This is a genomic window from Shimia sp. SK013, assembly GCF_001292625.1.
Taxonomy (GTDB): domain Bacteria; phylum Pseudomonadota; class Alphaproteobacteria; order Rhodobacterales; family Rhodobacteraceae; genus Shimia.
This window is the reverse complement of record NZ_LAJH01000026.1, coordinates 1-57443: the sequence shown is the minus strand read 5'-3', so window position 1 is coordinate 57443 and position 57443 is coordinate 1. Positions and strand designations below refer to the sequence as shown.

Annotated in this window: 57 protein-coding genes (1 of these 57 running past the window's edge); 21 read left to right on the top strand and 36 right to left on the bottom strand. The window is 57.8% G+C overall.

Annotated features, from left to right (window positions below; translation table 11 throughout):
• From SHIM_RS17855 to ruvC, 6 genes are all read right to left on the bottom strand, one after another.
• Positions 1-461 carry the beginning of a glutamate synthase-related protein gene (locus SHIM_RS17855; RefSeq protein WP_054004046.1) on the bottom strand. It extends 1075 nt beyond the left edge of the window, so the window shows 461 of its 1536 coding nt (coding positions 1-461); it begins with the start codon at positions 459-461; the stop codon falls past the left edge of the window.
• Positions 462-638: 177 nt separating this feature from the next.
• Complete coding sequence (locus SHIM_RS17850; protein WP_054004045.1) at positions 639-1277, bottom strand: hypothetical protein; 639 nt, start codon at positions 1275-1277, stop codon at positions 639-641.
• Positions 1258-1593: a hypothetical protein gene (locus tag SHIM_RS17845; RefSeq protein WP_241488921.1), complete on the bottom strand. Its 336-nt coding sequence runs from the start codon at positions 1591-1593 to the stop codon at positions 1258-1260. Before SHIM_RS17845 ends, SHIM_RS17850 begins: the two co-directional genes overlap by 20 nt.
• Positions 1594-1658: 65 nt before the next feature.
• Positions 1659-2684 (bottom strand): Holliday junction branch migration DNA helicase RuvB, encoded by a 1026-nt coding sequence (ruvB, locus tag SHIM_RS17840; protein WP_054004149.1) that lies wholly within the window; start codon positions 2682-2684, stop codon positions 1659-1661.
• A gap of 3 nt (positions 2685-2687) precedes the next feature.
• On the bottom strand, positions 2688-3395 hold the full coding sequence (gene ruvA, locus SHIM_RS17835; RefSeq protein ID WP_054004044.1) for a Holliday junction branch migration protein RuvA: 708 nt from the start codon (positions 3393-3395) through the stop codon (positions 2688-2690).
• The gene (ruvC, locus tag SHIM_RS17830; RefSeq protein WP_054004043.1) at positions 3392-3898 is read right to left on the bottom strand and encodes a crossover junction endodeoxyribonuclease RuvC; all 507 of its coding nucleotides are present in this window, start codon (positions 3896-3898) and stop codon (positions 3392-3394) included. Before ruvC ends, ruvA begins: the two co-directional genes overlap by 4 nt.
• A 332-nt stretch (positions 3899-4230) precedes the next feature.
• Between ruvC and SHIM_RS17825 the strand changes: the two genes are divergently transcribed.
• Entirely contained in the window at positions 4231-4419 is a 189-nt protein-coding gene (locus tag SHIM_RS17825) for a DUF1127 domain-containing protein (protein ID WP_054004042.1), read from the top strand.
• Positions 4420-4590: 171 nt separating this feature from the next.
• Here SHIM_RS17825 and SHIM_RS17820 read toward each other — a convergent pair whose 3' ends face one another.
• From SHIM_RS17820 to SHIM_RS17800, 5 genes are all read right to left on the bottom strand, one after another.
• A complete protein-coding gene (locus tag SHIM_RS17820) occupies positions 4591-4938 on the bottom strand; it encodes a hypothetical protein (protein WP_054004041.1) in 348 nt (115 codons plus the stop codon).
• A gap of 267 nt (positions 4939-5205) precedes the next feature.
• A complete protein-coding gene (locus SHIM_RS17815; RefSeq protein ID WP_054004040.1) occupies positions 5206-6075 on the bottom strand; it encodes a 50S ribosomal protein L11 methyltransferase in 870 nt (289 codons plus the stop codon).
• A 30-nt stretch (positions 6076-6105) separates the two neighbouring features.
• The gene (locus SHIM_RS17810) at positions 6106-7473 is read right to left on the bottom strand and encodes an MATE family efflux transporter (RefSeq protein WP_054004039.1); all 1368 of its coding nucleotides are present in this window, start codon (positions 7471-7473) and stop codon (positions 6106-6108) included.
• A 3-nt stretch (positions 7474-7476) separates the two neighbouring features.
• Positions 7477-8709, bottom strand: a complete 1233-nt coding sequence (locus tag SHIM_RS17805; protein ID WP_054004038.1) for an MFS transporter — start codon at positions 8707-8709, stop codon at positions 7477-7479.
• Between the two features lie 158 nt (positions 8710-8867).
• Positions 8868-11075: a primosomal protein N' gene (locus SHIM_RS17800; protein ID WP_054004037.1), complete on the bottom strand. Its 2208-nt coding sequence runs from the start codon at positions 11073-11075 to the stop codon at positions 8868-8870.
• A 189-nt stretch (positions 11076-11264) separates the two neighbouring features.
• Here SHIM_RS17800 and SHIM_RS17795 point away from each other — a divergent pair, with 189 nt between their 5' ends.
• Together SHIM_RS17795 and SHIM_RS17790 are read left to right on the top strand one after the other, a co-directional pair.
• Positions 11265-11975 carry a DUF484 family protein gene (locus SHIM_RS17795; RefSeq protein ID WP_054004036.1) on the top strand — a complete coding sequence of 237 codons (711 nt, stop codon included), beginning with the start codon at positions 11265-11267 and terminating at the stop codon, positions 11973-11975.
• Entirely contained in the window at positions 11972-12886 is a 915-nt protein-coding gene (locus SHIM_RS17790) for a tyrosine recombinase XerC (RefSeq protein ID WP_082358462.1), read from the top strand. Before SHIM_RS17795 ends, SHIM_RS17790 begins: the two co-directional genes overlap by 4 nt.
• A 10-nt stretch (positions 12887-12896) precedes the next feature.
• Here the strand turns inward: SHIM_RS17790 and uvrC are convergent, their stop codons facing one another.
• The 7 genes from uvrC to SHIM_RS17750 all read right to left on the bottom strand — a co-directional run bounded on the left by uvrC (position 12897) and on the right by SHIM_RS17750 (position 20363).
• The gene (gene uvrC, locus SHIM_RS17785) at positions 12897-14771 is read right to left on the bottom strand and encodes an excinuclease ABC subunit UvrC (RefSeq protein WP_054004034.1); all 1875 of its coding nucleotides are present in this window, start codon (positions 14769-14771) and stop codon (positions 12897-12899) included.
• 365 nt (positions 14772-15136) lie between these two features.
• Positions 15137-15916, bottom strand: coding sequence for an SDR family oxidoreductase (locus SHIM_RS17780; protein WP_054004148.1), 780 nt, complete (start codon positions 15914-15916; stop codon positions 15137-15139).
• A gap of 22 nt (positions 15917-15938) precedes the next feature.
• Entirely contained in the window at positions 15939-16895 is a 957-nt protein-coding gene (locus tag SHIM_RS17775; protein ID WP_054004033.1) for a calcium/sodium antiporter, read from the bottom strand.
• A gap of 173 nt (positions 16896-17068) precedes the next feature.
• The gene (locus tag SHIM_RS17765) at positions 17069-17866 is read right to left on the bottom strand and encodes a S49 family peptidase (protein ID WP_054004031.1); all 798 of its coding nucleotides are present in this window, start codon (positions 17864-17866) and stop codon (positions 17069-17071) included.
• A gap of 100 nt (positions 17867-17966) precedes the next feature.
• On the bottom strand, positions 17967-18728 hold the full coding sequence (locus SHIM_RS17760) for an ABC transporter permease (RefSeq protein ID WP_054004030.1): 762 nt from the start codon (positions 18726-18728) through the stop codon (positions 17967-17969).
• The gene (locus tag SHIM_RS17755; protein ID WP_054004029.1) at positions 18725-19654 is read right to left on the bottom strand and encodes an ABC transporter ATP-binding protein; all 930 of its coding nucleotides are present in this window, start codon (positions 19652-19654) and stop codon (positions 18725-18727) included. The genes SHIM_RS17760 and SHIM_RS17755 overlap by 4 nt, the downstream gene beginning before the upstream one ends.
• Before the next feature lie 190 nt (positions 19655-19844).
• Positions 19845-20363 (bottom strand): CoxG family protein, encoded by a 519-nt coding sequence (locus SHIM_RS17750; protein WP_054004147.1) that lies wholly within the window; start codon positions 20361-20363, stop codon positions 19845-19847.
• Between the two features lie 560 nt (positions 20364-20923).
• On the opposite strand from SHIM_RS17750, the gene SHIM_RS17745 reads away from it, so the two are divergent.
• The 5 genes from SHIM_RS17745 to SHIM_RS17725 all read left to right on the top strand — a co-directional run bounded on the left by SHIM_RS17745 (position 20924) and on the right by SHIM_RS17725 (position 24602).
• Positions 20924-21406 (top strand): MaoC family dehydratase, encoded by a 483-nt coding sequence (locus tag SHIM_RS17745; RefSeq protein ID WP_054004146.1) that lies wholly within the window; start codon positions 20924-20926, stop codon positions 21404-21406.
• A 91-nt stretch (positions 21407-21497) separates the two neighbouring features.
• Positions 21498-22700, top strand: coding sequence for an acetyl-CoA C-acyltransferase (locus SHIM_RS17740; RefSeq protein ID WP_054004028.1), 1203 nt, complete (start codon positions 21498-21500; stop codon positions 22698-22700).
• Positions 22701-22749: 49 nt separating this feature from the next.
• Entirely contained in the window at positions 22750-23568 is an 819-nt protein-coding gene (locus SHIM_RS17735) for a hypothetical protein (RefSeq protein WP_152926599.1), read from the top strand.
• Between the two features lie 88 nt (positions 23569-23656).
• Positions 23657-24112: a YHS domain-containing (seleno)protein gene (locus tag SHIM_RS17730; protein ID WP_054004026.1), complete on the top strand. Its 456-nt coding sequence runs from the start codon at positions 23657-23659 to the stop codon at positions 24110-24112.
• 76 nt (positions 24113-24188) lie between these two features.
• The gene (locus tag SHIM_RS17725) at positions 24189-24602 is read left to right on the top strand and encodes a hypothetical protein (RefSeq protein ID WP_054004025.1); all 414 of its coding nucleotides are present in this window, start codon (positions 24189-24191) and stop codon (positions 24600-24602) included.
• A gap of 63 nt (positions 24603-24665) precedes the next feature.
• Here the strand turns inward: SHIM_RS17725 and SHIM_RS17720 are convergent, their stop codons facing one another.
• Genes SHIM_RS17720 through SHIM_RS17705 form a run of 4 tightly spaced genes read right to left on the bottom strand, consistent with a single transcriptional unit; the run spans position 24666 to position 29795 of the window.
• The gene (locus SHIM_RS17720; protein WP_054004024.1) at positions 24666-25736 is read right to left on the bottom strand and encodes an acyl-CoA dehydrogenase family protein; all 1071 of its coding nucleotides are present in this window, start codon (positions 25734-25736) and stop codon (positions 24666-24668) included.
• A gap of 2 nt (positions 25737-25738) precedes the next feature.
• The gene (locus SHIM_RS17715; protein ID WP_054004023.1) at positions 25739-26926 is read right to left on the bottom strand and encodes an acyl-CoA dehydrogenase family protein; all 1188 of its coding nucleotides are present in this window, start codon (positions 26924-26926) and stop codon (positions 25739-25741) included.
• A 4-nt stretch (positions 26927-26930) separates the two neighbouring features.
• Positions 26931-29018: a 3-hydroxyacyl-CoA dehydrogenase NAD-binding domain-containing protein gene (locus SHIM_RS17710; protein WP_054004022.1), complete on the bottom strand. Its 2088-nt coding sequence runs from the start codon at positions 29016-29018 to the stop codon at positions 26931-26933.
• Between the two features lie 21 nt (positions 29019-29039).
• Positions 29040-29795: an SDR family NAD(P)-dependent oxidoreductase gene (locus SHIM_RS17705; protein WP_054004145.1), complete on the bottom strand. Its 756-nt coding sequence runs from the start codon at positions 29793-29795 to the stop codon at positions 29040-29042.
• Positions 29796-30014: 219 nt separating this feature from the next.
• Here SHIM_RS17705 and SHIM_RS17700 point away from each other — a divergent pair, with 219 nt between their 5' ends.
• From SHIM_RS17700 to SHIM_RS17685, 4 genes are all read left to right on the top strand, one after another.
• On the top strand, positions 30015-31667 hold the full coding sequence (locus tag SHIM_RS17700) for a long-chain-fatty-acid--CoA ligase (RefSeq protein ID WP_082358460.1): 1653 nt from the start codon (positions 30015-30017) through the stop codon (positions 31665-31667).
• Between the two features lie 38 nt (positions 31668-31705).
• Positions 31706-32533, top strand: coding sequence for an IclR family transcriptional regulator (locus SHIM_RS17695; protein WP_054004021.1), 828 nt, complete (start codon positions 31706-31708; stop codon positions 32531-32533).
• An 84-nt stretch (positions 32534-32617) separates the two neighbouring features.
• Complete coding sequence (locus tag SHIM_RS17690) at positions 32618-33415, top strand: phytanoyl-CoA dioxygenase family protein (RefSeq protein ID WP_054004020.1); 798 nt, start codon at positions 32618-32620, stop codon at positions 33413-33415.
• A gap of 124 nt (positions 33416-33539) precedes the next feature.
• Positions 33540-34853, top strand: a complete 1314-nt coding sequence (locus SHIM_RS17685; protein WP_054004019.1) for a calcium-binding protein — start codon at positions 33540-33542, stop codon at positions 34851-34853.
• 77 nt (positions 34854-34930) lie between these two features.
• Here the strand turns inward: SHIM_RS17685 and SHIM_RS17680 are convergent, their stop codons facing one another.
• Positions 34931-35395 carry a GatB/YqeY domain-containing protein gene (locus tag SHIM_RS17680; RefSeq protein WP_054004018.1) on the bottom strand — a complete coding sequence of 155 codons (465 nt, stop codon included), beginning with the start codon at positions 35393-35395 and terminating at the stop codon, positions 34931-34933.
• A gap of 199 nt (positions 35396-35594) precedes the next feature.
• On the opposite strand from SHIM_RS17680, the gene carA reads away from it, so the two are divergent.
• From carA to SHIM_RS20445, 3 genes are all read left to right on the top strand, one after another.
• Positions 35595-36752: a glutamine-hydrolyzing carbamoyl-phosphate synthase small subunit gene (gene carA, locus SHIM_RS17675; RefSeq protein WP_054004017.1), complete on the top strand. Its 1158-nt coding sequence runs from the start codon at positions 35595-35597 to the stop codon at positions 36750-36752.
• Between the two features lie 75 nt (positions 36753-36827).
• Positions 36828-38564: a glycosyltransferase gene (locus SHIM_RS17670; RefSeq protein ID WP_054004016.1), complete on the top strand. Its 1737-nt coding sequence runs from the start codon at positions 36828-36830 to the stop codon at positions 38562-38564.
• A gap of 9 nt (positions 38565-38573) precedes the next feature.
• Positions 38574-38741, top strand: coding sequence for a hypothetical protein (locus tag SHIM_RS20445; protein ID WP_193749954.1), 168 nt, complete (start codon positions 38574-38576; stop codon positions 38739-38741).
• Here SHIM_RS20445 and SHIM_RS17665 read toward each other — a convergent pair whose 3' ends face one another.
• Positions 38742-39380 (bottom strand): GntR family transcriptional regulator, encoded by a 639-nt coding sequence (locus tag SHIM_RS17665; protein WP_054004015.1) that lies wholly within the window; start codon positions 39378-39380, stop codon positions 38742-38744.
• Between the two features lie 101 nt (positions 39381-39481).
• Here SHIM_RS17665 and SHIM_RS17660 point away from each other — a divergent pair, with 101 nt between their 5' ends.
• The 4 genes from SHIM_RS17660 to SHIM_RS17645 all read left to right on the top strand — a co-directional run bounded on the left by SHIM_RS17660 (position 39482) and on the right by SHIM_RS17645 (position 42436).
• Positions 39482-40126, top strand: coding sequence for a pyrimidine 5'-nucleotidase (locus SHIM_RS17660; protein WP_054004014.1), 645 nt, complete (start codon positions 39482-39484; stop codon positions 40124-40126).
• A 136-nt stretch (positions 40127-40262) separates the two neighbouring features.
• Positions 40263-40442 carry a hypothetical protein gene (locus SHIM_RS17655; protein ID WP_054004013.1) on the top strand — a complete coding sequence of 60 codons (180 nt, stop codon included), beginning with the start codon at positions 40263-40265 and terminating at the stop codon, positions 40440-40442.
• 74 nt (positions 40443-40516) lie between these two features.
• On the top strand, positions 40517-41728 hold the full coding sequence (locus SHIM_RS17650; protein WP_054004143.1) for a UbiH/UbiF family hydroxylase: 1212 nt from the start codon (positions 40517-40519) through the stop codon (positions 41726-41728).
• Between the two features lie 3 nt (positions 41729-41731).
• Positions 41732-42436, top strand: coding sequence for a M50 family metallopeptidase (locus SHIM_RS17645; RefSeq protein ID WP_054004012.1), 705 nt, complete (start codon positions 41732-41734; stop codon positions 42434-42436).
• On the opposite strand, the gene SHIM_RS17640 is transcribed toward SHIM_RS17645, so the two are convergent.
• From SHIM_RS17640 to SHIM_RS17625, 4 genes are all read right to left on the bottom strand, one after another.
• Positions 42433-43557 carry an aminotransferase class V-fold PLP-dependent enzyme gene (locus SHIM_RS17640; protein ID WP_054004011.1) on the bottom strand — a complete coding sequence of 375 codons (1125 nt, stop codon included), beginning with the start codon at positions 43555-43557 and terminating at the stop codon, positions 42433-42435. The genes SHIM_RS17645 and SHIM_RS17640 overlap by 4 nt on opposite strands.
• A gap of 98 nt (positions 43558-43655) precedes the next feature.
• Positions 43656-44390 (bottom strand): GGDEF domain-containing protein, encoded by a 735-nt coding sequence (locus SHIM_RS17635; protein ID WP_054004010.1) that lies wholly within the window; start codon positions 44388-44390, stop codon positions 43656-43658.
• 74 nt (positions 44391-44464) lie between these two features.
• Positions 44465-44923: an Lrp/AsnC family transcriptional regulator gene (locus SHIM_RS17630; RefSeq protein ID WP_054004009.1), complete on the bottom strand. Its 459-nt coding sequence runs from the start codon at positions 44921-44923 to the stop codon at positions 44465-44467.
• Positions 44920-45375 carry an Lrp/AsnC family transcriptional regulator gene (locus tag SHIM_RS17625; RefSeq protein ID WP_054004142.1) on the bottom strand — a complete coding sequence of 152 codons (456 nt, stop codon included), beginning with the start codon at positions 45373-45375 and terminating at the stop codon, positions 44920-44922. The genes SHIM_RS17630 and SHIM_RS17625 overlap by 4 nt, the downstream gene beginning before the upstream one ends.
• Positions 45376-45517: 142 nt before the next feature.
• Between SHIM_RS17625 and ilvC the strand changes: the two genes are divergently transcribed.
• Positions 45518-46540 (top strand): ketol-acid reductoisomerase, encoded by a 1023-nt coding sequence (gene ilvC / locus SHIM_RS17620; protein ID WP_054004008.1) that lies wholly within the window; start codon positions 45518-45520, stop codon positions 46538-46540.
• A 51-nt stretch (positions 46541-46591) separates the two neighbouring features.
• On the opposite strand, the gene SHIM_RS17615 is transcribed toward ilvC, so the two are convergent.
• Together SHIM_RS17615 and SHIM_RS17610 are read right to left on the bottom strand one after the other, a co-directional pair.
• A complete protein-coding gene (locus SHIM_RS17615) occupies positions 46592-47044 on the bottom strand; it encodes an SRPBCC domain-containing protein (RefSeq protein WP_054004007.1) in 453 nt (150 codons plus the stop codon).
• Entirely contained in the window at positions 47041-47355 is a 315-nt protein-coding gene (locus SHIM_RS17610) for an ArsR/SmtB family transcription factor (protein WP_054004006.1), read from the bottom strand. Before SHIM_RS17610 ends, SHIM_RS17615 begins: the two co-directional genes overlap by 4 nt.
• Positions 47356-47453: 98 nt before the next feature.
• On the opposite strand from SHIM_RS17610, the gene SHIM_RS17605 reads away from it, so the two are divergent.
• On the top strand, positions 47454-48374 hold the full coding sequence (locus tag SHIM_RS17605; protein ID WP_054004005.1) for a DMT family transporter: 921 nt from the start codon (positions 47454-47456) through the stop codon (positions 48372-48374).
• Here the strand turns inward: SHIM_RS17605 and glmM are convergent.
• The 6 genes from glmM to glyS form a co-directional block, all read right to left on the bottom strand.
• Positions 48371-49717 carry a phosphoglucosamine mutase gene (gene glmM / locus SHIM_RS17600; protein ID WP_054004004.1) on the bottom strand — a complete coding sequence of 449 codons (1347 nt, stop codon included), beginning with the start codon at positions 49715-49717 and terminating at the stop codon, positions 48371-48373. The two genes, SHIM_RS17605 and glmM, sit on opposite strands and share 4 nt — an antisense overlap.
• Entirely contained in the window at positions 49707-50726 is a 1020-nt protein-coding gene (gene folP / locus SHIM_RS17595) for a dihydropteroate synthase (protein WP_054004003.1), read from the bottom strand. The genes glmM and folP overlap by 11 nt, the downstream gene beginning before the upstream one ends.
• Before the next feature lie 38 nt (positions 50727-50764).
• Positions 50765-51697: a dihydroneopterin aldolase gene (locus tag SHIM_RS17590; RefSeq protein WP_054004002.1), complete on the bottom strand. Its 933-nt coding sequence runs from the start codon at positions 51695-51697 to the stop codon at positions 50765-50767.
• A gap of 148 nt (positions 51698-51845) precedes the next feature.
• Positions 51846-52487, bottom strand: coding sequence for a cell wall hydrolase (locus SHIM_RS17585; protein ID WP_054004001.1), 642 nt, complete (start codon positions 52485-52487; stop codon positions 51846-51848).
• Positions 52488-52637: 150 nt separating this feature from the next.
• On the bottom strand, positions 52638-55178 hold the full coding sequence (locus SHIM_RS17580; protein WP_054004000.1) for a putative PEP-binding protein: 2541 nt from the start codon (positions 55176-55178) through the stop codon (positions 52638-52640).
• A gap of 81 nt (positions 55179-55259) precedes the next feature.
• Positions 55260-57443 (bottom strand): glycine--tRNA ligase subunit beta (gene glyS / locus SHIM_RS17575; protein ID WP_152926598.1); only part of this gene is annotated, 2184 nt, incomplete at its 5' end.

The window sequence follows — 57443 nt, the reverse complement described above, 5'->3', positions numbered from 1 at the left end:
CGCGCCACCTGTGCGGGCAAAATCTGAATGTCATCCCACTGCGGCAGATCTTTGCGTGGCACCCCCATAGACCCCATCTCGCCGTGGTGCCCCAGCTTGCTCAGCCCGTCCCGCGCCAATTCATGAATGCGCGCCACCGTCGGCTCTTCTGGCGTCGGCACAGCTTCGGGAACGTTCGACACGGGTTTGGGCGCTGGATCTCCCGCTTTCAAATCCCCCAATTTGGCATGCGCACCATCGCAAAACGGCGCGTTCGCACTTGCCTTGCACTGACACAGGAACGCCGTCCCACTTTTGTCGGCCACGAATTTTTTCGGCGCCAGACCGGTTCCGGCGTGGCTGCCATCGCAAAAGGGCTGGGTCTTGGACCGCCCGCAGCTGCACCAGAAATAACTTTTACCGTCTTCCAACTCGACATTGGTGGGGTTGGTCGCTGCAATAATGGGCACGTCACCTGCCATGTCTCTCTCCCGTTCGCGTATGTTTCTCCTGCAACACCCTGCACGTAAGTTCACACGCACAAAACCCCGCATTGCGCACATAATGGTGCACAATCGCGCAGAACGGTCTGTGAAAAATGAGGTTTACCGAGCGCAACGCGGCGCCTTGCTTCCCGCGCCAGCCTGATCAGACGGCTGCTAGCTTTCCAGCCGAAGCCGCGCAAACAACCGCAGCGCATGACTTGCGTCGTCTGCCGCCGCTGGCAGCATCCGGTCATAAGCCGCAGCAATCACCGCGGCGATCTCGGGCTTAAGCACGGTTGCGCCACTCTCAGGGATCACTGCAAGCGGTGAAACCTCGGAAAACGCCTTTGACCCCCAAGTCACGATCACTTGCACCGCCTCGCCCAAAGCCAAAGCCTCCGCCGGAATTTCCAGCATTTCCTCGGTCATCCGCAGGAATACAAATCCGGCCTGAATGGCGCCTTCGTTGTCAAACCTGAACGCGCGATACCGCGTTGCATCTGCCGCCGTCAGCTTGTCCACCAGATTGTCTAATTCCGGGATCATCCGTCCCAAATCCGGCACCGCCAACAGCTCCTCCCACTCACGGAAGAAAAACACCATCAGGTTGCTGCCCAACTCGGGATCGGTCTCTGCCATCTGATGGCCAACCAATGTTGCCACCGCTTCGATGGCCCCCTTCACGGTGCCCAAGGTCTCGTCCTGAACACCAAACACAATCGGTGCGATCGGTCGGCCCCAGCGGGCAAACCCATAGCTGCCATCGTCACGCGTAAACAGGGTCTGCACGTCTTCAGGGGTCATCACAGGCATCCTCGGCTGGTTGCAAATAGGCACCCCACTTCTTGTCCAAAGCCGCGCCAAGGTCCACCCCCTGCCAGCGTGCAAACAACAACAGGAACCCGAAAAGATCGGCCAGCTCGTCTTCAAGCTCGCCCCTAAGCACGTCCGGCGCGCCATCAGCGCCCCGCGCACGCCCCGTCAACTTCAGATAGGCGGCACTGACCTCGCCCATCTCTTCCATCATCTTGCCAAGATAAAAGGTGGCGTCACGCTCGACATCAAAACGGTCTGCATAAATATCGCCAACCGCCTGCGCCATCGCACCAAGCTTTTGCAAGTCCTTCAAACCGCTCTCCTGACCCTAATTATGACACTGTCGCGTTACCGACGCGATACCGACGCAATACAGCATCACTCAAACAGGGTGGTTTGATCCGGTCGTTTGGGCGCATCCAATCCCAGATGCTGCCAGGCTTTTGGCGCCAACATCCGCCCTCGCGGTGTGCGCTGCACCAGTCCCTGTTGCAACAAAAACGGTTCAATCACCTCTTCAAGCGCATCCCGGCTCTCAGACAACGCGGCCGAGATCGTATCGATGCCGACCGGCCCGCCACCATAGTTTTCAGCAATAAACATGAGGTAGCGTCTGTCCGCACCATCCAGCCCAATACGGTCCACTCCAAGTCGCGTAAGTGCGCTGTCCGCAAGGGTTTTTGAGATACTCCCGTCACCTTCCACCAGCGCAAAATCCACCACCCGACGCAACAACCGCCCCGCAATTCGGGGCGTTCCACGCGACCGGCGTGCGATCTCACGTGCACCCGCATCGTCTGTGGGAACACCCAACTTGCGTGCATTTCGGGTGACAATCTCGTTGAGCTCATCCTCGGTGTAGAACTGCAATCGCGTCGGAATCCCAAAGCGGTCTCGCAAAGGCGTCGTCAACAACCCCAACCGCGTGGTCGCCCCAACCAGCGTGAACGGCTGCAATTCAATCCGCACCGTCCGCGCCGCCGGTCCTTCCCCGATCACCAAGTCCAGCTCGAAATCCTCCATCGCGGGATAGAGGATTTCTTCAACAACGGGATTAAGCCGGTGAATTTCATCGATAAAAAGGACGTCACGCGCTTCTAGATTGGTCAGGATGGCGGCCAAATCACCGGCCTTGGCCAACACCGGACCAGACGTCATGCGAAAGCTTACCCCCAATTCGCGGGCCATGATTTGCGCCAATGTGGTCTTGCCCAAACCGGGGGGACCATGGAAAAGTGTGTGATCCATGGCCTCACCACGTCGTTTGGCACTTTCGATGAACACACGAAGGTTGGCGCGCGCTTCGCGCTGGCCGATAAAATCTTCTAAAACCTGCGGCCGGAGCGCGCGATCCGCATCCTCAGGCCGCACCTCAGGGCGCAGTGTGGGGTCAGGTTGATCCATCATTTACCCCTTAGGTGCCAACAGCTTAAGCGCCAATCGGATCAGCGTAGCGGCATCCGCATCGCCGTTCTCGCCTGACACCTGCGCCACTGCTTGTGCCGCATCAGACGGGCCGTAGCCTAGATTGGCTAATGCCGACATTGCGTCCGCCTGAACGCTGGCCGCAGCTTGCGCTGCAGCCCCGCTTGCAACACCTCCCGGCCTCACCTTCGCCGGCGCGCCGTCGCTCTCGTCAATCACGTCCTCTGACGCCGGCGCCACAGAGGTCTCTCCCATAGCGTCCGCCAAACTTCCCGCCAAAGCCATAACCTCCGGCGCTCTGTCCTTTAATTCGATTACCACACGTTGGGCCGTTTTGGGGCCAATCCCCTTGGCCGCTTTGATCGCCGTTACATCGCTCAACGCAATCGCGCGTCCGACGCCCTCGGCCCCCAGAGTTCCCAATATGGCCAAAGACGCCTTGGCGCCAATGCCTTGCACACTCATCAGCAAACGGTGCCACTCTTTTTCCAGAAGCGTCGAAAAGCCAAAGAGTTGCAGCAAGTCTTCCCGCACCAACAAATCCGTATAAAGCGCCACCGCCTCGCCCTTGCCAGGCAGCGTTGCCAAAACCCGATCCGAACAATAGACAACATACCCCACGCCACGAACGTCGATTAGGACGTGATCTGTTGTGCGGTACTCCACGATGCCGGAGATCTTACCAATCATGCCGAAGCCCTTTTCAACGCCGCTTCATATCCTGCGCCCGCCTTGGCGTAATGTGCGTGGCAAATCGCGATCGCCAGAGCATCCGCCGCATCCGGCCCGTTGATGCTGACACCTGGCAATTGTAGCTTCACCATATGCTCCACCTGATGCTTTTCTGCATGGCCCACGCCGACAACGGTCTTCTTCACCTTATTGGGGGCGTATTCCCCGATCACCAGCCCGGCCTGCGCAGGAACAAGCAACGCAACACCGCGCGCCTGGCCAAGTTTCAGAGTGCCAGCTCCGTCTTTGTTGACAAAGGTCTGCTCAATGGCTGCGTGATCAGGCTGAAACTGCGCAACAACGTCTGTCAATTGGGTGTGCAGCGACAACAGTCGCGCCGCCAAATCCTGCCCCACCGAATGACAAATTCCGTTTGCAACATGGCTAAGCCGGCTGCCGTCCGCGTCAATCACGCCCCAACCCATGTTGCGCAACCCCGGATCGATTCCCAAAACCCGCATCTTTTTGCCCCACTGCCACAAAGTTTTTCACATTTTTTCCTGCAGTAGCACGAAACGAGAACAAACGCCAAGACATTCGCGCACCTCTCGTTTGCGACGCCGAATTACCGCTTGGCGACAAACGTAGAAAATTCATCTGTGTTCACGCATCAAAAACGACACAAGTCAGGTCGCTTTTGGCTTTATTTTCAAGGTTTATCGGCGATTTTCCACCTATGCAAAGAATGCATCCCACCTATGCCAAAAAAGCCGCTTGTTTTGTTAATCTCTGATCCCTATTTGCCGCTCATCACAACGCGGACCACGCAACACCAACACAAAGGAATTCGGAAATGGCCTCGATCGATAACACAGCAAACACCGCAACACTTGGCCATTTCGGCCAGCTTGTCTCCTCCGGCGTCGCAGCGATTGCCGCTTGGAACGACGCACGCCTGACTCGCAACGCACTGAGCCAGCTCAGCGATCGCGAACTCACCGACATCGGCCTGTCGCGCGACGACATTTTTTCGATCCGCTGATCGGAAAGACCCGCCGCAAGGCGACTTATTTACCGCTTTGAAAGCCGTGGTGCGCCGCACCACGGTTTTTCTTTGTCCGCTGTCCTGGCGTCAAACACAAAACAGCCCCGGGGAGAGAGACCCGGGGCTGTTTTGTACGATCTTGGAGGGATCGGCGAATTCTTGTGTGACTCAGAACACAGATTTGAGCTGCAACGCGACCCAGCGACTAATTGGATCCGGGCTCATGGTCCAGGCCGCCGCCTGCTCAGCAACAGAGGCATCCGCCATCCGTGCAACATTCTGGGAATAAAAATCGGGACCAAACTGAGCAATCATGACGCCTTTGATGGCAAAGAATGCCACCATAACCATCATCAAACCTGTCCAGGGAAAGCTGCGACGGTTCGCCTTCCCTTTAACGATGACATAGCCGCTGCGGTCAATCGCCACGGCTTTGCGTCCGAGGCGGCCGGTCTTGGCTTGCTGACGATAAATCTTGGCAAGACGGTCGTGAAATTCTGCGTAGGATTCACTCATGGCACTGGCTCTACATTTGGCCCCCACCAAACAAGTTCAAATTCGTGCCGAAATGTGGCGAAAGTAAGGCAAGTAGCCGAAAATACGTCAAAATCTGGACAAATCTGGCGAGAATGCCGCATTCTTTCGTATCACTTGGAAACAGTACATTTGTCACCCGCTTACTGTTTAGTATCACCCAACAATGCCGTGCGGGCAACCACAAAAAAGGGCAGCCGAAGCCGCCCGATTCTCTTGAAGTCTTAAGATGTGATTAACGAACGCTTGTCAGCGCCTTGTTAAGGTTAACGTCGTCCACTCTCCTACTTCCTCGCGTGTGTGCACGTCAAAACCCGATGCATCATAGGCTGCGACCACGTCATCGGCTTGCTCATTAAGGATGCCTGACAAGATGGCGTGACCCTGCGCCGAGATATTGCCGCCCATGTCCGGCGCCATATCAATCAAAGGCGCTTTCAGGATGTTGGCGAACACCAGATCGTATGGCGCTTTGGCCACCAGATCCGGATGCCCAAATCCCGCAGCCTCAAGGCAGACCACCTTTCCCTCCAGCGCGTTTGCCTTCACATTGGCCTCGGCCACTTCAACCGCGACCTCATCAATGTCACTTGCCAGAACCACATCCGGCCAGATCCGTGCCGCACCCATCGCCAGAACCGCCGTGCCGCACCCGATGTCTACCACGTTTTTGCCAACGAACCCGCCGTTTGCCAGTCGATCCAACGCCTTGAGGCAGCCTAATGTTGTGCCGTGGTGGCCCGTGCCAAAGGCCATCGCCGCCTCAATCAACAACGGCTCAGCCCCCTGAGGAATCTGATCCGCATCGTGGCTGCCATAGACAAAGAACCGACCCGCTTCTACCGGCGCCAACTCGCGTTTCACATGCGCGACCCAATCCGTTTCCGGCAACTCGCTTACCACAAAGGGTTTCGCGCCAAAGGCCGCCGCTAAAACCGCCAGACCTGCCTCATCGGGGCTTTCCACGAAATAGCCACCGATTTCCCAAAGGCCCGAGCCGTCTTCCATCTCAAACACGCCGACGCCGGTGGGCTCCGGCACCAGACGCTCCATGGCGTCCCCAAGCTTGTCGGCCTGATCTTTGCCGGGCAATGTGGTTAATGCGGTGAATGTGGGCATGACGGCTCTCCAAATGTCGCTGCGCTGCGCTTAGGCGCTCTCAGATGCAGGGTCAAGTTCGCTGGCATCATCACTGCCCCCGAAACCGCGCAGAAACAGCCCACTCCACAACGCCGCCAAGATCCCGACAACACCGCCCACGACAGTCTGACCATAAACGACACCCGGGGCCGCGAACCACGCCGCGCCCAGCATTGCAGCAGGCAAGATCAGTACCCCATCCCGTACCCAGTTGATCATTGTGGAACGTCCTGGCTTGCCCAGATTGTTAAATGTTGCGTTTGACACAAACAGCGTGCCAACCAGCAAAAAGCCCCCGGCCCCGACATAAGCAAACGCGCGATAAACCTCGCCCCCTTTACCGTCCAACCCGAAGCCTTCGATCACCAACCCGGCCGTGCTTGCCAGCAGGATCCAAGCGACAAGCGTGTAGCCCATGGAAAACACCAGCGCGTCGCGAAAAGTACTGCGCAGTCGGTCATATTGCTTGGCGCCATAGTTCTGGCCAAAAATCCCGCCAATCGCGCCGGACAGTGAAAAGATACCACCAAAGGCCACAACCGTCAGCCGGTTCATCACTGCCCAGCCCGCAACGGCGCTGTCGCCAAATCCGGCAATCACGCCGGTCAAAAGGTAGTTGCCAAAAGGCGCGGCCAGTTGCGTCAACATCGCAGGCAAGGCCACGGCAAAAAACGGACCGGCCAATCTCCGCACAGCCCAAAGCGCAGGCCGCGCCAAAAGATTGTGTGTGCCGATCGCAAACCGCAGCGCCATGATCGCCAGCACCACGCGCGACAGCACCAAGGCCCATGCCGCCCCGTCAATACCCCAGCCAAGGTACAGGATCAGGAAGGGATCTACCGCCATCGAGATCGTGCCAGACGTGAGCGTGACAAACATGGCCCGCTTCCCGTCACCTTCGGCCCGCAACACAGCTGTGCCCACAAGGCCAAGGGCCATGACCGACAGCGACGGGATGGTTATCAACAAATACCGCGCGGCATATTGCAACGTCTCGCCCTCGGCCCCGACCAATTCCAGCAGCGGATAGCGAGAAGCGACGATCAAAGCCCCCGCCAGCGCCTGAAACCCGACGGTGATCAACATCGACGCTGTGGCGTCTTCACGCGCGCGGGATCGCTCCCCCATGCCGATACGCCGCGACACCAGCGCCGTGGTGGCAATCATCAACCCGATGCCGCTTGAGACTGAGAAAAACTGTATCGCAAAAGCAAAGCCCATGGCGGCGACCATCTTGGGGTCGCCGAATTTGGACAGCCAGAACAAGTTTGCCAGATCAACCAGAAAAACAAATGTAATGCCCGCAGCACCCGTCAGCGTCATGCGCACCACGTGCCCCATTGTGGAGCCGTCCAGAAATCTGCCCCGCGCTTGCATCCGCTACTCCGCGGGCGTCGGCGAGTAACGCACCAATCGGGTTTCGTTGCCCTTTTCCGGGTGCCGTGGGATCAGTGTGGCGAGGAACAACGATATCCCTGCCATAACCGCAGCCAAAGCAAAAACTGCACCCGGCGACACCAGCCACAAGAGGCCCAAAAGAACCGGCAGGAAAACAGCCGCGATGTGGTTGATCGTAAAGGCGACAGCGGCCGTAGGTGCGATATCTTCGGGGTCCGCAATCTTCTGGAAATAGGTCTTGAGCGCCAAGGCCAGCGCGAACAACATGTGGTCGATCACATAAAGCACACAGGCCAGCACAAGTCCCCATCCAAAGAAATATATGCCGCCATAGGCAAGGAACACGATTACCAGACCGGCGTATTCAAAAATCAGCGTGCGCCGCTCACCAAACCGCGACACCGCATGACCGAACAGCGGTGCCAATGCAATGTTTGCCACCAGATTGATCAGATAAAGCGCGGTGATTTCGTGCACATCAAATCCGAAACGCTCGACCATCATGAAACCCGCGAAGACCACAAATATCTGCCGCCGCGCGCCGGCCATGAACTGCATCGCATAGTAAAGCCAGTAGCGTTTCTTGAGCACCATCGTTCGCGCCTGCGGTGTGCGGCTCTCAAACTGTGGGAAAGCAAACATGCAATAGAGCGCGATCACCGCAGTGACGCCTCCGCCCACCATATAGACCACCTCATAGCTCAGATCGAACCGCTTCCAGCTGAGAACAATCAGCCCATAGGCCACCAGCGTCGCCGCTGAGCCAACCGCCAGCAAATAGCCCAACGTTTTTGGCGCGACCTTTTTGTCGATCCATTGCAACTGCAAAGATTGGTTCACAGTTTCATAGTAGTGAAACCCAATGGAGCTGAGCATGGTGATCATCAAAATGCCGGCCATCGACGGGAAATAGGCTGTCACCGCCGTGGCGACACCCAGCAGCAACAAAGAGACAAGTCCAAGCGTCTGTTCGCGGAACAAAAACAGCAGATAGATCACCAAAACTGCGAGAAACCCCGGAATTTCGCGCACCGTGTGCAAAAGACCAATGTCGGCGCCGTCAAATCCAGCGACCTCAATCACAAAGTTATTGAGCAAGGCAGACCAGACGTTAAACGCAACCGGCATGCCAATTGCCATCAACACCAAAAGCGCCATTGGCCGACGCCAGACCGGCAGGTTTTGCGCATCATCAAGTGAGATTTTTTCAAACATATGACGCGTGTACGCCTGTGATGCAGACTTGGCGAGAGTCATTTTCGCACAGAGCGTGTGAAGCAGGGCAGGCGATAACATTGAGCGCCTTTGGCGCACAGGTGGACTTGGTGCGAGGCGCTGCCTCGCGCTCCGGGATATTTGGGGCAAGAGGAAGGTCAGTAAAAACTCTGTGGATCTATATCCACCGCAAGACGCAGATCGCCTTTGAGTTTGAATTGTCCAACCCATTTCGCAAGGGCCGCCTGCAAGGGAGCGCCCTTGTCGGCCTTGACCAAAAGGCGCACGCGGTGACGGCCACGCACACGCGCAATCGGCGCCGGAGCCGGACCGTAAACCTCCGCCCCTATAGCGCGCAGCATGCCAGTGTTGCGCGCCAGTGCGTTGCCCAGATCAAACACCTGTGTGACGTCCTCGCCTGACAGGATGATCCCAGCCATGCGACCAAACGGCGGCACGCCTGCGATGCGACGCTCGTCCGCTTCTGCGCGCCAAAAGCCAAGTTCATCGCCTGCCAGCGTTGAGCGGATTACCGGATGCTCCGGCTGATAGGTTTGTAACAAGGCTTGGCCGGGCTTTTCCGAGCGGCCAGCGCGGCCGGCGACCTGACGCATGAGCTGGAATGTGCGTTCTGCGGCGCGCAGGTCAGAACCTTGCAGACCGAGATCAGCGTCGATCACGCCCACCAATGTGAGCAGCGGGAAATTGTGGCCTTTAGCGACCAATTGCGTGCCGATGATGATATCTGCACCACCCCTGGCAATGGTTTCGATGCCTTCTTTCAAAGCACGTGCTGAGCCAAAAAGGTCCGATGATAACACCGCTTGGCGCGCGTCTGGCCAAAGCTTTTCGGCTTCTTCAGCCAATCGTTCAACCCCGGGGCCTACAGGGGCCAACTTGCCCTCGACCTCACAGCTTGGGCAGGCATCCGGCATGGGTTTGGTTTCGCCACATTGGTGGCATACCAGCCGCTTGAGGAAACGATGCTCCACCATGCGCGCATCGCAATGATCACAGCCAACTTGATGGCCGCAGGCGCGACAGATCGTTACCGGCGCATATCCACGACGGTTGATAAACAAGAGCGCCTGCTCACCGGACGCGATCCGCTTGTCCACGGCCCGTTTGAGCGTTGGTGAAATCCACCGGTCCCGCGGCAGATCCTCAACGCGCATGTCAATCGCGCGCATTTCCGGCAGCACCGCCGCGCCATAGCGCGAGGTCAACTCCAACTTTTCGTATTTGCCCGCCTCGGCATTGGTCCAGCTTTCAAGACTTGGAGTGGCTGAGGCCAGCACCACACGTGCTGAGGCCATGGAGGCCCGCAAGACAGCCATATCGCGGGCGTTATAAAGAACGCCATCTTCCTGCTTGTAAGATGTGTCGTGTTCTTCATCGACAACGATCAGCCCCAGATCACGATACGGCAAGAAAAGCGCAGACCGCGCCCCGATCACCATCTGCGCGCCGCCCTGCCCAACCATTTTCCAAGCCCGCCGCCGCTCGGTGATCGTGACACCCGAATGCCATTCGGCAGGCTTGGCTCCGAACCGTGCCTCCACACGGGTCAGAAACTCGGAGGTCAGGGCAATTTCAGGCAACAGAACCAACGCTTGCCGTCCTTTGCGCAGACATTCTGCAACCGCCTCAAGATAAACTTCGGTCTTGCCCGACCCCGTGACGCCCCGCAGCAAAGTTGTGCCATACGTGCCGGACTGCACCCCAACGCGCAGCGCCTCGGCGCCTTCTGCCTGCGCTTCGGTCAGCGCCTTGCCGCCATAGTCCGGATCAAGCCGCATGAAAGGCACATCGCGCGGCGCGTCCTCCTCGCGAACAACGCCTTGCTTTACCAACCCCTTCACCACCGAATTTGTGACTCCGGCCATCTCTGCCAGCTCGCCCATCGTGAAACTTAGGCCGCCATAATCGCGCAGGGTTTCCAAAACCCGCCGCCGCGCATCAGTCTGGCGATCCGGTTCACCCTCGCCCAACCGATAAATTCTGCGCATCGAAGGCGGGCCGCTCAGCCCGGGCGCGCGGGTCGCTAAGCGCAACATCGCATGCAGCGGCGTCAGCGTGTATTGCGCCGCGCGTTCAAGAAATAGCCGCATATCCGCGCCCATAGGCGCGACATCCAATACCCGCTGCACCGCCCGAATGCGCGAAATGTCAAAATCGCCCTTCCCCGGCCCCCAGATAACGCCCAGCACGCGGCGCGGGCCCAGCGGAACCTCGACAAATGCGCCGAGAAAACAGCCGCCTTCCGGCGCTTTATAGTCCAGAAAACGATCCAACGGCTGCGTGGTCAGAACCGCCACCAGCGCGCCTTCTTCATAGAATTCTGGTCCCGCGTCGGGCTCTGTCATCGTTTCTTAATCCGGTTTGATTTCCACCGCCAGAAACGTCATTCCCAACGAAATTTCAAGCATGGCGATCTAGGCCGCAAAGGCAAGACAGCGATCCTGCGCCGAGGCCATTAACCGAGGCCAAAAAAGTTGCGGCATTCGCGGCGCGGCTCTGCTAAAGTGCCGCCAACGACCTAAAATGGCACCGACATGAGCAGCACTCCACAGATTGACGACACCCTGCGTGATAAAATCATTTCGCAACCCGATGTGATTCTCGAAGACCGCGATCTCATGCGCGCGCTGATCGCCGCGAATGAAAAGACCATGGGCGGCAACATCGTCGATCTGCGTGGCATCGCTATGGAGCGGCTTGAGGCACGGCTGGACCGTCTGGAAGACACCCACCGCAGCGTGATTGCAGCGGCTTATGACAATCTGGCCGGCACCAATCAGGTGCACCGCGCCATTCTGCGCATGCTTGATCCCGTAGATTTCGAAAGTTTCCTACGCGAACTTGGCAGCGAAGTTGCCGACATTCTGCGCGTCGATTCGGTGCGTTTGGTGCTGGAAACCGAACAGGACACCACCACGGATGCCAATATCCAAAGCTTGGGCGATGTGCTCTCAGTGGCGGAACCCGGCTTTATTGACGGCTACCTGACCGGCGGGCGCTCTATGCCCGCGCGCCAGATTACACTGCGCCAATTGCAAACCGGCGCCGAAGCCGTCTATGGCGAAGACGCCGACTGGATCCGGTCCGAGGCTTGCCTGCGACTTGACCTGGGCGAAGGCCGCCTGCCCGGCATGCTCGTGATGGGTGCCGAGGACCCGCATCAGTTCACGCCACAGCAAGGCGCGGATCTGCTGGCGTTCTTTGCCGGTGTGTTTGAACGGGCCATGCGTCGCTGGTTGTCGTGATCAGCCCCGCTGCCCGCGAAGCCCTTGCCACATTCCTGACCCATCGGGCCGCGCTGTCGGGCGCGTCGGAAAACACTCTGATCGCCTATCAACGCGATCTCATTGACTACCTAACGTTCATGACGTTGCACAAAGGCGCGCAACAAGGCCTTGGCCCGCTGACACAGATCGGTGTTCCGGACATGCGCAGCTGGATGGCATCCGAACGCGCCGATGGACTTTCTGCACGCTCTCTGGCGCGCAAACTGTCCGCCGTCAAAAGTTTCTATCGCTGGCTGGCGGATCGCGAAGGATTCGACCCAACCGCCGTGCTGTCCACCCGCGCACCCAAGTTTCAGGCCAAACTGCCGCGTCCGCTAGCCGAAGACGCCGCCAAAGCAGTGATCGACACAGTCGAGCTGCAATCCCAAAGTGATTGGGTGGGCGCGCGTGACACTGCGGTGATAACCCTGCTCTATGGCTGCGGCTTGCGCATATCCGAAGCGCTGGGATTGACCGGCGCTGACGTGCCCTTACCTGCTTCGCTTCGTATTATTGGTAAGGGCGGCAAAGAGCGCGTGGTGCCGGTGATCGATGCAGCCCGTGATGCGGTTGATGCCTACGTCCGCCTCTGTCCGGTCGAGATCACCCCCGATATGGCGCTGTTTCGCGGCGTGCGCGGCGCAGCCCTTGGCCCGCGTGCGGTCCAAAAGGCTATGCAGCAAACGCGCATGCAGCTCGGCCTGCCCGCTACGGCCACCCCGCATGCCATGCGCCACAGCTTTGCGACACATCTTTTGGCGGCTGGTGGTGATCTACGCACCATTCAGGAGCTTCTTGGCCACGCGTCTCTGTCAACAACGCAAGCTTATACGCAGGTCGACACAGCACACCTGATGGATGTCTACAACAAAGCGCATCCCAAGGCCTAAGCCAGCGATCTCAGCCGCCCTCGTGGAAATAGTCATAGATCGCTTCCGCAAGCGCATCAGACACCCCGTCCACCGCTTTCAAATCCGCCAGATTGGCCCGGCTCACCGCCTTGGCGCTGCCAAAATGCGCCAACAACGCCCGCTTACGGGTCGCGCCCACGCCAGGCACGTCATCCAGCGGCGTTGCCCCAATGGCCTTCGCCCGCTTGGCTCGATGTGTGCCAATCGCAAACCTGTGCGCTTCGTCCCGAAGGCGCTGAACAAAATACAGAACCGGATCATTGCGCCTAAGCGCCATCACGCGTTTGCCGATCCGGTGGAATTCCTCTTTGCCGTGATCGCGGTCCACCCCCTTGGCCACGCCGACCATTGGAATGTCTTCAACGCCGAACTCTGCCATGATCTCATGCACAGCACTCACTTGACCCGCACCGCCGTCGATCAACAGCAAGTCCGGCCACATGCCTTTGTCCCGATCCGGATCTTCCTTAAGAAGCCGCTTGAACCGCCGCTCAAGCACCTCTTTCATCATGCCAAAGTCATCGCCAGGCGTCAGGCTTTCGCCTTTGATGTTAAACTTGCGATAGCTGTTTTTCATGAACCCCTCGGGGCCCGCGACAATCATGCCGCCCACCGCATTGGTCCCCTGAATGTGGCTGTTGTCGTACACTTCGATGCGCTGCGGCGGGCTTTCGAGATCAAACGCCTCTGCCACGCCACGCAGCAACTTCGCCTGCGTCGCAGTCTCGCTCATTTTGCGCGCAAGGCTTTCGCGGGCATTGCGTGCCGCGCCACTGACCAACTCGGCTTTCTCACCCCGCTTCGGCACCAGAATTTCTACCTTCCGCCCCAACTTGCCGCTCAAAGCTTCTGCCATCAGGTCCGCGTTCTCGATCGGATGGCTCAGAATCAATTGCCGCGGCGGTTCCTTGGTGTCGTAAAACTGCCCGACAAAGGCTTCCAGCACTTCGGCGGCATCCACATCGGCACCCACACGTGGATAGTAATCGTGGTTGCCCCAGTTCTGATTGGCGCGAATGAAAAACACCTGCACACAGGCCTGACCATTCTCCAGATGCAGAGCAATCACATCGGCCTCGGCCACCCCGCGCGGGTTGATCCCCTGCGTGGCCTGAACCGCCGTCAGTGCCCGAATGCGATCCCGCAATGCCGCCGCCCGCTCGAACTCCATCGCCTCTGACGCGTCTTGCATCTGCCCCGCCAAGGCTTCTTGGATCTGCGTGGATCGCCCCGACAAAAACCGCTCTGCGTCACGCACGCTGGTTGCATAATCCTCGATGCTGATCTTGCCGACACAAGGCGCAGAGCACCGCTTGATCTGATACAAAAGGCAGGGTCGTGTTCGGCTCTCAAACATCGAGTCCGAACAGTTTCGCAGCAAGAACACCTTCTGCAACTGGTTCAGCGTCCGGGTAACCGCACCGGCATTGGCAAACGGCCCATAATAGTTGCCCTTTTCTTTCTTCGCACCACGATGCTTTTTGATCTGGGCAAAGTCATGCGCGCCACTCACCAGAATATTGGGAAAGCTTTTGTCGTCCCGCAGCAGCACGTTGTACTTCGGCTTAAGCTGCTTGATCAGGTTCTGCTCCAAAAGCAGCGCCTCGGTCTCCGTCTTGGTCGTGAGAAACATCATCGACGCGGTTTCCGAGATCATTCGCGCGATCCGACCAGTGTGAGTTCCCGGTCGGGAATAATTGCTCACCCGCGCCCGCAAATTGCGCGCCTTACCAACGTAAAGCACGCGGCTTTCACCATCCAACATCCGATAGACGCCTGGCGAGCCGTCCAACGTTTTCAAATAACCCTGAATGCGGGCATAACCCGTCGGGGTGTCAGTCTCTTTTGGGGTCTGCTCACTCATGTCTTTAAAATATGATTCTTTGAGGGCGGCTGCAATCTTCGGGATTTAGTTTCAAGAGAAAACAAATCCACCGAACCTGTGGATAAGTTTGGAGATAACTTTCCTGCATCCTGATTTTTTCGTTGTTTTTGGCCCATTTCAGCAATTTGCACAAAAAATAGGCAATTATATAATCCATTGTTTTTAAACGATACTTTTTTGACTCCCTTCCAAATGGTTGAAAACATTGTAGAAAAGGTAACAGTTTCCTAACAGTTTCTTAACGAGTGCAAAACTTGCAGCGCAGGTGCAAGTTTAACTGCAAATACAAAGCGGGGGGCGGTCAACAATTCGTGCCTCCGACTCAGTCGAAAGTTGCCCCTCCGTCACTCCGGTCCCATCACATCTGGCGTCTGCCAACCAAGATGCTGCCCACCGTCGACACAGATCAACTGGCCCGTGACCGTCGATGCGTCCAGCAAGTATCCCAACGCCGCGCAGATGTCGTTTGAGTCAACGCCGCGCCCCAAAACCGTGCTCTTTCGTTGCGCCTCAAACTGCGCCGCGGATTGCCGCGCGCCCTGCAAGGTCGGCCCTGGCCCGATCGCATTTACTCGGATTGCGGGCGCCAACCCCTGCGCCGTCGTTTGCGTTAACGCCCAGAGCCCCATTTTGGCCAGCGTATAGGTTGAGAAATCCGGCGTCAGCTTGCGCACCCTCTGGTCCAGCATGTTGACCACCAACGCTGCGGCCACCGGCTCGCCTTCGGCGTCTACCTCCGGCACCAACCCCTGCGCCGCCATCGCCTGCGTCAGCACATAGGGCGCTCTCAAATTGCTTTCCATATGCCGGTCCCAGCTCGCTCGAGACGCGGTCTGCACTGTGTCATGTTCAAAGATCGACGCATTGTTCACAAGGCAGGTGATCGGCCCACCCAACGCCGCACTGGCCCGCGGGAACAGCGCCTGCATCTCATTTTCTACCAACAGGTCGGCCTGTAGCGTGACCGCCTTCTGGCCTTTGGCACGGATGTCTGCGGCTGTGTCTTCTGCAGCCTGCTCTGATCCGGAGAAATGAACCGCCACATCAAACCCGCGGTCCGCCAGATACAACGCCATCGCGCGGCCAAGCCGTTTGCCTGCTCCGGTCACCAATGCCCGTTTCATCTTGCCTCCTGCCACTGCTGGGTCAGTTCAGCGTAATCAAAATGAACAACACGTAAAGTGCGGTAAAGGTGACACCCCACACACGGGTGATGTCGCGCTTCATGAAAACAAATGGAATCAACATCAGCGAAGCTGCCAACATGACCCACATGTCAAATTCGAGGAAATCCGGGTCCACGGCAATCGGATGCACAATCGAGGTGATCCCGATGATCGCAAGCAGGTTGAACATGTTGGACCCGATCACGTTGCCCAACGCCACGTCCGCCTGACGGCGCAATGCCGCCATAACTGTCGTGGCCAACTCTGGCAGGGATGTGCCCAGCGCAACCAGTGTAAGGCCAATCACGGTATCACTCACACCATATCGCCGTGCGATGATTTCCGCATTGTCCACCATAAGATCCGCGCCCAAAGGCAAACCGATCAACCCAAGCAGAAGAAACACAATAATACGCCACCAAGGCATATCGGGATCGGCGCCTTCAACGTCTTCGTCGTCCTCAAGTGCGCAGGCGGCGGCCGCCTCTTTGCGGTGTTGATGTGCGCTGCGCATCGCGTCCAGCAGCATCACCGCCAAAGCGATCAAAAGGATCACACCGGACCAGAAGGTAAAAACACCACAAGCCGCCAATCCGATGAACAAGACTGTGCCAAATATCATGAAAACAAAGCTGCGACGCGTTTCACTACCAGACGTGTGCAACGTGGTCATCGCCGCCGGCACACCCAGCACCAACAGAACGTTGGCGATATTGGAGCCCACCACATTGCCAAGCGCAATGCCCGGCGCATTTTTCAACGCCGCTTGCAGCGATATCAACAGCTCCGGCGCCGAGGTGCCGAACGCGACAATCGTCAACGAAACAATCAGCGCCGGAATGCCGATCCGCAAAGACAAATTCACCGCGCCACGTACAAGTGCGTCCCCTGCCAAAAGCAGGATCACAAGTCCGAGCGAGATGTACAGCCACTCCATGCGTTACCCTTTGCCTTTTCGGCAGCCGCAAGGGCCTTTGCCGATCTTAAAACGTCCGCAATTCTGACACTTAGCAGCATTCAATTGCTTCTGACCCGGATAGCGCAACTTGCCGAACATCGCCAGCACGGCCATGCCAGCCAAAAACAATAAAACTATTTTTGAGATCACGCCTACAACCCAAAGCGCGCGTATTCCGCACGCTCCTCAATACCTGATAGCGCGTCCTGCGCCAGCGTTGCACCAAACCGTTGGAACACCGATCTCCGAACGCCATAGCGGCGCAGCTTTACTTTGTCTCCAAACCGCTCTTTCAACACTGGCATCATGTGACCAATCCCGTCGATCAGCCCCAAATCCACCGCATCCGAGCCTGCCCAGATTTCGCCGGTAAACAGATCTTCGCTTTTGTCGAGCTTGTCGCCACGACGGCTTTGCACGTGTTCGATGAAATTTCCATGAATCTGGCCGAGCAATCGCTTCAGCCGCGCGACGTCTTCTTCTTTTTCTGGACGGAACGGGTCCAGCATCGACTTGCTGCCGCCTGCCGTATGCACCCGCCGTTCAATCCCTTGTCGCGACAGGAACACATGCGCGCCAAAGCCCGCGGAAATAACCCCGATCGATCCCACAACCGAATTGGCATCCGCAAAAATCTCATCCGCTGCCGCTGCCAGCCAGTACCCACCCGACGCAGCCACATCTTCGACAAACGCCAGAACCGGAACTTCTTTTTCCTCCGCAAGCCGACGAATACGCGCGCCAATCAGCGCGCTTTGCACAGGGCTGCCACCGGGCGAATTGATCTCCAGCACCACCGCAGCCGGCTTGCCACGGCTAAAGGCTTTCTCAAGGATCGGGCCAAGCGCCTGATCGTTGAGCTGACCACGTGCGCCGCTGGCGATAACCCCATTCAGGCGCACCACAGCAACAGTTGGTTCAGATTTGAGAAAAGGTATCCAGCGTTTCATGTATTCGGATGTAGAGCGCGCCTGAGGGTTAAACAAGGCAACGCCTGCAGGAAAGCGCAGGCGTTGCCCATTTGCCGAGTCTTGTGCTGATCTTTGCCGATCAACTGCGAATGCGCCAACCAGTGCGAAAGATCCACCAAATCGCACCCATGCACAGGGCGGTGAACCCCGCAATTGCCAGCAAACTTAGGCCAACCGGCACATCCGCCGTGCCGAAAAAGCTCCAGCGAAAGCCCGAAATCAGATAGACCACCGGATTGAACAGCGTGATTTTCTGCCAGATCGGCGGCAGCATCGAGATCGAATAAAACGACCCGCCCAGAAACACCAACGGCGTGATCACCAACAAAGGGATCAGCTGCAACTGCTCAAAGTTCTGCGCCCAAATACCGATGATAAAGCCAAAAAGCGCGAAACTCAGGCACGTCAGTAGCAAAAACAGCACCATCGCAAACGGGTGTTGGATTTGTATATCCACAAACAGCGACGCGGTGCCCAAAATCACCACCCCGATGAACAGGGCTTTGGTGGCCGCGGCCCCGACAAAGCCCAGAACCACCTCCAGAAAGTTCACCGGTGCTGAAAGCAGCTCGTAAATTGTGCCGATAAACTTCGGGAAATAAATGCCAAAGGACGCATTCGAAATCGCCTGCGTCATCACCGATAGCATGATCAAACCCGGAACGATAAACGCGCCATAGCTCACGCCTTCGACCTGATCAATCCGGCTGCCAATGGCCGCACCAAAGACCACAAAATACAGCGACGTTGAAATCACCGGCGAAATGAAACTCTGCGCGATGGTGCGAAAAAACCGCGTCATCTCAGAGACATACATAGCTGAAACTGCTGCCCAGTTCATGCCGCACCCTCCTTGACCAGACCGACAAAAATATCTTCCAAACTCGATTGCTCCGTGAGCAGATCCCGCATCTGCAAACCCGCAGCCGACAGATCGCCCAGCAGGCGGGTGATGCCTGTGCTTTCACCGCGCGTGTCATAAGTGTAGCGCAACGCCTGCCCTTCACTGACCAGCTCAAGATCATACCCCGCCAGCGTTTCCGGAATGGCCTGCGTCGGCTCCTGCAATTCGATCTGCAACGTCTTTTGCCCCAACCGCCGCATCAATGCGTCTTTTTCCTCGACCAGCAACAACTGTCCGCCGTTGATCACGCCAACCCGATCCGCAATCGCCTCAGCTTCTTCGATGTAGTGCGTCGTCAGAATGATGGTCACGCCCTGCGCCTTAAGTTCGGCCACCACGTCCCACATATCCTTGCGCAACTCCACGTCCACGCCCGCCGTTGGTTCATCGAGAAACAACACCTTCGGCTCATGGCTCAGAGCCTTGGCAATCAGAACACGCCGCTTCATGCCGCCCGACAGTTCGACAACGCGCGCATTGCGTTTGTCCCACAACGACAGCTGTTTCAGGATTTTGTCAATCGCCGCATCATCGCGCGGCTTACCAAACAAACCCCGCGAATAAGACACCGCATCCTTGACCTTGGTGAACGGCTCAAGGCTCATTTCCTGCGGCACCAACCCGATCAACGACCGCGCGCCGCGATATTGTTCGACCACGTCAAAACCACCCACGGTAACCTCGCCGGAACTGGGGTTGGTTATACCGCAAATTGTTGAGATCAGGGTGGTTTTCCCTGCGCCATTCGGCCCAAGCAAGGCCAGAATTTCACCTTCCCGGATGCTCAAAGTTATACCCTTGAGCGCCTCAAACCCGCCGTCATACACTTTGCGCAGGTCTCGAATGTCCACAATCGCTGTCATGGCTCCCCCTCTTTCTCACCAGCGCAGCCTATCAGGCAGAAATCTGAGTCCAAGAGCAAAACCTAACGCTGACTTTGTGCCCTAACGCAGGGGTGTCTGTGCATCCAACGCCCAAACACAAACCGGCCCCGCTCGTTATTGGCGGGGCCGGCGATTTACGACTTATGTGTGCTGCTGCGCCGAAAGCACATTAGCCGCCGGTAAGGCGTTTCAGCAGACCCTTTTTTTCGCCTTCTTGCGGCGCTTCTTCGGTCTCTGGGGTTTCTGCCGGACCTTCCAGGCTTTCCTGAAAGTTGGTGAAAAACTGATCGGCCATCTTCTTGGCAAAGCCGTCAATCAACCGGCTGCCCAATTGCGCCAGCTTGCCACCAACCTTGGCGTCAACTTCGTATGACAACAACGTGCCAACCTCGGTGGCCGCCAATGTCACGTCCGCGCCGCCTTTGGCAAAACCTGCCGCGCCGCCTTTGCCCTCACCGGTCAGCGTCAGGCTCTGACCGTCAACGAGATTAGACAGCACGACGTTGCCTTTGAACGTCGCCTTAACCGGGCCGACCTTCTGAACCACAGTGGCCTCAAACCCGTCCTCGGCATTGCCGGTGACCTCCTTGGCACCCGGCACACAAGCCATCAATGTGTCCGCGCTCAACAGCGCCGCCCAAACCTCTGCCACCGGGGCGGCAATCTCGCGTTCGTCACTCATATGCATGGGCTGATCCTCCGGATGTGAGCCATCGTGGTCTTTCGCGCACCCTATGCAGGCAAGCGCAGGGCTGCAAGCGTACCAACGTCGTAGAACCCGCCGATTGCGACGCGCCCGTGCCCCGACGCGGGTCCAGCCAGCTGCCTTCGGCGAATGCCACGCGAGCCCATCAAACGCCGCTGCCAGCCGCTGCGCCTGCAGAAGCCCCGCCAATTCCATCGCTTGAGTGACCACGCTTCTTCTGCAGTGCCAACGGGTTGATCGGCAGCGCGTCGCCATCCTTTCGTCCTCACAACAGTCCGCCTTGCGCCTCATGACAAACAGAGCGTGGCGTCTCAGCGTTCGCGGTGACGTAAATGCAACTTACGCAACGTCTTGATAGACGCTGACCGGCGCGCGCAAGCCAATCACCTTGTTTTCTTAATCCTCCGTTAGATGTTCCGCATAGCGGAATAACGTTCCGCAAGTTGACACAGCTCTGCGAATCCGGTTTCCTGCCCGCAAGTCGCGGAACGTGTTTCCGCATAGCGAAATTATTGGCGAGAGCCATGTTGGGAGGACACAAGATGATTTCGAGAATTCTTAAGCTCAAAGACGGTGTTGGCTGCGAATACGGTCTGTCCAAGTGGGTCACAATTGATCAGGCCATGATCGACGCCTTCGCCAAAGCCACCGGCGACAACCAGTATATTCACACAGACCCAGAAGCCGCCAAAGCCAGCCAGTTCGGCGGCACCATCGCACACGGCTTCCTGACGCTGTCGCTGCTCTCGCAAATGATCGCTGATGCAGTTCCGCGTACCGAAGCCGAATCCACCGGTGTGAACTACGGCTTTGACAAAGTCCGCTTTGTGGCCCCAGTTCGCGCCGGCGCCGAAATCCGTGGCCGCTTTACTCTGGCGAAATATGCCGAACCACAACCCGGCGTGATCGAGATGCAATGGAACGTCACCGTGGAAATCCGCGGCGAAGACAAACCCGCGCTGATCGCCCAGTGGAAGAACCTGCGTTTCGAAAACGCCGAAGAACCCCTCAAGAAAGCAGGCTAGGACGTTGCGTCCCGAACGGGACGCATCGCCACCGACGCAATACCGACGTGATACCACCGTCATACAGAACGTGAAAAACAGGACTATTTAGATGCGCGACGCCCTTATCGTCTCCACCGCCCGCACGCCTATTGGCAAAGCTTACCGCGGTGCTTTTAACAACACACAGCCTCAGGAACTGATCGGCCACGCCGTTAAAAACGCCGTTTCCCGCGCCGGTCTTGAAGGCCACGAAGTGCAGGATTGCGTCATCGGTGCAGCCCTTCAACAAGGCGCGTCCGGCGGCAACATCGCCCGTCAGGCCGCCATTCGCGCGGGCCTGCCCGTGACCGTGGCTGGCATGTCGCTAGACCGCCAGTGTGCCTCGGGCATGATGGCGATTGCGACGGCTGCCAAACAGGTTGTGCACGACGGCATGGACGTTGCCATTGGTGGCGGAGTTGAGTCTATCTCTCTGGTCCAAAACGAAAAAATGCGCATGGACCGCGCTGGTGACCCTTGGATCAAGGAACACAAACCAGAGCTTTATATGTCGATGCTGGAAACGGCTGAAATCGTCGCTGCGCGTTACGGCGTGACCCGCGAAGATCAGGACGCCTACGCGCTGCAATCTCAGCAACGCACCGCCGCCGCCCAAGACGCCGGCAAGTTTGACGACGAAATTGTTCCCCTGACCTCGACCATGGGCGTGATGGACCGCGAAACCAAAGAGATCTCCTTCAAGGAGGTCACTCTGGCCAAGGACGAAGGCAACCGCGCCTCCACGACACTGGAAAACCTGCAAGGCCTGAACCCTGTGTTCAAAGGCGGCCTGCAGGTCAAAGAAGGCCAGTTCATAACCGCCGGTAACGCCAGCCAACTGTCCGACGGAGCCTCCGCTTCCGTGATCATGGAAGCAAAAATGGCCGAAAAACAGGGGCTTGAACCTCTCGGTCGCTATGTTGGCGTGATGGCTGCAGGTCTGGAACCAGATGAAATGGGCGTTGGTCCTATCTACGCGGTGCCAAAATTGCTTGAAGCGCACGGTCTCAAGATGGACGACATTGGCCTATGGGAGCTGAACGAAGCCTTCGCCTGTCAGGTGCTGCAATCGGCCCGTGTGTTGGGCATTCCTAACGAGATCCTGAACGTCAATGGCGGCGCGATTTCGGTGGGCCACCCATATGGCATGTCCGGAGCCCGCATGGTTGGTCATGCGCTGATCGAGGGCAAACGCCGCGGCGCCAAATACGTCGTCTGCACCATGTGCGTCGGCGGCGGCATGGGTGCAGCCGGACTCTTCGAAGTCCTGTAAACCCCTGATAAATATTCCAAAAGGCGGTGCATTTGCGCCGCCTTTTTTGTTGAAGTCTCCGAACGACACTGACAGCCTATGCGGGATAGAAGCTGTGGGACTGCCACCAATGATCCTCAAGTTCAGAATATTCGCCGCCCTCGGTGCGCTTTTTATGGCCGCACTTCTGGTCCTAGTGCTCAACCAGCCCGACTTGATCAAAAAGTCTGCCCTCAGCTTTACCAAGGCACAAATTCAAAAAGACATCGCCGAGCGTTTCCCCGATTTGACCGACGGGCCGCTCACCGAAGGTCTGTCTAAGCTTTCACAACGCTTCAAAACCCGCAGCGATGCGATATCAACCGGGCTTTCCGAAGGCGTACATTTGTTTGTCGCCCAGCAAGTCGCAAATCTCTGCGCATGTGACGACGCAGATGATTCCGAAGTCAAAATCGCCACTGGCTTGCAAACCTACATGCAAGAAAAGAGCGCCAAGTTCGATGCCGTCCGCGAGCGACTGGAAAGTGCTATCAAGGGAAAATACGACAGTCTAACCAACGCTCTGTTGCGGGACGTGGCAATCTTTCTTGGCACCAACTTGGCTGCATTTTCCGCCATCTTTGCAGCAACGTTTGTCCGCAATGGCAAAGGGCCAATGTTGGTATATCCCCTTGTATTGCTCAGCATCGCCCTTGTAGTCAGCGCGTCCATTTACATGTTCGGCACCGACTGGTTTTACACCATCCTTTTCCAAGACTATTGGGGCTATGGCTATGCTGTCCTCATCGGGTCCCTGTTTTTGGCACTCCTTGATATCACTTTGAACGAGGCCAAGATTACATCGGGCATCGTCACGCATCTGCCCTCGGCCTTGGTGCCCATCTGTTGACGGATCACGCCCCGATCACACTCTGGTCAAGTGGGTGCAACAGCTGGCAAGCGTTGCTTATAGTCTTTCTGAAATAGGAGGACCGAACATGATCACACGCCGCGCCGCCCTTGGCCTTTTTGCAGCCACCCCTGTCGCTTATGCCCTGACTTCCCCAGCCGCCATGGCCGCTGAACCCGAGGTATTTCAGAACCCGACTGCCATCAACGGCTATGACCCCGTGGCCTATTTCAACGACGGAAAACCCGTCGAGGGCTCTGGTGCAAATGTGGTTGAATGGAACTCTGCCAATTGGCACTTCGCCACGCCGCAAAACGCGGCCAAATTCCTTGAAAACCCCGAAGCTTTCGCCCCCGTGTTTGGTGGCTATTGCGCCTATGCGGCGTCAAAAGGCTACCTCGCGCCCACCGTGCCGGAGGCCTGGACTATCCATGAAGACAAGCTTTATCTGAACTACAATCTTCAGGCCCAGAAACTCTGGCGCGAGGACGTCCCCGGCAACATCGTCAAAGGCCTCGCCAACTGGCCTGGCATTTTGGGCTGACTTTCTTGCCGCCACGTTTTTCTTGATTGCTTAGTCAATCCTGCGAGCCTTCCATTGTCGCAAATGGGAGGCTCACATGTTCAAACTCTGGCTACGCTACCGGCTCTGGATATTTTATAGTGTATTCTGTGGCTTCGCAGTCATTTACGGCGGCCGTGAGGCGATGTTTTCACTGCCCGAACGCTACGCGTTGGGTAAGATCGCACTAATCGTCATCTTCGTGCTTTTTGTCGGGTTCTCGCTTTACGCCACCAAGGTCGAGAACTTCTTTCGGTCTGTGCGCACGATCAACGGATTTCTTTGGGGGCGCCAGATCGGCGTCGACCTGTACATCAGTGTTTTTCTGTCGCTTGCGGTGATCTACATGCTCGAAGGATCACTGCTCACCCTCGCGCTTTGGTCCGTTCCGGTCGTGATCTTCGCCAACCTCGCGATCCTGCCCTACATCTTGTTGAATTACACGGCATTGGTGCAGCTGTTCCTTGGCTAGCAGAACAAGAACGAGCGCCTCCCTTCAGAAGACGCCCGCCTCATCTCGCGTAACGGCAAAACCTTAGGCCGCATTCACCTTCATAACTTGAGACAGGTGATAGTCGGTATCACCCAACTGCGCGTCCAGCATGATCAACCGTTTTGCATAGTGACTAACCGAGTACTCCCAGGTCATCGCGATACCGCCGTGCATTTGGATGCTTTCTTCGGCAATCAAACGCGCCGCGCGACCAATCAGGTTTTTGGCCATCGAGGCGTATTTGGATGCTTCATCACCGCCTAATTCGGCCGCCGCCTTGATCACAATCGAGCGCGCCTGCTCGATCTCGGTCAGCATATCCACCGCGCGGTGCTGCAACACCTGGAACTTGCCAATCGGCACGCCAAACTGCTTACGCTGTTTGAAGTATTCAACGGTCGTGGCATGGGTGACTTCCATTGCGCCGACGGCTTCGGCACAAAGCGCGACGATACCCGCATTCAGCCCGTCGTTTAGCGCCGCCTCAGCATCGGCCAGCACCAGTGTCGCAGACACATCATCCAGCAGGATCTCTGCCGCACCGCCACCGTCCATCATCCCGTAGCCGGTCACATTGGCATCCGCCGCATTGACCGCAAAAACGCCCAACCCGCCGTCATGTTTTGCCGCGATAAGGATCACATCCGCGATCTGGCCTCCATAAACGGTCGACTTGCGACCCGACAGGGTGAACCCGTCGCCCTTGGCCGTGGCCTGCGTGGCAATCTGGTCCAACTCATACGGCGCGTCGATTTCGGTGATGCCCACGGCGTATTTGGTTGCCCCAGTCAGCAACGCGTCCTGATCCGCGCCTGCCGCCGCCAAAAGTCGCGAGGCCATCAGCGCACCAAGCACAGGTTCCGGCGTCAATGTCTTCCCAAGCGCTTCGAACACCACGGAAATATCAAATCCCGTACCGCCCATGCCTCCGGCGTCTTCGGGTGCCAATGCATAAAGCGCACCCAACTCTACCAGTTGATCCCACTTCGCAGGATCATGGTAGGGTGCGTCATATGCCACCTTGATGCGGTGCTCGACAGGGTACTGCTCGCCAAGGAACCGGTTCAACGTGTCCGCCAGCATTTGACGGTCTTCAGTCAGATTGAAATCCATCGTTACAGCTCCAGCATGGTCTTGGTCACGATATTGCGCTGGATCTCGTTAGACCCACCGAAAATCGAGGTTTTACGGTTGTTGAAATACCGCGCCGCATTGTGTTCGGTATCGGCTGGGCCAAACATCAGGTTGCCCTCGGTGACATGGCCGGGGAACGGCGCCGCCGCCGGACCCAACGCGCGACGTGCGAGGTCTTTGAGTTCTTGATTGATCACCGTGCCTTTGATCTTCAAAAGCGATGTTTCCGGTCCTGGTGCACCCTGTTCTTGTGCTTTGAACAACATCCGCAGGTTGGTGATTTTCATCGCCTCAAGGTCGATCTCGGCCTGTGCGACACGCGCCGCAAACAACGGATCTTCGATCAGCGACTTGCCGCCGCGCATGGTCTTGCGCGCAATCGCTTTCACTTCCTCAAGCGCCTGCATCGAGAAGCCCACACCGGCAATACCGGTCCGCTCATGGGTCAGCAGAAATTTGGCAATCGTCCAGCCTTTGTTTTCCTTGCCAACAAGATTGCCAATCGGCACCCGCACGTCGGTAAAGAAGATCTCGTTCACCTCATATCCACCTTCGATCAGCTTGATCGGACGCACTTCGATACCCGGCGTCGCCATATCCACAAGGATAAAGCTGATGCCTTCCTGGTTCTTGGCGTCCGGATCGGTGCGGCACAGGCAGAAAATCCAGTCGGCGAACTGGCCCAATGTGGTCCACGTCTTCTGACCGTTGATCACCCACTCATCACCATCGCGTACCGCGCGGGTCTTGAGCGACGCCAAGTCCGATCCGGCCCCCGGCTCGGAATAGCCCTGACACCACCAGTCGGTGCCGTCCAGAATGCGCGGCAGGTAATGATCTTGCTGCTCCTTTGAGCCGAACACCTGCAACACAGGCCCCAGCATACTCAGGCCAAACGGCACAATACGCGGCGCATAGGCGCGACAGCATTCTTCTTCGAAGATATGCTTTTGTACCGGGCTCCAACCCGGCCCGCCAAACTCTTTGGGCCAAATCGTCGCGAGCCAGCCACGCTTGTTCAAAATGGCATGCCATTCTTCAATAATTTCCTTGGTCAACTCTGCACCAGAGCGCACCACATCGCTGATACGCTCAGGCAGGTTTTCCGCCAGATAGGCGCGGACCTCATCGCGAAACGCGAGGTCCTCTGCTGAATAACTCAGGTCCATTGGATCACTTCCCCTTATTCATTTTGTCAAAGCTGCCGCCCTCGTCTGCCATCTTTTGCAACAACGCAGGCACTTTCCAGTAATGCGCGTCTTCCTTGGCGTAGGCTTCAATGCGCGCGACAAGTTTCTTGGCGCCAATGGTATCCGCATAACAGAGCGGCCCGCCACGGTGACGCGGGAAGCCGTACCCCATCAAAAACACAACATCGACATCCACGGGGCGCAGCGCAATACCGTCTTCCAGAACCCGCGCCGCCTCGGAAATCATCGCCGTCATATAACGATCCACGATGTCCTCATCCGTGAACGTTTTGGGCGTGATACCAGCTTCGGCTCGCACGTCATCAATGATCCCGTTCAGATCGGGGTTGGTCAACGTCTCACGACCCTCGTAGACGTAATAGCCTTTAGCCGTCTTGCGCCCATTCCAGCCATTTTCGCTCAGACGGTCGGCAATCGCACCACCATACCGTTCCTCGGCAGGGCGTGTCGCCTCAAGCCGTTTGCGTGTCATATAGCCAATGTCCAGCCCGGCCAGATCGCCCACGCGGTGCGGCCCCATTGCAAAGCCAAAGCCTTCCAGCGCGCTGTCCACCTGATCGGGATGCGCTCCATCAAGCACCAGATAGCTTGCCACCTTCAGGTAGTGTCCAAGAATACGGTTGCCAATGAAACCATCGCAAACGCCTGCGCGCACGCCGACCTTTTTCATGCGTTTTGCCAAGGCAAAACCCGTCGCAACCACGGCAGGATCAGTCTTTTCACCCACCACAACTTCGAGCAGGCGCATGATATGCGCAGGCGAGAAGAAGTGCAGACCCAACACGTCCTGCGGACGGTTGGTCATCGCGGCAATCTCGTTAATGTCGAGATAGCTGGTGTTGGAGGCCAGAATGGCACGCTCTTTGCAGATGCTGTCGAGCTTGCCAAAGATCTCTTTCTTGATCTCCATCTTCTCAAACACTGCCTCGATCACAAGGTCCACTTCGCTTAGCGCGTTCATGTCAGTCGATGCCGTCAGGTTCGCCAATGCCGCGTCACGCTTAGCTTCCGACATTTTGCCGCGCTTCACTGCGCCGGCCAGATTGCCGGTGATCGTCGCCACACCGCGATCCAAACCCTCTTGCGAGACTTCAATCAGCGTCACAGGCAGACCCGCCATCAACGCAGAGGTCGAAATGCCCGACCCCATGGTGCCGCCGCCAATCACGCCCAACGACTGAACATCACGGGGGGTTTCTTTCTTTTCCGGGATGTTCGCGACCGCACGTTCGCCAAAGAACGCGTGGATCATGCCGCGGGATTCATCGGTGCCCAAGCAGGCCATGAACGCCGCACGCTCAGCAGCGAGACCTTTGTCAAACGGCAAGGTCGATGCCGCAACCGCCTTGATTGCCTGCACCGGCGCATTCAGGCCAGGTGCTTTCTTGGCCACCATCGCTTTGGCCGCTTCAATCGCTGCATCATCTGCCTTCGTCTCGATGTCGCGGGTCACGCGGGTTGGCAATGTGCCAGCGGCGACCTCTTGTGCGGCCGCAAGCGCAATCTCGCGAGGCGCGCCATCTTCAATGCGGTCAACAATACCGGCCTCAAGCGCTTCCTTGGCGGGCATCTGACGACCCGACAGCGACAGATCAAGCGCCACGGGAATACCTGCAAGGCGCGACACACGCTGCGTGCCACCGGCCCCGGGCAACAGACCCAAGTGGATTTCCGGCAGACCAACGCGGGCGGCCGGAACCGCAACGCGGGCATGACACGACACAGCCAATTCCAGACCACCACCCAGAGCGGTGCCGTGAATGACGGCGACCAGCGGCACAACAGAGGCTTCGACCTCGTTATAAAGGTCAGGCATCATCGGCATCTGCGGCGGTTTTCCAAACTCGGAAATGTCTGCTCCGGCCACAAAGGTCCGGCCCGCGCAATACAGACCAATTGCCTTGGCTTTGCCTTCTGCGTTCACATCGGCGACCGCCTTTTGCAGCCCTTGGCGCATGGCGGCGCTGCCCGCGTTTACTGGCGGATTGTCGATGCAAATAAGGGCAACATCGCCCACATATTCAACGCTGACAACTTGATTATCGCTCATATCGTATCTCCCTCAAATTTCTTAGCAAATTGTCTCGCCGCCATCTGCAACGATGGTCTGCCCAGTGATGTAGGCACTGGCGTCAGTCGCTAGGAACAAAGCTGTCCCTGCGATGTCATCAGGCTGACCAATGCGGCGCAGCGGATTTTGCTGCTCGACCTTGGCCAGGTACTCAGGGTTTTCCCAAAGTGCGCGGGCGAAATCGGTTTTGATCAGGCCCGGTGCAATCGCGTTCACGCGGATGCCTTTGGGGCCCCACTCCACAGCCAAGTTGCGTGCCAACGACGCGTCGGCGGCTTTGGAAATCCCGTAGGCGCCAATCACGGCGTTGCCTGTGATGCCAGAAATCGACGACAGGATCACGACATTGCCGCCACCGCGTTTCGCCATCCCCGGCAGAACCAGATTGCACAGCTGCAACGGCGACAGCACGTTGGCCGTCATGATCTTGGCAAAGGCTTCGTCATCCAGATTGCTCAACGGGCCAAAGACCGGATTGATTGCCGCGTTGCAGACCAGAACGTCAATTTGACCCCATTCTGCCAACGTCTTTTCCACCAGGCCTTCGACTTCGGCACGGTGGCTCACGTTGCAGGGAACAACCAACGCCTCGCCGCCATCGGCGCGGATCGCTTCGGCCACTGGCTCACACGCTTCAGCTGTTCGGCTCGACACCACAACTTTTGCGCCGGCTTTAGCGTACATCTCCGCAATCGCGCGACCAATACCACGGCTAGAGCCTGTGATAACGGCAACTTTGCCTGTCAGATCAAACATCAGATTTCCTCCCGAATGTGCGCTTAGACTCACCAAACGCACCAAGTCCATTTGGTTGTATCCTACGGCTGCTTCCGCATCGCGGAAACGCGTTTCGCTGCAATGTCACCAAAAACGACGCGACGACACTTGGGTGAAATTCCGCATGACGAAACGCCGCTTGACGTTAGGCTACCTCATCGCGGACCCTCCGCAGCACTCTTAAGACCGGAACGCCTTATGCCTCATCCAAACGCCCGCATTCCCGATTTCTGGCCCAGTGATAAGCCCTGGACCTTTGAGCGCCCGGACACACCTATCGACGTCAATCTGGACAAAACCGTCGCCAAATGGGGCGACCGAATTGGCATCACCTACAACGGCGCGGACTTTACCTATACGGACATCGCGGCGCGGGTCTCGGCACTTGCAGGGTATCTGCAACACGCTGGCCTGACCAAGGGCGACCTCGTGCTGCTCTATACCCAAAACTGTCCACAATACATCATCGCCTTCTACGCCATCCTACGCGCAGGCGGCGCCGTGGTGCCGGTGAACCCGATGAACAAGCAGGCCGAGATCGACTATCTGGTGCAGGACACCGGAGCCAAAATCGCGGTGTGTGCGCTGGAACTGTCTGCCAACATTCTGCCCGCACTTACACGTGGCGATCTGCAAACCCTGATCGGCACGCGTATGACCGACATGGGGCTCGCCGGATTTGACCTTGTGCCGAAAAACATGACCCCAGCCATGAGCGAGGCCGAGGCCGAAGCACTGGGCATGGTTGGCTTTCAATCCGCCATCGACGCAGACCACTCCCCCGCTCCACGAGACACCACCTCAGACGACCTGGCCGTGATCCCCTACAGTTCTGGCACCACCGGAAACCCCAAGGGCTGTGTTCACACGCATCGCACAGTGATGGCTTCGCTGGTGGCCGGCGTGATTTGGAACCCGACCACGGAAACCACCGTGCACCTTGGCGCCCTGCCTTTCTTTCATGTCACAGGCATGATGAACGGCATGCACGCCCCGCTTATGACTGGCGGGCGCAATGTGATCCTGCCACGCTGGTCGTCCAAATTGGCGGCTGACCTGATCGCGCGGTTCAAAATCGCGCGGTGGCGCTCGATTGCGACAATGGCCATCGATCTGGTGAATGATCCGAACTTCGAGACCTACGATCTGTCCTCTCTTGAAATGATCGGCGGCGGCGGGGCTGCCATGCCCGAGGCCATCGCCGGCAAACTCAAAGAGATGACTGGTCTGGATTACGTCGAAGGCTATGGCCTGTCTGAAACTATGGCCGCCACGCACGTCAATCCAATCCACGCACCCAAGCGCCAATGCCTTGGGCAACCGGTTTATGAGGTCGACAGCCGTGTGCTGGAAATCGGCGGCGATACCGAAATGCCGCACGGCGAAGTTGGCGAAATCGTTATGCACGCGCCGCAGAACTTCCTGGGCTACTGGCGGCGCCCCGACGAAACCGCCGAGGCCTTTGTCGAAATCGATGGCGTACCGTTCTTCCGTTCCGGTGACATTGGCTACCGCGACGCGGAAGGCTATTTCTTCATGGTGGACCGCGTCAAACGCATGGTGAATGCGGCCGGCTTCAAAGTCTGGCCCGCCGAGATCGAGATGCTGATGCTGCATCACCCAGATATCGCCGAATGCTGCGTGATTGCTGCCAAAGACGACCGTCGCGGCGAATGCGTAAAAGCCGTCATTATCCCCCAGGCAGAAGCGCGCGACACGATCACTGAGCAGGGCGTTATTGATTGGTGCCGGACTCAGATGAGTGCCTACAAATGCCCGAGCATTGTCGAATTTGTCGACGACTTGCCCCGGTCCGGCGCGGGCAAGGTCTTGTGGAAGAACCTGACATGACCCATAGAAATTCCACGATGCGGAAATAAGAAGACGCCATGAGAAAACGCACCCAAAACACCAGCGAACCGACGACGGCGCCCGAAAACGATCGCCAGTTTGTCACCGCCCTCTCACGCGGCCTCGAAGTCTTGCGCGCATTCAAACCCTCGGATCGTGCCGGCTTGTCCAACCGCGAGCTCGCCGAACGCACCGGCCTGCCGAATTCGACAATTTCGCGGTTGACGTACACGCTGATGACCACAGGTTATCTGCTCTATAATGAGACAACAGGGCGCTACAACATCGGCGTTCCGGTGCTCGGCCTCGGTTTTTCGCTTTTGGGCGCCATGCCCATGCGCGACGCAGCCAAGGATCTAATGCAGGACCTCGCCGACTACGCCGGTGACGGCGTACAAGTGGCGCTTGGCGCGCGCGATGGCCCCACCGTGACATACCTTGCTTGCGCGCGTGCGACCAACGGGGTGGTTTCGCTGCAACTGGGCGTCGGGTCCCGCATTTCACTTGCACGCTCCGCGATGGGTCGGGCGTATATCGCCGGCTGCATTGGGGAAGAAAAAGACGAAATACTCGACCTGCTTGCCGCTTATTATGGCCCGCAGGACTGGCCTGAAACGCTCGATGGTATCAACGCAGCCGCCGAGCAAATCACCCATAAAGGTTTTTACGCCAACTACGGAGATTGGCACGACGGCGTGCATTCTTTGGCGGTTCCTTTCCCCGTGCGCGATGAAGGTTCGCCCAATCTGGCCTTCAACCTTGGCGGACCCGCGCATTTCCTCCCCAAAGAGCGGATGGAAAACGACCTTGGCCCGCGCCTGATGTCGATGGCGCAAAGTCTGCAACGCCACAATTCCGCGTTCTAAATCCCAAGATCGGCCAAACCGCCAATTGACCTTGCGCCTGACTGGGCGCAAGCTGCGCGCCGCATGGGATGACAGGAGGCACATATGGTCACGGTTTCACAACAGGATATCGATACGTTTCAACGCGACGGCGTGGTGGTGATCCGCGGCCTGTTTGCCGACCATCTTGAGATCCTGCGTGCAGGTGTTTCGCGAAACATGGCCGCCCCCGGCCCCTATGCATCCGAGAACAGGAAAGACGGCGAAACCGGTCGCTTCTTTGATGACTACTGCAATTGGCAACGCATTCCCGAATTTCAGGATGTGATTAAAAACAGCGAAGCCGCGCAAGTGGCGGCCCAACTGATGCAGTCCTCCAGCGTGCAGCTGTTTCACGATCACGTGCTGGTCAAAGAGCCCGGCACTTCGATGGCCACGCCATGGCACACCGACGGGCCTTATTACTTTGTGCAAGGCAGCCAGACGCTCAGTTTCTGGTCGCCCCTTGATCCCGTGGACGAGGCCACGCTGCGGCTCGTGGCGGGGTCACATTTGTGGGAAAAGCCGGTGTTGCCCACCCGCTGGACCAGCGAAGAAAGCTTCTTTCCCAATGCCGATGACTACATTGCCGTGCCGGATCCGGACGCCGAGGACATGCGGGTCGTGGAATGGGCGATGCAGCCCGGCGATGCCATCGCCTTCAACTATCATGTCCTACATGGCGCACGCGGCAATCACGCCACCACCCGCCGTCGCGCGTTTTCCCTGCGCCTTTTGGGCGAAGACGCACGCTACACAACGCGTCCCGGCCCCACCTCTCCGCCTTTTCCCGGACACGACATGATCGAAGGCCAGAAACTGCGCGAAGACTGGTTTCCGGTGTTGATTCAAGAAAAAGGTTAATTGTCGCCATTCAGGAAACAGTTAATTTTTGGTTAAGGCATGCGTTGACTCTGAAGAGAATCTCGCCTCTTTCTTGACAGAATTACACCACTTCAATGTCACATTGCCATTTGGGGGCCATCAAATGCCTATTAGCCCACCCAGCGTTCCGACGCTCGAAAGCCTGTTTATCGCGCCGCCGGAGGTGACGGAACAAGAGATTGTCATCGCCGCAGGGCCTTATGATTTCAATGCGTTCTTTTCCGGATTGCTCGATCTGGTTTTTGACGAGGTCGTTCTTGCGATCGGAACCGGAGGAGATGAAACCGTAACCGTTACGGACGGACGCGTTGTCTTTATTGCCGGGGATGGCAACGACATGCTGAACGGCGGCAGCCAAACAGACATCGCCTTTGGCGATGACGGGGACGACACGTTGTATGGAAACGGCGGGTCCGATCTTTTGATTGGCGAGCACGGCAACGACGCCATTGACGGTGGATCGGGCATTGACGCCCTGTTCGGTGGCTTTGGCGCAGACACCATTTACGGCGGCAGCGGCTCTGACTTCATTGACGGCGGCAACGGCAATGATCAGCTTTATGGGAACAACGGCCATGACATCATCCTAGGCGGTGCTGGCAACGATTGGGTCAGCGGCGGCAGCGGCCATGACGTCATCGGAGGCCAAAGCGGCCGCGATAACATCCGGGGTGGTTTCGGCAACGACTCGATCTTCGGCGGCACTGGTTCGGATACTATTCGCGGCGACAATGGGTCCGACGTTCTGGTTGGCGGCGAAGGCAACGATCGGATGTACGGCGGCAACGGCGCTGACATTGTATCGGGCGGCGACGGCAATGATCTTGTTCGTGGCGGGCGCGGCGACGACACCCTGATGGGTGGCGAAGGCAATGATCGCCTGTATGGCAACGACGAGAATGATCAGTTGTTTGGCGAGGATGGCGACGACTTCCTCTCCGGTGGCAACGGCAATGACCTTTTGAACGGCGGCAACGGCGATGACACCGGCTTTGGCGGCGCGGGTAACGATACTTTGCGCGGCGGCAACGGCAACGACGCGCTGAATGGCGGCGACGGCGACGACAACATCTACGCCCAGAACGGCGATGATTACATTACAGGCGGCAGCGGCGCTGACGTGCTGTTTGGAGGTCGCGGCGAAGACACCATCCGCGGCGGTGTTGGCGACGATACATTGCTTGGCGGCGCGGATGCGGACCAATTTGTGTTCTTTGACAGCGTCGATAACGGGCTCGACACCATCCTTGATTTTGAGGACGGGGTGGACCTGATCCGCATCGACAGCGACACCACGGGCTATTCTGTGACCGACACCGCCGACGGCGCATTGGTTGAAATGGACAACGGCATCACTTTCCTTTTGTCCGGCATTGCTGCCACAGACATTTCGGACGACGACTTCCTCTTCGTCTGACCTACTCACTCTACACGCCAATAGAAAAGGCCCGGAGCGCCACTGCACTCCGGGCCTTTTCTATGAATCTTCAGACCTTACTTGCTGAGCAGGTCTTTGACTTGCGGTCCCACCTTGCCAAAATCCATCTGGCCCGTGAATTTGGACTTAAGCGCGCCCATAACCTTGCCCATATCGCGAATTGACTCCGCGTTGACCTCGGATATTGCTGCTTCAACGGCAGCAACAACCTCGTCATCGCTCAACTGCTTGGGCAGGAACTCTTCGATCACCGGAATTTCATTCATCTCACGCTCCGCCAGATCAAGCCGCCCGCCCTCTTCATAGGTGCGTGCGCTTTCCTGACGTTGTTTGACCATCTTGGCCAGGATCGCCAATATTTCCGCGTCGTTGACGCCGCTTGCGTCCTCGCCTTCGCCACGCGCAGCGATGTCGCGATCTTTGATCGCCGCACTGATCAGCCGAAGGGTCGACAACCGCTCTGCTGCGCGGTCACGCATCGCCTGCTTCAGGGCTGCGGAAATTTGATCTCTCAAGGTCATGTACTTTGCCGTTCGCTGCCAAACATAAGATTGAGACACTATATAAAGTTGCCGCGACTCGCAACGTCGAAAGATTGCGCAAACATCACCATAAAAATAAGGGGGTTTACGCTATTTTCCGGCGGAAACACGCTTCACCTTGACGCCACCCGGCCCCCGACATAGTTTCCCGACAATTTGTCAGCCGGAGAGTCGCGCCATGGCCCATAAAGCCCCATCCCACCCGACCGCATGCCTTGCCCTTGCTGATGGAACCCTGTTTTACGGGCGCGGATTTGGCGCAACCGGCGACACCATCGCAGAGCTTTGCTTCAACACCGCCATGACCGGATATCAGGAAATTATGACTGACCCGTCATATGCGGGTCAGGTCGTCACGTTCACCTTCCCCCACATCGGCAACACCGGCGTTACACCCGAGGATGACGAGACCGCTGATCCGGTGGCGGCCGGCATGGTGGTGAAATGGGACCCAACTGAACCCAGCAACTGGCGCTCGGCGGGCACCCTGTCTGATTGGCTGGCTGCGCGTGGGCGCATCGCGATCGGCGGCATAGACACCCGTCGCCTGACCCGCGCCATCCGTCAACAAGGCGCGCCACACGTGGCACTGGCCCATGATCCTGATGGCAACTTTGACACTGCCGCTCTTGTCGCCAAGGCCCGCGCCTTTTCCGGCCTCGAAGGTGTCGATCTGGCCAAAGAAGTTACCTGTGCCCAGTCTTATCGTTGGAACGAGATGCGTTGGGCATGGCCGGACGGTTATGCGCGCCAAGAGGCTCCCAAGTACAAAGTTGTGGCCGTCGACTTCGGCGCCAAACGCAACATACTGCGCTGCTTGGCATCGGCTGGCTGCGACGTGACCGTATTGCCGGCAACCGCGACCGCCGAAGACGTTCTGGCGCACAACCCCGATGGTGTATTCCTGTCCAACGGTCCCGGCGATCCGGCGGCGACAGGTGCATACGCCGTGCCAATGATCAAGGATGTGCTCAAGGCCGATATTCCGGTCTTTGGCATCTGCCTCGGCCACCAGATGCTGGCGCTGGCACTCGGTGCCAAGACCGTGAAAATGAACCACGGTCACCACGGCGCCAACCATCCGGTCAAAGACCACGACACCGGCAAAGTTGAGATCACTTCGATGAACCATGGGTTTGCAGTTGATGCTCAAACGCTGCCAGCAGGCGTCGTCGAAAGCCATGTCTCGCTTTTTGACGGGTCCAACTGCGGTATCCGACTGGCGGACAAGCCGGTGTTTTCCGTCCAACACCACCCCGAGGCCAGCCCCGGCCCGCAGGACAGCTTTTACCTGTTTGAAAAATTTGCCGCCTATATGGCCGCACAGGCAGCTTGATCAAAGTAGCCAGTTAACCATTCATTAACCAAGCACCCCGCAGAATTGGACTGACAGTTCAACGGGGTGACGCAGATGAATGAGCCGCGACCCAATCTGGAGCCGCGACGACTTCCAACGCAAGATCTACCGCCCCTGCCACTGGGGCGAACGCTGGTGGAACGCGCTTGGATCACGCCTTGGCAGCTGTTCTTTGCGCTTCACCGGCAAAAACTCTGGGACGCCACCTTGCCCGAAATCCTGTTGTCACGCGGCTGGCTGTCGCGCGACCGCTATTGGCGACTGCATTCTGAACGCACGGGCATGCGTCTGATCAATCTGAACCGCCTTCCGCCTGAACCCGGCCTTTTCACTCTTCTGCCACCTGAGGTCTGCCTAAAACACAATATCCTGCCATGGCGCAGGTTGGAGGGGCGCGTCTGCCTTGCCACGGGAAGACCTGACCGTCTCGCCAAAGCGCGCCGAGACCTGCCGCTAAAGTATGCCAATGCGCCGGTTGTGATCGCCCCAGAGGATCAGGTCACCGACTTGATCGCGTGCCAATCCCGCCGCAGCCTGACGTCGTTGGCCGAGCATAAATTACACCCCCAATACAGCAGCCGCGGTTGGGATCGGCGTTCCATGACCCAAAAACTTGCACTCGCCTGTTTGTTGGTCGGCATTCTGATTTGGGCAGCACTTGCCACAAATACTTTCTTTCTGGCGGCAATGGCGTGGGCACTGATTTCTCTGGGTGCGGCCACTGCTCTGCGTATCGCCGCCATGATCGCATTCTTCCGCCGCTCGCCGCGGGCGCCTCCGCCAACTCACCACGCGCCCTTGCCACGCATTTCGGTCATGGTGCCACTTTTTAGGGAAAAAGAGATTGCCCAAGCGCTGATCCGCCGCCTGACCCGCCTCACCTATCCCCGTGCTTTGCTGGATGTGGTGTTGGTTCTGGAACAAAATGACACCCTCACCCATACAACGATCGCCCGCACTGCCCTGCCAAAGTGGATGCGCGTGGTTGTCGTGCCCGAAGGCACTGGCGTCACAACCAAACCGCGCGCCCTGAATTACGCGCTCGACTTTTGCAAAGGAGACATCATCGGCATTTGGGACGCCGAAGACGCCCCTGCCCCGGATCAGCTTGAACAGGTGGCCAATCACTTTGCGACGGCTCCGTCAGACGTGGCTTGCCTGCAAGGCATCCTTGATTACTACAATCCCCACACAAACTGGCTATCACGTTGTTTTACAATCGAATACGCAACGTGGTTTCGCATCATCCTACCTGGGCTGTCTCGCCTCAAACTCGCCATCCCTTTGGGGGGCACCACTCTATTTTTAAGACGACACGTAATCGAAGAGGTTGGCGGCTGGGACGCGCACAACGTCACCGAGGACGCTGATCTTGGCTACCGATTGGCCCGCTTTGGCTATCGCAGTGAATTGATCAACACAGTCACAATGGAAGAAGCCAATTGCCGCCCCGTCGCTTGGGTGCGGCAACGCTCACGCTGGCTCAAAGGGTTCATGGTCACCTATCTCGTGCACATGCGGACTCCCCTTGACCTTTGGCGTGACCTGGGCCCGCGCCAATTCTTTGGTTTCCAACTGGTTTTTCTCAGCACACTCAGCCAGTTCTTGCTCGCGCCATTGCTTTGGATGCTGTGGGGCGCGACATTCGGCCTTACCTCGCCAATGTGGCACGCAGGCCTTTCCAGCCCGCCCCTCTGGCTAAGTCTCGGCCTGATATTTGCGACCCTTTCAAACCTAAGTACGTGGATAACTGCGGCTGTGATAATCAACCGCAAAAGCCTGATAATCTGAGCGCCAACCATGGTGCTCTATTTTCCACTGGCCACACTTGCCGCCTTCAAGGCGCTCATCGAACTGGTCGTCGCCCCTTACTATTGGGACAAGACAGAACATGGCAAAACCGCCGAAGCCACTGATCTGGAGTATGGCGGCCACCCTGCACCCACAACGCACGCGGACTCCGGATGATCACCCGTCGTTTTCGGCTTTCAAACGGGTGACAAACGCAGTGCTGATATGGCGGCGCAACGCCTCATTCGCGCCGTCCTCATCACGCGCAGCGATCGCGTCAACAATCGCCTGGTGTTCCACAACCGTATCTTCACCCCGCCCTTCGGCAGCAATAGACGTGGTCGCCATCAACGCCATGGACCGATGCACAAGATCAAGCTGTTGCACCAGAAACCGGTTGTGGCTGGCCAGATGGATCTGCTTGTGAAACCGCCGATTGGACCGTGCCAGCGCCGACGGATCGTTCACTAACCTCTTATCGGCGGCCACCATATCCTGCAACACGCGCACTTCTTCCTTGGTCGCATGGCGCGCGGCCAATTGTGCAGCTAACCCTTCAAGTTCGGTGCGAACCACATACAACTCCGCCATCTGGTTGTGATCCAGTGAACTGACAATCAGACTGCGACCATCACGCGCCAGCAACGATTGGGTCTCCAACCTTTGCAACGCCTCACGGATCGGGGTTCGCGACACGCCAAACCGATCCGCCAGATCGCTTTCCACCAGCCGGTCACCCGGTTTGTATTCGCCCACATCGATCGCTTCCAGGATCAGGGAATAGGCATCTTTGTTGGGCCGCTGGCCTTGGGGCATGTCACTTGTCTCCGCGTCGCACTGCAGGCCAGACTACGCGCAACGACAATTGTTGCAACCCCGCCATTGCGCACGCGGGCCATTGCACGTAACAGACGAACATGCCCAAAGCCTCTTTTGCCCACGTCGACACATGGGTGTTTGACCTCGACAACACCCTCTACCCGCCGCAGATGCGCCTCTTCGACCAAATCGAAGTGCGCATGACCAACTACGTGATGACCGCTTTGGGTGTGGACCGCCCCACGGCTGATCAGATGCGCAAAGACTATTGGGCGCGCTACGGAACAACGCTCACCGGGCTGATGCGCGAACATGATGTGGACCCCGCGCCATACCTGCATGAGGTCCACGAGATTTCGCTGGATCACCTAAGCGCTGATTTGGCACTCGCCGCACATATCAAATCCCTGCCCGGCCAGTGCATCGTCTACACCAACGGCACCGCGCCCTATGCCAAGCGTGTGCTGGACGCCCGTGGCCTTGCCGGCCTGTTTGACGGCGTCTACGGCGTCGAGAACGCGGATTTCCTGCCCAAGCCGGAACGCGCCGCCTTTGAAACCGTGTTTGACAAGGCCAACGTCGAACCCACCCGCGCCGCCATGTTTGAGGATGACTTGCGCAACCTCAAAGTGCCGCACCAAATGGGCATGCGCACAGTGCACGTTGCGCCCGCAGATACTAAAGCGGATCATGTGCACCACCACACGGAAGACTTGACCGATTTTCTTGGCAAACTGACCTGATCGATGTCGGCGGGTTGTCGCCATTGCGACAAACTGACTGATCGCGCGTGGCGCGCTATCGCATAGGCAATTCCAACAGTCACTCGCTGTTAAAAACCGCCGCCGCCCTCAGGCCGCGAACAAGGGAATTTGCCCAATGGCCTCTTACGAACCCACATCCACCAAAACCCTCGTCGCGATCTACGCATTGGTTCTGCTCATCGTCGTGCTTTGGGGCACATCAATCGCGCTCTTTGGCATTCCCGGACTCTATATCCCTGCCGTCTGCGCCGTTCCTGTGATCGGGATCATCCTGCTCATGATTTCACGCGGATAACGGCAGCGGATGACACTACGCCCCCTTTAAAGCCCTCGCCGCCCGGCGTAATGTGGCCGCAGGAGGCCCCAAGCATGAGCACATCCCCCACTTCGGCGACTGTTGATATCCTGATCTCCGGCGGCGGCATCGCTGGCCTGACGGCTGCTGCCGCCTTTGGCAATGCCGGGTTTTCTGTGCAATGCGTCGATCCCACGCCGCCTGTCACCGAACGCGACGTTGCCGGAGCAGACCTGCGCACAACCGCGTTTTTACAACCAGCCCGCGCTCTGTTGGATCAAGCGGGTCTGTGGGACCGGCTGGCGCCTCATGCTGCAGCCTTGCAAGTCATGCGCATCGTCGATGCCGGCGGCGACCTGCCTGAACCACGCATCATCAAAAATTTCGACGCCGCGGACCTGTCAGACCAGCCCTTCGGGTGGAACCTGCCCAACTGGCTGCTGCGGCGCGAAATGTTGGCGCGTATCGACGACCTGCCTAACGTTGATTTGCGGCTGGGAACCGCGACGACCACGCTTTTCACCCGCACCAATGAGGCCCGCGTCGGTCTTTCGGACGGCAGCCAAGCCACCGCACGTTTGGTAATAGCAGCGGACGGTCGCAACTCCCCCATGCGTGAGGCAGCGCGCATCAAAGTAAACACAACCCGCTATGGTCAAAAAGCGTTGGCGCTGGCCGTCACTCACCCGATCCCACACGCCAATGTCTCCACAGAAATTCACCGCTCCGGCGGCCCCTTCACGTTGGTGCCATTGCCAGATTACAACGGAATGCCCTCCTCCGCTTTGGTCTGGATGGAGCGCAGCGCACGGGCTACCGAACTGTTCGAACTCGACGAGGCCACCTTTGAGGCCGAAATGACAGAGCGCAGCTGCGCGCTGTTTGGCCCGCTGAAACTTGCCTCACGCCGCACCATCTGGCCAATCATTTCACAGTCCGCCGAGCGTCTTCACGGCGAACGGCTCGCCCTTGTGGCCGAGGCCGCGCATGTTGTCCCTCCAATTGGCGCACAAGGGCTGAACATGAGCCTTGGCGACATGCGCGTGTTGCTTGATCTGGCGACGGCCAACCCGTCACAACTCGGCGACGCAACCATGCTTGAGACCTATCACCGCCGCCGCTTTGCCGAGGTGAAACTGCGGGTGCAGGGCATCGACATGCTCAACCGCGCCTCCATGGTCGAGGCCCGCCCGCTGCGCGACGCCCGCGCCATGGGGTTGAACGCGCTCTACTCGCTTGCCCCTGTGCGCAAGACCCTCATGCAAATGGGATTGGGTGTGCGATAAGGCATGCGCAAGCTCTGGACCTTCTTTTTGGGCCATTGGCAATTGCTGGGTCTGACGCTGGCTGTCGCGCTCTTGTGGCACACGGATTTCGTGCTGCCCTTGCGGCTCCTGACAGTCTTTCTCCACGAGCTTTCCCACGCGATCACGGTGCTCGCGACCGGTGGCGAAGTGCTCAGCCTCACACTTAGTCCCAACGAAGGCGGGCTGGTGATGGCCCGTGGCGGGAGCCGCTTCCTGTCGCTGTCCGCCGGCTATCTTGGATCTCTCGTGATCGGCTCAGCCCTATTTCTGATTGCCTTGCGCACGCATTGGGATCGGACCGTGGTTGGGCTCTTTGGCATTGCGACGCTGCTCGTTGCCGCGTTTTACGTGCGTGACCTGTTTGCGCTTGTGTTCGTGACAGGCACGGGTCTCGCCATGTTGGCAACTGCAAAGTATTTCAGCCTGCAAATCAACGACCTGATTTTGCGCACCATTGGGCTGACCAGTATGATTTATGCCCCTATCGACATCTTCGACGACACCATCGCCCGCGCGCACCTACGATCAGACGCACGTATGCTGGCCGAGGAATTTGGCGGCACCACGATGATGTGGGGCGGATTGTGGCTGTTGATCAGCCTTGCCGCAATTGGTCTAACCCTTCGGTTTGGATTGGTCCGCCCAAGCAACATCGCGCTGCGCGGACCGTATCTTCGCAGTCGTTAAAGAACCTCATCCAGCACGGTCTTCAACCGCGCTATGGTTCCGTCAACGTCATAAAGTTTATCCAGCCCAAAAAGGCCCAGACGGAAGGTCGTAAACCCGTCAGGCTCATCACAGGCCAACGGCACACCCGCTGCAATCTGCATGCCTTTGGCGGCAAACTTGCTGCCGTTCTGCACGCCCGGATCGCTGGTATAGCTTACGACAACGCCCGGCGCGCCAAAGCCGTCCGCCGCCACCGACGTCACACCTTTGTCGCGCAGCATCGCGCGCACGCCATCGCCAAGCGCCCATTGCGCATCACGCAACTTGCTAAAGCCATAGTCCCGCGTTTCCGCCATCGTATCTCGGAAAGCCCGCAACGCGTCCGTCGGCAGCGTCGCGTGATAGGCATGACCACCGTTTTCATAAGCCGCCATGATATCGCGCCATTTCTTCAGGTCGATTGCAAAGCTGTCTGACCGAGTGTTTTCCAGCCGTTCCAAAGCCTTATCCGACATCATCACCAAACCGGCCGAGGGGCTCGCGCTCCAACCTTTTTGCGGCGCGGAGCACAACACATCCACTCCCAGCGCCTTCATGTCGACCCAAACACAGCCCGACGCGATGCAATCAAGCACCATCAACGCCCCCACCTCATGGGCGGCAGCGGCCATCTGCGTGATGTAATCATCCGGCAAAATAACCCCGGCGCTGGTCTCCACATGCGGCGCAAAAACAACGTCCGGCTTTTCCTCGAGAATGCGCGCCACGACATCGGCAATCGGTGCCGGAGCAAACGGCGCGGTCACGTCGTTTCCGGCCTGACGTGCCTTCATCACCGTGCATTCGGCGGCAAACCCGCCGGTTTCAAAAATCTGGCTCCAGCGGTACGAAAACCAGCCATTGCGCACCACCAAAGTGCGTGCGCCGCGCGCAAACTGTCGCGCAACCGCTTCCATGCCATAGGTACCGCCACCGGGCACAAGCACCACGCCATCCGCGTTATACACCTCTTTTAGCATATCAGAGATATCGCGCATAACCTGTTGAAAAGTCGCGCTCATATGGTTCAAAGACCGGTCCGTAAAGACCACGGAAAATTCCTGTAATCCGTCAGGATCAACCACTGATGAATGGGCCATGGGCACTCTCCTTGCAAAGTTAAGGCCACCCTATGAGGGTGGCCAACAAAAGAAAACTGCGGTTTGTCGAAAAACTGCTTCAGCCCACAGAACGCGCCTCAGGCCACGTCTTCCATGGCATTGATATCGCCATCACTCCAGCTGACGACAATACGATCCCGCCCCCTGCTTTTGGCTTGAAGAAGCGCTTGATCTGCCGCCGTAATCGCAGTCTTCAAGTCGTTGATACTATCCATTCGCGCTGCGCCAATCGAGACGGTCACTTTCACCGGCTCTTCGGTGCCAATCGGTATCTTGCGGTTTTCGACAACGGCCCGCAGACGCTCCCCGATCGAGGCGCCGGTTGTCTCGTTCTGACGGTTTAGAAAGATCAGGAACTCTTCTCCACCAAAGCGACAAATCAGGTCCTCGCCGCGAATGTTACCCGCCAAAATCGTCGCCACGTCCCGCAGCACCGTATCCCCAACAAGATGCCCGTACGTGTCGTTTACGGATCTGAACCGATCCAAATCCACCATCAGGATCACACCCTGAACCGAGGGCCGCCGTTCCATCTCGGCAAAGAAAAACTCTCGACTCGCCACATTCGTCAATTTGTCGTGATTTTCCAGACGCTTCAGTTCACTCGATAACGCCTGAGATTTCTGCATCAGGTGCCCAAGGCTCCAAGAGATGCCAATCGTCAGCACGCTCGCCAGTAAGATCAAAACAGGCAAGCCGCTTACCCAGTCGTCGCGATCAGCCAAAACGCCAACCACGATGATCACACAGGCATTTACGAACAAGGTAACGGCGGCAACCTTGGTGAGAATTTCCCGTTTTTCCGCTTGCATACTGTTTGTCCCATTAGTTCTTGTGAACCGAATATCGCCAAGCCGTTAACGTTTGGTTTGCGGGATTCAAATCATCACAACAACGGTCCGGGACGGCGTTCTTCACTTAGCAAAACGTTGGCTTCCACATTACCGACGCCGGGCAATGTCATGACCCGCCGACGCAAAACCCGCTCAAAATCAGCAATATCGCGCGCCACCACCCGTAGGCGATAATCATACATGCCAAGCACATGCTCAATGGTCTGCACCTCTGGAATGGCACTGACGGCGCGCTCGAAATCCTCAAGACTTACCCGCCCTTTGGTGGCCAGCTTTACCCCCAGGAAAACGGTCACTCCGAAACCCAGTTTTTCACGATCCAGATCCAACTTGCGCCCGGCAATCGCCCCACTGTCCATCAGCCGCTTGATCCGTCGCCACGCCGCCGGCTGGCTCAATCCAAACTCCCGCCCCAGTGCGCCTGCATTTTGCGTGGCGTCTTCGGCCAGCGCCGCAAGCAAACCTCGATCAATGTCATCAAGTTCGATCATAGCGGCAGGCTTTCATCCGATTTGATCCGCGCCACATGCATCAATGATTCAATGTCCGCGATATGCGGCAGCGTCAGAATACGGCGGCGATAAACCTCCTGATAATGGCGCATATCTTTGGCAATCACCGACAAACGCACGTCCACTCGGCCCAGAAACGTTTGAATCTCTGTCACTTCGGCAATATCGCGCGCTGCCTCGATGAAATCGTCAAACGCGCGTGATTGCGTCTTGTCCAAAGTCACGCGCAACGACACCTCCACGGCGTACCCCAACGCCTGCCAGTCGATCACCGCGCGCTGACCGCGCAAAATCCCTGCTTCACGCAATTTGTCTAACCGGCGCGTCAACCGCGACACAGTGATGGTCAACCGATCCGCCAGATCCGGCAGAGATTGAGTCGGGTCGTCCTGCATATAGCGCAAGATGCGCCGATCGAGATCATCAAGCATGAAAAACCCACTATCATGTGACATGGCGAATGACTACGGGCAAAAATTAGGAAAAAACCAGCGTAGAACCGCTCGTTTTTACCCAAGTCCGGCCTATGCTCCCTCCAAAGACACACTGACACCAACAAGAGGAGCGCCCATCATGCGCGTTTACTACGATCGCGATTGCGACATTAACCTGATCAAAGACAAAAAAGTCGCCATTCTGGGCTACGGCTCCCAGGGCCACGCGCACGCGTTGAACCTGCGCGACTCTGGCGCGAAAAACCTTGTTGTTGCTCTGCGCGAAGGCTCTGCCTCTGCCAAGAAAGCCGAAGGCGAAGGCCTGACCGTGATGGGCATCGCCGAAGCCGCTGCTTGGTGTGACGTGATCATGTTCACCATGCCCGACGAACTTCAGGCTGAGACCTACAAGAAATACGTCCACGACAACATCAAGCCCGGCTCCGCAATCGCGTTTGCCCACGGCCTGAACGTGCACTTTGGCCTGATCGAGCCAAAAGAAGGCGTTGACGTGATCATGATGGCGCCAAAAGGCCCGGGTCACACCGTTCGCGGTGAATACACCAAAGGCGGCGGCGTGCCATGCCTTGTTGCTGTTGACCACGACGCGTCCGGCAAAGCGCTGGAAATCGGCCTGTCTTACTGCTCCGCCATCGGCGGCGGCCGCTCCGGCATCATCGAAACCAACTTCCGCGAAGAATGCGAAACCGACCTGTTCGGCGAACAAGCTGTTCTCTGCGGCGGTCTGGTTGAACTGATCCGCTGTGGTTTCGAAACTCTGGTCGAAGCTGGTTACGCGCCTGAAATGGCCTATTTCGAGTGCCTGCACGAAGTGAAACTGATCGTTGACCTGATCTATGAAGGCGGCATTGCCAACATGGACTACTCGATCTCCAACACTGCGGAATACGGCCAGTACGTCACCGGCCCACGTATCCTGAACTACGACGAAACCAAAGCGCGGATGAAAGATGTTCTGACTGACATCCAGCAAGGTAAATTCGTGCGTGACTTCATGCTGGAAAACGCTGTTGGACAACCGACAATCAAAGCGTCCCGTCGTGCCAACGACGAGCACATGATCGAGGCAACCGGCGCCAAACTGCGCGGCATGATGCCATGGATTTCCGCCGGCAAAATGGTCGACAAAGAAAAGAACTGATCTCCCCGATCAGACTGGAATGGGGCGCCTCCGGGTGCCCCTTTTTTGTGGCTACTTTGCGCAAGCGACAAAGCGTTCACCAAACACAATGTCCCAGCCTTTGTTGTAATTGCCGCGCATGTCCTCCGCCTTGTCTTTCCAAGACTCCCAACCAGAATGAGTGAGTGTCACGCGACATTCACCAGCGCCTTGATCTTCAAAAACCACCGAAACCCGCGTTGACGTGTCCGCGCCGGACCCGGGGTGCCAGGTAATCGTCAATCGATCTCCAGGTACATATTCCAATACCCTGCCCCAATCCGTCCGCGTCCCGTCATGCATGGTTTCATAAACTGCGCCTCCCACATCAGGTTCGATTGTGATAGCAAGCGCCGCCTTGCCGGAACCTGCAGAAACGGAGTGATTATCCAGAGGCCACCAACGCGAAGTTTCGCGTGCAAAAACATCGAACGCCTTTGCCGCTCCGCATTTCACGACAACAGTTTTAACAATTGGATCAGTCATTCCAGCCCTGCCTTTCTGCTTTCAATTTCACTCGCAAAATCACTCAAAACATCCTCCCACAGCCTGTCCAAATAGGCGCGCACCTCGGTCAGCCCTGCACGCCGCACCGCATAAATATTGGACCGGCCTTTGGGTTGCATCGTGACCAGACCAGCGTCTGTCAGCACTTTCAGATGCTGCGACACAGCTGGCCGACTAACGGGCACTTTGCGTGCCAGAACACCTACAGATTGCGGACATTGCGACAGAGCCTCAAACAAGGCGCGCCTAGTTGGGTCTGCAAGTGCGGAAAAAATCAATTCGTAAGCCATGACTTACGGTAAGTGAAGGCTTACATATTGTCAAAACCCGTTTGACCCGCCCCCCTCGGCACCGCTAACTGCTGGCACGAATATTTGGTCGAGTTTTGATGTCAAACCCCCCGCTCCCAACACCCACAGCGCAAAGCTGGTTGATGATTCTGTTGCTCGGCCTTGTTTGGGGCGGAACCTTCATGGTCATGGCCATCGCGCTCGAAGATTATCCCCCGCTGACGGTCGCTTGCGCGCGCACAGTGATGGGCGCGCTGGGGTTGCTGGCGCTGCTGCCTCTCACAGGGCGCAAAATTCCAACGCTTACGCCGGGGTTGCTTTCGAGCATCACATGGATCGGCTTGTTCTCCACCGCCATCCCCTTTGTGCTGCTCAGCTGGGGCATCTCGCATGTCGCTTCGGCATTTGCCGGCGTTTCCATGGCGGCTGTGCCTTTGTTTGTCCTGCCGCTGGCGCATTTCTTTTCTGATGAAAAAATGATCCCCCGCCGCCTTGTTGGTGTTCTGGTCGGCTTTTCCGGCGCGCTTGTATTGATCGGCCCCGGCCTTGCGGCCATCGGCACCGGCGCCGAACCACTCGCGCAAATCGCCTGCCTCGCAGCCGCACTATGTTACGCCATTTCCTCAACCCTCACACGCCGTTGCCCGCCGATCGATCCATTGGTGCTTGCGGCGCTAACGCTGCTTATCGGCGCCATCCCTTTGGTGCCTCTAATGCTGATCGTGGACGGCATACCAACTTGGCAAGGCGCACGAACCGGCACGGCCATCCTCTTCCTCGGCCTGATCCCAACCGCCGCCGCAACACTTTTGCGGGTTACGGTGATCCAAACCGCGGGCTCTGTCTTTATGACATTGGTCAATTATCAGGTGCCGATATGGTCAATGATCTTTGGCGCAGTTGTCCTGTCAGAAGACCTGCCATTCCGCTTTTTCATTGCTCTCGCGCTGGTACTGACCGGCCTTGCCGTCAGCCAATGGAACAGCCTTCGCGGTCTTTTTGGCAGTCGCAGCTCTTAGGTCACTGCTGTTTTTACGGCAACCACCACACTGTCGACCGTGCGCTCCAGCAATTGCGCGTCTTCGCATTCCGCCATCACGCGGATCAAGGGCTCAGTGCCGGACTTGCGGATCAACAGCCGACCTGCGCCTTGAAGGGCGCTCTCAGCGCTGGCAATTGCCGCTTGCACAGCTTGGGTCTCAAGTGGCGCCTGTCCCTCTCCGTAACGCACGTTCTTGAGCATCTGCGGCACGGTTTCAAACACACGTGCCAACTCTGAGGCTCTTTTGCCGGTTTCCACCATCGCGGCCACGAACTGCAACCCTGCCATCAACCCGTCGCCAGTGGTGGCATAATCCGTCATCACGATATGGCCTGACTGTTCCCCGCCAAGGTTGAACCCGCCCTTGCGCATGGCTTCAACCACATACCGATCGCCCACTGCGGTGCGTTCTAGGCGCAGGCCTTTGCCGTCCAAAAATTTCTCCAGCCCGAGATTAGACATCACCGTCGCCACCAACGCACCGCCCTTAAGCTGGCCGCTTTCCGCCCAACGCGCCGCCAACAGGCCCATGATCTGATCCCCATCCGCCACTCGGCCGGTTTCGTCGATGATCATCACGCGATCCGCGTCCCCATCCAGGCAGATGCCCACATCCGCCCCATGGGAAACAACTGTCTCAGAGGCCGTGGTTGGGTGCGTAGACCCGCAGTTTTCATTGATATTCAACCCGTTCGGCGACACGCCAACAGGGATCACCTCGGCGCCAAGTTCCCACAACGCCTCAGGCGCTGCGCGATAAGCCGCGCCATTGGCGCAGTCCACGACAACCTTGATGCCAGAAAGCGGCAAAGCCCTTGGCAATGAGCTTTTGACCCGCTCGATATAGCGGAACCGGCCATCATCAATCCGCGTGGCGCGGCCAATGTTGTTGGCCTGTGCCGGCTCAACACCGCTTTCAATCAGCTTTTCAATCTCAAGCTCAGCTTCATCAGACAACTTGAACCCGTCCGGCCCAAAAAACTTGATGCCGTTGTCCTGCGCAGGATTGTGGCTGGCGGAAATCATCACCCCCAGATCGGCGCGCATACTAGTGGTCAAAAGACCCACCGCCGGCGTCGGTACCGGCCCGAGCAGAAACACGTTCATTCCAGTGGAGGTCAGCCCCGCAGTCAGCGCGTTCTCAAACATATAGCCGGAAAGCCGCGTGTCCTTGCCAATCACCACCCGGTGCTGGTTGGTGCCATCGTTGCGAAAATACCGCCCCACCGCGGTGCCAATGCGCAGCGCCATTTCGGCGGTCATCGGATAGGTGTTTGCTGTGCCCCGAACCCCGTCGGTGCCAAAGAATTTACGCGTCATCAAAATCTCCTGTCGTCACGGCCCACCAAAGGCCCAGCGCCTGCGCGGTCTCGGCCACGTCATGCACCCGTACAATTTGAACGCCTTGCGCCACCGCTTCAAGCGCGACGGCAATAGAACCGGGCGCGCGGTCACTGGCAAGCGGCGCCTTGCCGATCGTCCCGACAAATCTTTTGCGCGACGCACCTAACAAAACTGGACACCCCAGGCTGTGGAAAAGGCTGATCCGGCCCAACAGGGCAAGGTTATGAGGCAACGTCTTGCCAAAACCGATACCGGGGTCCACGATGATCTGAGTGCGCACAATGCCGAGCGCCACAAGGGCCTCAACTTGTGTTTCAAGAAAGTCATAAACATCCAACAATACATTGTCGTACTGCGGATCAGCTTGCATCGTCTGCGGATCCCCCTGCGCGTGCATCACGCACACCGGCACGGCTTTCTCTGCCGCCAATGGCGCCAAAGCAGGGTCAAAAGTAAATCCGGCCACGTCATTGATCAACGACGCGCCCGCCTTCAACGCCGCTGCCGCGACAACAGCCTTGCGGGTATCAATGCTGATTGGCACATCGCTCTCTGCTCGGATCTCGGCAATCGCCGGAGCAGTGCGTGCGATTTCCGCGTCTACCACCACCTCCTGCGCGCCGGGCCGCGTGCTTTCGCCGCCCACATCAATGATGGTCGCGCCTGCGTCAATCATGCGTGTGGCATGCACCCGTGCCGCTTCGGCGCCTTCGTGCTGCCCGCCATCGGAAAAACTGTCCGGCGTTACGTTGAGGATGCCCATGATTTGAGGCCTCAACATATCGAGGCCTGCCACAGCTGCACGCGGCACTGACATGCGCGCCAAAACAGCCTCTGGCACCTCGTCAATGGACACGACACGCGGCGCCTGCCCACGTTCGAGAATTTCGACATGAGAGTACCAGCACCATCCACCGGCAAGCGTCAACGCTGTGTCAGGTCGGGCGGCATCGGTTTGCGGGATCGCGCGAAAATAGGTCGTCATGATGGTTCAATGAGGCCAAACGCGGCAAAACTCAAGGCTCAGAGCGTCCGTTGATCCAGCGCCACCGCCCGCACAGGCACGTCGCCCGCTACGGGGGCCGCCTCACCGATCACGCAAAGCTGAAGCGCCTCCATTTCGGCGGCAAACCATTGCCCGAGAGCAAGGCCATCTGCCTGCGCCACAGCGTCCGGCCCTTCTACAGAATCCAAGACAATTTTTGACGGCGCCCAAACACAGATCTGCCCGTTTTTCATTGCCCAATCGAGCTCGGTGCGCGTCGCAACGACAACACAGCGCTCGTCCCGCGCCGCCAAACACCAGGCATTTTGTTCAATCGCCAGCAAATCAATCCGTCGTTGGGTCATAACATGGCCCGTCTGCGTAACATCGATATCCGGCATGCCCACGCAAAAAATCAAAGGCGCACCTTGCGCCTCAAGCTGATCGATCCAGCCGGTCAGATGCTCGGCGGCAATTGCTGCATTAGACACATAAACCACGCGCGGATGCGGTGCGGCTTCTTCTTCGATCTCTTCCACTGGTGCCAGATGCGCCGCGCGGCTGCGCACAATCTCGACACCCAAGGCACCGGGGCCGCGATCGAGCTTCTCAATGCGCACAAATACCCGCATCGCCTGTGGTTCCAGCAAAATGCGATCCGCAACCCGCGCCGCCAGCGTTTCCAAAAGATTCAACCGTTCCGCCGCCAACTCAAAAGCAATCGCTTCGGTTACGCGGTCATAAGACAGGATGCGATCCACGTCGTCGTCAACCGGCGCTGAAATCGGGCGCACTTCAACCACAACATTGAAACACACACGTTGCGTCGTGCCACGCTCCGCTTGGAACGCGCCGATCTCAACTTCGACAATGTGGTCGCGCAAGGAAATCCGGTCCAACGGCGCGCCATCAGCCATGGCTTCCGAGCGCTCGGATGGATGTTCAAACGCTAGGCGAATTTCGTTGGTCATGACGCCGCTCCCAATGTTCTCTTTGGCCCTGCCAAACTACAGTCCGGGCGCGGCCATAACAGAGCCGCAGGCGGCACGCCATAGCTTAAAGGCGTCACTCCAACCCAAGCTACCGGACCGCCGGACTGATATTTCAAAAAATCTCGTTTTAGTTTTGGGTCAGGCGTGTGGGCATCCGGTAAAAGTGATGCACCCCGATGGTGGTCGTCCGTGGAAACGTTCGCGACCAACGCGGGTTCACCGCTTTGGTGTGGTAGTGCGTGGCGCCATCCGTCAATCCGCGCGGCGCACCATCCAGTGACATATGCGCAACCTTCACCACACGTTCATAAGCGTCTTTTTCGTGGATGCGGTTGGTGACGCCGTCACAGTTGTACGTGAACTGACACTGATATTTACGACCCGACGCCGTGCCCTGGTTGATCACACCACAAACGGTGTCAGGAAAGCTGCCATGCTCGGCACGGTTCATGATGACTTCGGCCACCGCAAACTGCCCTTTTACACTTTCGCCACGCGCCTCAAAGTAAAGCGCTTCCGCCAGACAAACCACCGCGTCACTACGGAGCTTGGTTTCGACCTTAGGCAAGCTGTCAACAAACGCACGGCTATAAGTGATCTTGGTTGGCGCTTTCTTCCTCGGGGCAAAAATTTCCCGAAGCGACTTTCCGTCAAAAAGCACAATCGTCTTTGGCTGTTCAGCGCCATCTTTACCGGTCGCCGACGTGTCAGCAGCAGCAAAGGACGCCGACAAAGTCGCCGCCAAAATGGCAGTAATTACGGTCCGCATATCAACCTCACAGAATTAAAATGCGGATAGCCCCCCGCATAGCAACGCGAGCTGTATTAGCGCAAAATGCGAAAATGGTAAACATTTGGACTGTTTCCGGTAAATGGCGAAATGAACTCGCCCCACCAAGAACCACCTAAACGCTTGTCTTTACTCTATTTTGTCAAGAATTGCCAACTGAGCCGCCGCCAATCGCGCCACCGGCACCCGGAACGGCGAACACGACACATAGTCCATCCCGATGGTCCGACAGAAGGCAATCGATTCGGGTGAGCCGCCATGCTCGCCACAAACCGACAATGTCAGGTCAGGCCGCGCCTTGCGACCGCGTTCTGCGCCAAGTCGCAGCAATTCGCCCACGCCTTCCTGATCCAACGTGTGAAACGGATCCTCGGGAAAGACCCCCTGCTGCACATAAGGCGACATGAACCGCCCGGCATCATCGCGTGACAACCCATATGTCATCTGCGTCAAATCGTTGGTCCCGAAGCTGAAGAATTCGCAATGCTGCGCAATGTCTTCTGCGCGCAACGCCGCGCGCGGTGTCTCCACCATCACACCAAGACGATAATCAAAGTCGCGCCCGCGTTCCGTGCGTACTGCTGCGGCCACGGCATCAATGCGGGTTTTTACTAGTTCCACCTCGCGCTTGGCCGAAACAAGCGGGATCATGATTTCCGAAACAACCGGCTCATTCTCGCCCGCAGCATCCAGCATCGCCTCAAAAATCGCCCGCGCCTGCATATCAAGGATTTCCGGCACAGTGATACCCAACCGCACGCCACGCATGCCCAGCATCGGGTTGTATTCACCAAGCTCCTCAACGCGCAGCGTGACATCGCTCAGCGGCAGGTTCAGCGCTTCGGCCAAATCGCGCAAACCCGCGCGGTCGGTGGGCAAAAATTCATGCAAAGGCGGGTCAAACAGACGAATGCACACAGGCCGCTCGCCCATAATCGTGAACAGTTCAACAAACATCTCGCGCTGCATCGGCAACAATGCCTGCAGCGCAACACTGCGCCCCTCGGGATCATCCGCAAAAATGACTTCCCGCATTGCAATCAACTGATCCGCCTCAAAGAACATATGCTCCGTGCGCGCCAAACCGATGCCCTCGGCCTGAAAGACCAACGCCGTGCGGGCATCCGCCGGCGTGTCCGCATTGGCCCGCACGCCAATGTCGCGGCTCTCATCAGCCCAACTCATCAGCGTTTGGAAACTCTCATCAAGCGTTGCTTCCATCATCAGCGGCTCACCAGCCAGAACCTGCCCGTTGGTGCCATCGACGGTGATCACGTCGCCTTCGTGAAACACCCGCCCGTCTTGCGCCAGCAGTCGTTTCTTGGACGTTTGAAATCGAAGGCTCGACGCCCCGACAACACAAGGCAGCCCCAATCCCCGCGCGATCACTGCCGCGTGGCTGGTCATACCGCCCCGCTCGGTGAGTGCTCCGTTCGCCGCGTGCATGCCGCGAATATCCTCTGGGTTGGTTTCCCGACGCACCAGAATACAGGCTTCCCCACGGGCTTGGCTGGCCTGCGCTTCGGCAGCCGTAAAGACTATTTTGCCAGTTGCCGCGCCGGGACTGGCGCCAATACCGTCGCCGATCATGTCGCGCTCAGCCGCAGGATCCACCTGCCTGTGCAACAATTCATTCAACGCCCTCGGTTCAATCCGCATCACCGCTTCCTGCTGCGGAATAACCCCGTCCTGCGCCAACGACACTGCGATCCGCACCGCAGCCCGCGCTGTCCGGCTGACGCGTACGCCATCCAAAATATGGATCACACCGTCTTCCAGCGTGAATTCAATCTGCATTTCCTCGCGCAGCTTGACCCGCATGAGGGCCGCGTATTCCTGAAGTTTGGCGTAAACCTCAGGGGCATGTTCTTCCAGCGACGGCCCACGATCATCCGCCTGCAGGAAAAGCGCCTCAGCGCCTGTTTGCATCGCATCGCGCCCTTGGGATTGGCTCAAATAACGTCCTGTGATCTGCGGATAGCCGCTGCCGCTGTCCACCAACTGCAACACGCCAGATCCGCTTTCACCATTGCCGACGCCCAACGCCAGCGACTGGATCACCAGCCCCAGACCGGCATCCGCAGGTGCGCCTTTGGCTTGGCGCAACAGGCGCGCAGTTGTGCCTTCCCATGCACGTGCCATCGACTTCAGCACGCCGGCCAGTTGCACATTGCGATCCTGCGGAAATTCTTCTTCGGCCTCATCCTCATAGGCATCCAGATAATCCTGCAACGCGCCCGCACTGCGCGGATCAATGTCATCAAAGATGTCCGGATCAAGTCGCGCCACATGGGTCGAATAGGACTGAATGAACTTCAAATATAGACGCGTCGCCGTCTCCTCACCGATCTCGTCAGACAAGGCCGCATGACGCCCCGCGTTCATACCGATGTTGAGGATCGCGCCGGGTCCTCCCCAATCCGGATCTTCCGAACTGGGCCGCACACACAACAACTGACCATCCTCAAACGTCGTGGAAATATCCGCGATGTCCGGCGTCTCTCCTGCGGCGATCTGATGCACCGCCCCAAATGACAGCGCAACAGTGGCCGGCACCGGCAAGTCCAGCCGCACCAGACGCTGCAAACACTTTGCCCGCCCGCCATGGGTGGCAACTGCCACCGGCGCCTTTGGTGTAATCAGGGTGATGTCAGGATCGTTCTGCTGCACTGCGGCACCTCGCTTTGAGAGCGCAGAATACGCTGGAAAGCCAGCGAGGCAAGCCTTTGCTGCCCCGCTGCGACTTAAGTGTCAGCCTTCGATGTGCGTCAAATCCGCCGCCTGTAGGCAGATGCCGCGAATGCGAGACAACAGGTTCAGACGATTGCGGCGCACCACTTCGTTGTCGCTGTTGACCTGTACAGCTTCAAAGAACGCATCAATCGGCGCGCGCAGAGAGGCCATGGTGCCCATGGCTGACGCGAAATCCTCGGTCTCGATGGCCGCAGAGATCGCCGCTTCTGCACTATCCAGTGCGGCAAACAGAGCCTTCTCTGTATCGTCCTCGGCAAATTTCACATCCGCGCCATAGGAATATTCGACGCCGTCTTTTTCTTCGGCTTGGCTCAGAATGTTGTTGGCCCGCTTAAAGCCCTGCAACAGGTTCTCGCCGTCCTCGGTCGACATGAAATCCTGCAACGCCCGCGCGCGACCCACCAAAAGCGTCAGATCATCGTTGCCCGGCATCGCAATGCAGGCATCAATCACGTCGTGGCGAATGCCCTGATCGCGCAAATAAACCTTCAAACGGTCGTGGAAGAACGACAACAAATCGCCTGACGTATCAGGCAGGCTGTCCCGAAGGGTTTCAATATGCTTGGGCAACTCGCCATCCACAGCGGCTTTGACCGTGTGAAACACCGCCCCCAAAACGCCGTGCTCGGCGATTTCGTTCTGCAAATCCTTGGCCAGCACATCAGTCAGCAAATCGTCTTCGCTCTGATGCGCTTCATGGCGCAGCAACTGGTGCTCAAAATGTGCATCCAGTTTCAACCGCAACCCATTTTCAAGAATCAACCGGATCACTCCCAGCGCGGCGCGGCGCAATGCAAACGGGTCTTTCGAGCCCGTCGGCTTCTCGTCAATCGCCCAAAATCCTGTCAGCGTGTCCAGCTTATCCGCCAGCGCGACTGCCACCGACACAGGTGCGCTTGGCACAACATCAGACGGTCCCAGCGGTGAGTAATGCTCCTCAGCCGCGGCGGCGACTTCTGCCGGATGACCTGCAGTCTCGGCATAATACCGCCCCATCAAGCCCTGCAGTTCCGGGAATTCATACACCATTTCAGAACTCAGATCCGCCTTGGCCCAGCGCGCGGCGGTGTCCGCCAGAACCACGTCAGCCTTTGCCACCGGTGCCAATTCCGCCGCCAGCGACGCCACGCGACCAATCCGGTCGCCTTGGCTGCCCAGCTTGTTGTGGAACGTTACATACTCAAGGCTGTCCAGCCACTCCGCCGCGCCTGTCTTGGCCACGCGCCCATCGTTTTCCCAAAAGAACTTCGCATCTGACAGACGTGCAAACAGAACCTTCTGGTTCCCCGCCAAAATGGTTTTGCCACTGTCCGCAGTTTCGCGATTGGCCACGGTGATAAACTTCTCAATCCGGCCGGTCTTAGGGTTCTTCACAGAAAAGAACTTCTGATGCTCTTTCATCGAGGTCTGCAACACTTCGGGCGGCAACCCAAGGAAATCCTCGGCAATATCGCCCATCAACACCACTGGCCACTCCACCAGACCGGCAACCTCTGCCAGCAGGCCTTTGTCTTCAACAACTTCCATGCGCTGTGCAAAGGCCATGTTGGTCGCTTCTGACCAGATCGTCTCGGCGCGGTCTTCGGCGTTCAGAATTACGCGGTCACGCTTGAGCTTGGCTTCATAATCCTCAAACCCGTGCACGACAAACCGGCCGCTGCCCATAAAGCGGTGGCCTTCGGTGGTGTCACCGGATGTGATACCATCGATGTCCATTGCCACCACCTCGTGGCCCTCTTCTGAGGACAGCACGCACAGAATCGAATGCAACGGACGCACCCAACGCAGGCTGCCCGTGCCCCAACGCATGGACTTGGGCCAAGGGAAGTTGCGGATCGCATCTTCCAACACCTCCGCCACGATCTCAGCAGCAGGACGGCCCGGCTTGGTGATCGTTGCGAAATACACCGCGCCTTTCGGGGTGTCGCGTTCTTCCAACGCGTCGCGCGCCACACCTGCACCACGCAAAAAACCTTCTAGGGCTTTTTCAGGCGCGCCAACTTTGGGGCCTTTGCGCTCTTCTTTGATGGTCGGGCTTTCTGCCAACAGGTCTTCAAGTGCCAGCGTCAAGCGCCGCGGCGTCGAAAACGCCTGCGCGCCGCCATAGGTCAAACCGGCCTCCACCAAACCGTCTGTGACCTTTTTCTTCAGGTCATCAGCGGCCCGAGCCTGCATGCGCGC

Coding starts and splice junctions, on each gene's coding strand:
- SHIM_RS17850 (WP_054004045.1), bottom strand. CDS start 1,277: ATGCCTGTGATGACCCCTGAAGACGTGCAGACCCTGTTTACGCGTGAC.
- ruvB (WP_054004149.1), bottom strand. CDS start 2,684: ATGGATCAACCTGACCCCACACTGCGCCCTGAGGTGCGGCCTGAGGAT.
- ruvA (WP_054004044.1), bottom strand. CDS start 3,395: ATGATTGGTAAGATCTCCGGCATCGTGGAGTACCGCACAACAGATCAC.
- ruvC (WP_054004043.1), bottom strand. CDS start 3,898: ATGCGGGTTTTGGGAATCGATCCGGGGTTGCGCAACATGGGTTGGGGC.
- SHIM_RS17825 (WP_054004042.1), top strand. CDS start 4,231: ATGGCCTCGATCGATAACACAGCAAACACCGCAACACTTGGCCATTTC.
- SHIM_RS17820 (WP_054004041.1), bottom strand. CDS start 4,938: ATGAGTGAATCCTACGCAGAATTTCACGACCGTCTTGCCAAGATTTAT.
- SHIM_RS17815 (WP_054004040.1), bottom strand. CDS start 6,075: ATGCCCACATTCACCGCATTAACCACATTGCCCGGCAAAGATCAGGCC.
- SHIM_RS17810 (WP_054004039.1), bottom strand. CDS start 7,473: ATGCAAGCGCGGGGCAGATTTCTGGACGGCTCCACAATGGGGCACGTG.
- SHIM_RS17805 (WP_054004038.1), bottom strand. CDS start 8,709: ATGTTTGAAAAAATCTCACTTGATGATGCGCAAAACCTGCCGGTCTGG.
- SHIM_RS17800 (WP_054004037.1), bottom strand. CDS start 11,075: ATGACAGAGCCCGACGCGGGACCAGAATTCTATGAAGAAGGCGCGCTG.
- SHIM_RS17795 (WP_054004036.1), top strand. CDS start 11,265: ATGAGCAGCACTCCACAGATTGACGACACCCTGCGTGATAAAATCATT.
- uvrC (WP_054004034.1), bottom strand. CDS start 14,771: ATGAGTGAGCAGACCCCAAAAGAGACTGACACCCCGACGGGTTATGCC.
- SHIM_RS17780 (WP_054004148.1), bottom strand. CDS start 15,916: ATGAAACGGGCATTGGTGACCGGAGCAGGCAAACGGCTTGGCCGCGCG.
- SHIM_RS17775 (WP_054004033.1), bottom strand. CDS start 16,895: ATGGAGTGGCTGTACATCTCGCTCGGACTTGTGATCCTGCTTTTGGCA.
- SHIM_RS17765 (WP_054004031.1), bottom strand. CDS start 17,866: ATGAAACGCTGGATACCTTTTCTCAAATCTGAACCAACTGTTGCTGTG.
- SHIM_RS17760 (WP_054004030.1), bottom strand. CDS start 18,728: ATGAACTGGGCAGCAGTTTCAGCTATGTATGTCTCTGAGATGACGCGG.
- SHIM_RS17755 (WP_054004029.1), bottom strand. CDS start 19,654: ATGACAGCGATTGTGGACATTCGAGACCTGCGCAAAGTGTATGACGGC.
- SHIM_RS17750 (WP_054004147.1), bottom strand. CDS start 20,363: ATGCATATGAGTGACGAACGCGAGATTGCCGCCCCGGTGGCAGAGGTT.
- SHIM_RS17745 (WP_054004146.1), top strand. CDS start 20,924: ATGATTTCGAGAATTCTTAAGCTCAAAGACGGTGTTGGCTGCGAATAC.
- SHIM_RS17740 (WP_054004028.1), top strand. CDS start 21,498: ATGCGCGACGCCCTTATCGTCTCCACCGCCCGCACGCCTATTGGCAAA.
- SHIM_RS17730 (WP_054004026.1), top strand. CDS start 23,657: ATGATCACACGCCGCGCCGCCCTTGGCCTTTTTGCAGCCACCCCTGTC.
- SHIM_RS17725 (WP_054004025.1), top strand. CDS start 24,189: ATGTTCAAACTCTGGCTACGCTACCGGCTCTGGATATTTTATAGTGTA.
- SHIM_RS17720 (WP_054004024.1), bottom strand. CDS start 25,736: ATGGATTTCAATCTGACTGAAGACCGTCAAATGCTGGCGGACACGTTG.
- SHIM_RS17715 (WP_054004023.1), bottom strand. CDS start 26,926: ATGGACCTGAGTTATTCAGCAGAGGACCTCGCGTTTCGCGATGAGGTC.
- SHIM_RS17710 (WP_054004022.1), bottom strand. CDS start 29,018: ATGAGCGATAATCAAGTTGTCAGCGTTGAATATGTGGGCGATGTTGCC.
- SHIM_RS17705 (WP_054004145.1), bottom strand. CDS start 29,795: ATGTTTGATCTGACAGGCAAAGTTGCCGTTATCACAGGCTCTAGCCGT.
- SHIM_RS17700 (WP_082358460.1), top strand. CDS start 30,015: ATGCCTCATCCAAACGCCCGCATTCCCGATTTCTGGCCCAGTGATAAG.
- SHIM_RS17695 (WP_054004021.1), top strand. CDS start 31,706: ATGAGAAAACGCACCCAAAACACCAGCGAACCGACGACGGCGCCCGAA.
- SHIM_RS17690 (WP_054004020.1), top strand. CDS start 32,618: ATGGTCACGGTTTCACAACAGGATATCGATACGTTTCAACGCGACGGC.
- SHIM_RS17685 (WP_054004019.1), top strand. CDS start 33,540: ATGCCTATTAGCCCACCCAGCGTTCCGACGCTCGAAAGCCTGTTTATC.
- SHIM_RS17680 (WP_054004018.1), bottom strand. CDS start 35,395: ATGACCTTGAGAGATCAAATTTCCGCAGCCCTGAAGCAGGCGATGCGT.
- carA (WP_054004017.1), top strand. CDS start 35,595: ATGGCCCATAAAGCCCCATCCCACCCGACCGCATGCCTTGCCCTTGCT.
- SHIM_RS17670 (WP_054004016.1), top strand. CDS start 36,828: ATGAATGAGCCGCGACCCAATCTGGAGCCGCGACGACTTCCAACGCAA.
- SHIM_RS20445 (WP_193749954.1), top strand. CDS start 38,574: ATGGTGCTCTATTTTCCACTGGCCACACTTGCCGCCTTCAAGGCGCTC.
- SHIM_RS17665 (WP_054004015.1), bottom strand. CDS start 39,380: ATGCCCCAAGGCCAGCGGCCCAACAAAGATGCCTATTCCCTGATCCTG.
- SHIM_RS17660 (WP_054004014.1), top strand. CDS start 39,482: ATGCCCAAAGCCTCTTTTGCCCACGTCGACACATGGGTGTTTGACCTC.
- SHIM_RS17655 (WP_054004013.1), top strand. CDS start 40,263: ATGGCCTCTTACGAACCCACATCCACCAAAACCCTCGTCGCGATCTAC.
- SHIM_RS17650 (WP_054004143.1), top strand. CDS start 40,517: ATGAGCACATCCCCCACTTCGGCGACTGTTGATATCCTGATCTCCGGC.
- SHIM_RS17645 (WP_054004012.1), top strand. CDS start 41,732: ATGCGCAAGCTCTGGACCTTCTTTTTGGGCCATTGGCAATTGCTGGGT.
- SHIM_RS17640 (WP_054004011.1), bottom strand. CDS start 43,557: ATGGCCCATTCATCAGTGGTTGATCCTGACGGATTACAGGAATTTTCC.
- SHIM_RS17635 (WP_054004010.1), bottom strand. CDS start 44,390: ATGCAAGCGGAAAAACGGGAAATTCTCACCAAGGTTGCCGCCGTTACC.
- SHIM_RS17630 (WP_054004009.1), bottom strand. CDS start 44,923: ATGATCGAACTTGATGACATTGATCGAGGTTTGCTTGCGGCGCTGGCC.
- SHIM_RS17625 (WP_054004142.1), bottom strand. CDS start 45,375: ATGCTTGATGATCTCGATCGGCGCATCTTGCGCTATATGCAGGACGAC.
- ilvC (WP_054004008.1), top strand. CDS start 45,518: ATGCGCGTTTACTACGATCGCGATTGCGACATTAACCTGATCAAAGAC.
- SHIM_RS17615 (WP_054004007.1), bottom strand. CDS start 47,044: ATGACTGATCCAATTGTTAAAACTGTTGTCGTGAAATGCGGAGCGGCA.
- SHIM_RS17610 (WP_054004006.1), bottom strand. CDS start 47,355: ATGGCTTACGAATTGATTTTTTCCGCACTTGCAGACCCAACTAGGCGC.
- SHIM_RS17605 (WP_054004005.1), top strand. CDS start 47,454: ATGTCAAACCCCCCGCTCCCAACACCCACAGCGCAAAGCTGGTTGATG.
- glmM (WP_054004004.1), bottom strand. CDS start 49,717: ATGACGCGTAAATTCTTTGGCACCGACGGGGTTCGGGGCACAGCAAAC.
- folP (WP_054004003.1), bottom strand. CDS start 50,726: ATGACGACCTATTTTCGCGCGATCCCGCAAACCGATGCCGCCCGACCT.
- SHIM_RS17590 (WP_054004002.1), bottom strand. CDS start 51,697: ATGACCAACGAAATTCGCCTAGCGTTTGAACATCCATCCGAGCGCTCG.
- SHIM_RS17585 (WP_054004001.1), bottom strand. CDS start 52,487: ATGCGGACCGTAATTACTGCCATTTTGGCGGCGACTTTGTCGGCGTCC.